55 protein-coding genes, 1 tRNA gene and 1 pseudogene (2 of these 57 cut by a window edge) are annotated in these 56394 nt (G+C 67.2%); 32 read left to right on the forward strand and 25 right to left on the reverse strand.

Going from position 1 to position 56394, the window contains the following annotated elements; translation table 11 throughout:
* The 12 genes from C5O79_RS09815 to upp form a co-directional block, all read right to left on the reverse strand.
* Positions 1-721 carry the 5' portion of an MFS transporter gene (locus C5O79_RS09815; protein WP_046544716.1) on the reverse strand. It extends 539 nt beyond the left edge of the window, so the window shows 721 of its 1260 coding nt (coding positions 1-721); the start codon lies at positions 719-721; its stop codon lies off the left edge, out of view.
* Positions 718-1683, reverse strand: coding sequence for a PRC-barrel domain-containing protein (locus C5O79_RS09820; RefSeq protein WP_046544717.1), 966 nt, complete (start codon positions 1681-1683; stop codon positions 718-720). Before C5O79_RS09820 ends, C5O79_RS09815 begins: the two co-directional genes overlap by 4 nt.
* A 270-nt stretch (positions 1684-1953) precedes the next feature.
* Positions 1954-2289 (reverse strand): 50S ribosome-binding protein YggL, encoded by a 336-nt coding sequence (locus C5O79_RS09825; protein ID WP_039370464.1) that lies wholly within the window; start codon positions 2287-2289, stop codon positions 1954-1956.
* A gap of 127 nt (positions 2290-2416) precedes the next feature.
* Positions 2417-3886 carry a ribonuclease G gene (rng, locus tag C5O79_RS09830; protein WP_011352748.1) on the reverse strand — a complete coding sequence of 490 codons (1470 nt, stop codon included), beginning with the start codon at positions 3884-3886 and terminating at the stop codon, positions 2417-2419.
* A 7-nt stretch (positions 3887-3893) separates the two neighbouring features.
* On the reverse strand, positions 3894-4526 hold the full coding sequence (locus C5O79_RS09835; protein WP_046544718.1) for a Maf family protein: 633 nt from the start codon (positions 4524-4526) through the stop codon (positions 3894-3896).
* Positions 4527-4577: 51 nt separating this feature from the next.
* A complete protein-coding gene (rlmH, locus tag C5O79_RS09840; RefSeq protein ID WP_011352746.1) occupies positions 4578-5048 on the reverse strand; it encodes a 23S rRNA (pseudouridine(1915)-N(3))-methyltransferase RlmH in 471 nt (156 codons plus the stop codon).
* A 25-nt stretch (positions 5049-5073) separates the two neighbouring features.
* A complete protein-coding gene (rsfS, locus tag C5O79_RS09845) occupies positions 5074-5523 on the reverse strand; it encodes a ribosome silencing factor (protein WP_047852415.1) in 450 nt (149 codons plus the stop codon).
* A 4-nt stretch (positions 5524-5527) separates the two neighbouring features.
* A complete protein-coding gene (locus C5O79_RS09850) occupies positions 5528-6253 on the reverse strand; it encodes a nicotinate-nucleotide adenylyltransferase (protein ID WP_226148236.1) in 726 nt (241 codons plus the stop codon).
* 3 nt (positions 6254-6256) lie between these two features.
* Entirely contained in the window at positions 6257-7180 is a 924-nt protein-coding gene (hemF, locus tag C5O79_RS09855; protein WP_047852414.1) for an oxygen-dependent coproporphyrinogen oxidase, read from the reverse strand.
* A 118-nt stretch (positions 7181-7298) separates the two neighbouring features.
* Positions 7299-8576, reverse strand: a complete 1278-nt coding sequence (purD, locus tag C5O79_RS09860; RefSeq protein WP_046544721.1) for a phosphoribosylamine--glycine ligase — start codon at positions 8574-8576, stop codon at positions 7299-7301.
* A 104-nt stretch (positions 8577-8680) separates the two neighbouring features.
* Positions 8681-9409 carry a YebC/PmpR family DNA-binding transcriptional regulator gene (locus tag C5O79_RS09865; RefSeq protein WP_011352741.1) on the reverse strand — a complete coding sequence of 243 codons (729 nt, stop codon included), beginning with the start codon at positions 9407-9409 and terminating at the stop codon, positions 8681-8683.
* Positions 9410-9626: 217 nt separating this feature from the next.
* On the reverse strand, positions 9627-10277 hold the full coding sequence (upp, locus tag C5O79_RS09870; RefSeq protein WP_043188934.1) for a uracil phosphoribosyltransferase: 651 nt from the start codon (positions 10275-10277) through the stop codon (positions 9627-9629).
* 229 nt (positions 10278-10506) lie between these two features.
* Between upp and C5O79_RS09875 the strand changes: the two genes are divergently transcribed.
* The 16 genes from C5O79_RS09875 to C5O79_RS09950 all read left to right on the forward strand — a co-directional run bounded on the left by C5O79_RS09875 (position 10507) and on the right by C5O79_RS09950 (position 27778).
* Complete coding sequence (locus C5O79_RS09875; protein ID WP_046544722.1) at positions 10507-11286, forward strand: SDR family oxidoreductase; 780 nt, start codon at positions 10507-10509, stop codon at positions 11284-11286.
* A 48-nt stretch (positions 11287-11334) separates the two neighbouring features.
* Entirely contained in the window at positions 11335-11727 is a 393-nt protein-coding gene (locus C5O79_RS09880; protein WP_011352738.1) for a methylglyoxal synthase, read from the forward strand.
* A 178-nt stretch (positions 11728-11905) separates the two neighbouring features.
* Entirely contained in the window at positions 11906-12880 is a 975-nt protein-coding gene (locus tag C5O79_RS09885) for a quinone oxidoreductase (protein ID WP_122474212.1), read from the forward strand.
* A 309-nt stretch (positions 12881-13189) separates the two neighbouring features.
* The gene (gene kdpF, locus C5O79_RS09890) at positions 13190-13282 is read left to right on the forward strand and encodes a K(+)-transporting ATPase subunit F (RefSeq protein ID WP_006752209.1); all 93 of its coding nucleotides are present in this window, start codon (positions 13190-13192) and stop codon (positions 13280-13282) included.
* Positions 13279-15084: a potassium-transporting ATPase subunit KdpA gene (gene kdpA / locus C5O79_RS09895; RefSeq protein WP_047852412.1), complete on the forward strand. Its 1806-nt coding sequence runs from the start codon at positions 13279-13281 to the stop codon at positions 15082-15084. The genes kdpF and kdpA overlap by 4 nt, the downstream gene beginning before the upstream one ends.
* 54 nt (positions 15085-15138) lie before the next feature.
* Positions 15139-17223: a potassium-transporting ATPase subunit KdpB gene (kdpB, locus tag C5O79_RS09900; protein ID WP_046544725.1), complete on the forward strand. Its 2085-nt coding sequence runs from the start codon at positions 15139-15141 to the stop codon at positions 17221-17223.
* A gap of 25 nt (positions 17224-17248) precedes the next feature.
* Positions 17249-17830, forward strand: a complete 582-nt coding sequence (kdpC, locus tag C5O79_RS09905; RefSeq protein WP_046544726.1) for a potassium-transporting ATPase subunit KdpC — start codon at positions 17249-17251, stop codon at positions 17828-17830.
* A 162-nt stretch (positions 17831-17992) separates the two neighbouring features.
* Complete coding sequence (locus tag C5O79_RS09910; RefSeq protein ID WP_047852409.1) at positions 17993-20836, forward strand: DUF4118 domain-containing protein; 2844 nt, start codon at positions 17993-17995, stop codon at positions 20834-20836.
* Positions 20829-21527 (forward strand): two-component system response regulator KdpE, encoded by a 699-nt coding sequence (kdpE, locus tag C5O79_RS09915; protein ID WP_039370506.1) that lies wholly within the window; start codon positions 20829-20831, stop codon positions 21525-21527. The genes C5O79_RS09910 and kdpE overlap by 8 nt, the downstream gene beginning before the upstream one ends.
* 157 nt (positions 21528-21684) lie before the next feature.
* Positions 21685-21969: a DUF333 domain-containing protein gene (locus tag C5O79_RS09920; RefSeq protein ID WP_047852408.1), complete on the forward strand. Its 285-nt coding sequence runs from the start codon at positions 21685-21687 to the stop codon at positions 21967-21969.
* A gap of 143 nt (positions 21970-22112) precedes the next feature.
* Positions 22113-22433, forward strand: coding sequence for a quaternary ammonium compound efflux SMR transporter SugE (gene sugE, locus C5O79_RS09925; protein WP_039370509.1), 321 nt, complete (start codon positions 22113-22115; stop codon positions 22431-22433).
* A gap of 211 nt (positions 22434-22644) precedes the next feature.
* Positions 22645-23262 (forward strand): DUF4126 domain-containing protein, encoded by a 618-nt coding sequence (locus C5O79_RS09930; protein ID WP_011352729.1) that lies wholly within the window; start codon positions 22645-22647, stop codon positions 23260-23262.
* Positions 23259-25874, forward strand: coding sequence for an FtsX-like permease family protein (locus C5O79_RS09935; protein ID WP_046544729.1), 2616 nt, complete (start codon positions 23259-23261; stop codon positions 25872-25874). Before C5O79_RS09930 ends, C5O79_RS09935 begins: the two co-directional genes overlap by 4 nt.
* 43 nt (positions 25875-25917) lie before the next feature.
* Complete coding sequence (locus tag C5O79_RS09940) at positions 25918-26328, forward strand: group II truncated hemoglobin (protein WP_046544730.1); 411 nt, start codon at positions 25918-25920, stop codon at positions 26326-26328.
* 104 nt (positions 26329-26432) lie between these two features.
* Positions 26433-27164, forward strand: coding sequence for an alanyl-tRNA editing protein (locus C5O79_RS09945; protein ID WP_122474211.1), 732 nt, complete (start codon positions 26433-26435; stop codon positions 27162-27164).
* A complete protein-coding gene (locus tag C5O79_RS09950; protein ID WP_046544732.1) occupies positions 27161-27778 on the forward strand; it encodes a DUF924 family protein in 618 nt (205 codons plus the stop codon). Before C5O79_RS09945 ends, C5O79_RS09950 begins: the two co-directional genes overlap by 4 nt.
* 185 nt (positions 27779-27963) lie before the next feature.
* Here C5O79_RS09950 and C5O79_RS09955 read toward each other — a convergent pair whose 3' ends face one another.
* The 11 genes from C5O79_RS09955 to C5O79_RS10005 all read right to left on the reverse strand — a co-directional run bounded on the left by C5O79_RS09955 (position 27964) and on the right by C5O79_RS10005 (position 37462).
* Positions 27964-29856, reverse strand: a complete 1893-nt coding sequence (locus tag C5O79_RS09955; RefSeq protein ID WP_122474210.1) for a glycosyl transferase — start codon at positions 29854-29856, stop codon at positions 27964-27966.
* Positions 29857-30085: 229 nt separating this feature from the next.
* Positions 30086-30847: an SDR family oxidoreductase gene (locus C5O79_RS09960; protein WP_046544734.1), complete on the reverse strand. Its 762-nt coding sequence runs from the start codon at positions 30845-30847 to the stop codon at positions 30086-30088.
* A 22-nt stretch (positions 30848-30869) separates the two neighbouring features.
* Positions 30870-31451 carry a TIGR00730 family Rossman fold protein gene (locus tag C5O79_RS09965; protein WP_046544735.1) on the reverse strand — a complete coding sequence of 194 codons (582 nt, stop codon included), beginning with the start codon at positions 31449-31451 and terminating at the stop codon, positions 30870-30872.
* On the reverse strand, positions 31448-32206 hold the full coding sequence (locus C5O79_RS09970; RefSeq protein WP_039370533.1) for a TetR/AcrR family transcriptional regulator: 759 nt from the start codon (positions 32204-32206) through the stop codon (positions 31448-31450). The genes C5O79_RS09965 and C5O79_RS09970 overlap by 4 nt, the downstream gene beginning before the upstream one ends.
* Before the next feature lie 205 nt (positions 32207-32411).
* Positions 32412-32948 carry a diacylglycerol kinase gene (locus tag C5O79_RS09975; RefSeq protein WP_039370536.1) on the reverse strand — a complete coding sequence of 179 codons (537 nt, stop codon included), beginning with the start codon at positions 32946-32948 and terminating at the stop codon, positions 32412-32414.
* Positions 32945-33979 (reverse strand): glycosyltransferase family 1 protein, encoded by a 1035-nt coding sequence (locus C5O79_RS09980; protein WP_046544736.1) that lies wholly within the window; start codon positions 33977-33979, stop codon positions 32945-32947. Before C5O79_RS09980 ends, C5O79_RS09975 begins: the two co-directional genes overlap by 4 nt.
* 29 nt (positions 33980-34008) lie before the next feature.
* Complete coding sequence (locus C5O79_RS09985) at positions 34009-34947, reverse strand: UDP-2,3-diacylglucosamine diphosphatase (RefSeq protein WP_046544737.1); 939 nt, start codon at positions 34945-34947, stop codon at positions 34009-34011.
* Between the two features lie 225 nt (positions 34948-35172).
* The gene (locus C5O79_RS09990) at positions 35173-35679 is read right to left on the reverse strand and encodes an RDD family protein (RefSeq protein ID WP_089473297.1); all 507 of its coding nucleotides are present in this window, start codon (positions 35677-35679) and stop codon (positions 35173-35175) included.
* A 6-nt stretch (positions 35680-35685) separates the two neighbouring features.
* Positions 35686-36450: a DUF3106 domain-containing protein gene (locus C5O79_RS09995; RefSeq protein ID WP_039370548.1), complete on the reverse strand. Its 765-nt coding sequence runs from the start codon at positions 36448-36450 to the stop codon at positions 35686-35688.
* Between the two features lie 26 nt (positions 36451-36476).
* Positions 36477-36902 carry a DUF3619 family protein gene (locus C5O79_RS10000; RefSeq protein ID WP_046544740.1) on the reverse strand — a complete coding sequence of 142 codons (426 nt, stop codon included), beginning with the start codon at positions 36900-36902 and terminating at the stop codon, positions 36477-36479.
* Positions 36899-37462, reverse strand: coding sequence for an RNA polymerase sigma factor (locus C5O79_RS10005; protein ID WP_039370555.1), 564 nt, complete (start codon positions 37460-37462; stop codon positions 36899-36901). Before C5O79_RS10005 ends, C5O79_RS10000 begins: the two co-directional genes overlap by 4 nt.
* A 355-nt stretch (positions 37463-37817) precedes the next feature.
* Between C5O79_RS10005 and C5O79_RS10010 the strand changes: the two genes are divergently transcribed.
* The 6 genes from C5O79_RS10010 (at position 37818) to C5O79_RS10040 (ending at position 44821) form a co-directional block, all read left to right on the forward strand.
* A complete protein-coding gene (locus tag C5O79_RS10010) occupies positions 37818-39581 on the forward strand; it encodes an acetolactate synthase 3 catalytic subunit (protein WP_046544741.1) in 1764 nt (587 codons plus the stop codon).
* Between the two features lie 112 nt (positions 39582-39693).
* Complete coding sequence (gene ilvN / locus C5O79_RS10015) at positions 39694-40185, forward strand: acetolactate synthase small subunit (RefSeq protein ID WP_011352712.1); 492 nt, start codon at positions 39694-39696, stop codon at positions 40183-40185.
* Positions 40186-40280: 95 nt separating this feature from the next.
* Positions 40281-41297: a ketol-acid reductoisomerase gene (gene ilvC, locus C5O79_RS10020; RefSeq protein ID WP_039370562.1), complete on the forward strand. Its 1017-nt coding sequence runs from the start codon at positions 40281-40283 to the stop codon at positions 41295-41297.
* A gap of 127 nt (positions 41298-41424) precedes the next feature.
* Positions 41425-42069 carry a phosphatidylserine decarboxylase gene (locus C5O79_RS10025; RefSeq protein WP_011352710.1) on the forward strand — a complete coding sequence of 215 codons (645 nt, stop codon included), beginning with the start codon at positions 41425-41427 and terminating at the stop codon, positions 42067-42069.
* A 15-nt stretch (positions 42070-42084) separates the two neighbouring features.
* Positions 42085-42957: a CDP-diacylglycerol--serine O-phosphatidyltransferase gene (gene pssA / locus C5O79_RS10030; RefSeq protein ID WP_046544742.1), complete on the forward strand. Its 873-nt coding sequence runs from the start codon at positions 42085-42087 to the stop codon at positions 42955-42957.
* A 319-nt stretch (positions 42958-43276) separates the two neighbouring features.
* Entirely contained in the window at positions 43277-44821 is a 1545-nt protein-coding gene (locus tag C5O79_RS10040) for a 2-isopropylmalate synthase (protein WP_039370571.1), read from the forward strand.
* 71 nt (positions 44822-44892) lie between these two features.
* Here C5O79_RS10040 and C5O79_RS10045 read toward each other — a convergent pair.
* Both C5O79_RS10045 and C5O79_RS10055 read right to left on the reverse strand, forming a co-directional pair.
* A pseudogene (locus C5O79_RS10045) lies at positions 44893-47010 on the reverse strand (SulP family inorganic anion transporter); the annotation flags it as partial.
* Positions 47011-47505: 495 nt separating this feature from the next.
* Positions 47506-48018 carry a hypothetical protein gene (locus tag C5O79_RS10055; RefSeq protein WP_047852400.1) on the reverse strand — a complete coding sequence of 171 codons (513 nt, stop codon included), beginning with the start codon at positions 48016-48018 and terminating at the stop codon, positions 47506-47508.
* 169 nt (positions 48019-48187) lie between these two features.
* On the opposite strand from C5O79_RS10055, the gene C5O79_RS10060 reads away from it, so the two are divergent.
* The 10 genes from C5O79_RS10060 to C5O79_RS10110 all read left to right on the forward strand — a co-directional run.
* On the forward strand, positions 48188-49447 hold the full coding sequence (locus tag C5O79_RS10060; RefSeq protein WP_122474207.1) for a branched-chain amino acid ABC transporter substrate-binding protein: 1260 nt from the start codon (positions 48188-48190) through the stop codon (positions 49445-49447).
* A gap of 107 nt (positions 49448-49554) precedes the next feature.
* Positions 49555-49824, forward strand: a complete 270-nt coding sequence (gene rpsO / locus C5O79_RS10065; RefSeq protein WP_006398792.1) for a 30S ribosomal protein S15 — start codon at positions 49555-49557, stop codon at positions 49822-49824.
* A gap of 290 nt (positions 49825-50114) precedes the next feature.
* The gene (gene pnp / locus C5O79_RS10075) at positions 50115-52262 is read left to right on the forward strand and encodes a polyribonucleotide nucleotidyltransferase (protein ID WP_122474205.1); all 2148 of its coding nucleotides are present in this window, start codon (positions 50115-50117) and stop codon (positions 52260-52262) included.
* Positions 52263-52408: 146 nt separating this feature from the next.
* Positions 52409-53428 carry an NAD(P)H-quinone oxidoreductase gene (locus C5O79_RS10080; protein WP_039370590.1) on the forward strand — a complete coding sequence of 340 codons (1020 nt, stop codon included), beginning with the start codon at positions 52409-52411 and terminating at the stop codon, positions 53426-53428.
* Positions 53429-53569: 141 nt separating this feature from the next.
* A complete protein-coding gene (gene tpiA / locus C5O79_RS10085; protein ID WP_122474204.1) occupies positions 53570-54325 on the forward strand; it encodes a triose-phosphate isomerase in 756 nt (251 codons plus the stop codon).
* 72 nt (positions 54326-54397) lie between these two features.
* Positions 54398-54775, forward strand: coding sequence for a preprotein translocase subunit SecG (secG, locus tag C5O79_RS10090; protein WP_031401913.1), 378 nt, complete (start codon positions 54398-54400; stop codon positions 54773-54775).
* 112 nt (positions 54776-54887) lie between these two features.
* Positions 54888-54972, forward strand: a tRNA-Leu gene (locus C5O79_RS10095).
* A 153-nt stretch (positions 54973-55125) separates the two neighbouring features.
* On the forward strand, positions 55126-55485 hold the full coding sequence (locus C5O79_RS10100) for an NADH-quinone oxidoreductase subunit A (protein ID WP_122474203.1): 360 nt from the start codon (positions 55126-55128) through the stop codon (positions 55483-55485).
* A gap of 62 nt (positions 55486-55547) precedes the next feature.
* Positions 55548-56027, forward strand: a complete 480-nt coding sequence (locus C5O79_RS10105) for an NADH-quinone oxidoreductase subunit B (protein ID WP_006398799.1) — start codon at positions 55548-55550, stop codon at positions 56025-56027.
* Positions 56028-56048: 21 nt separating this feature from the next.
* Positions 56049-56394 carry the 5' portion of an NADH-quinone oxidoreductase subunit C gene (locus tag C5O79_RS10110; RefSeq protein ID WP_006478264.1) on the forward strand. The gene runs 257 nt beyond the window's last position, so only the first 346 of its 603 coding nucleotides appear in the window; it begins with the start codon at positions 56049-56051; its stop codon lies off the right edge, out of view.

The raw sequence follows: 56394 nt of genomic DNA on the forward strand, positions 1-56394 counted from the left end.
CCGCGAGGTTCAGCATCGCCGCGTTCGACAGATGGAACAGCACGACGCACGCCGCGAAGATCAGCATCCGGCGGTCGCGCAGCAGCTCGAGCAGCGTTTCGCGTTCGCCGGCTTCGTCGCGATCGTCGGGCTTCGACGACTGCGGGATCACCTCGTGTGTCGGCTGGATCATCGCGAGTGCGAACAGGGCGGGCAGCGCGAGCACGGCGGTCAGCCAGAACACCGCGCGCGCGGAGAAGTATTCGCCGGTGAGCCCCATCAGGCCCGCCGCGACCGCGCTGCCGATCGACGCCCAGCGCGCGTTGCGGCCGAGCCGGTCGCCGAGGTCGGCCCGACCGACGAGCGAGAACGAGATCGCGGCCATGGCCGGCACGAGCATGCAGCTCGCGAAGCCGTGGAACACCTCGGCGGCGATCACCGGCACGATCGTCGGGCTCGACGCGAGCAGCACCGCGGACAGGATGATGGCCGCGATCGCCCACGCGGCCGCGCCTTTCTTGTTCTTCAGCGCATCGACGGCCGCGCCGCCCGGCACCTGGCTGACCATCGCGCTGATCGTGCCGATCGACAGCACCATGCCGATCTCGCCCTGCGTCCACTTGTGCGACGCGAGGTAGGACGCGATGAACGGACCGAACCCTGTTTGAACGTTTGCAACGAAGAAGTTGAGCCAGTCGAGGGACCGGAGACTGCGTGCGCTGACGGAATGCTTGATCGTCATCGGGTCGCGCTCGCAGACGAAGCCGGTGCCGGGGCAACGGGCGGGAAAACCGCGATGATCGGCTTGTCGGCCGCGTAGGGCGGCGACGCCTTGATCTGTGCGTCGTTCAGGTCGAGCTGCGGATGCAGCGCCTTGTCGCGCGTGACGAAGCGCAGCGCGCCCCAGCTCGCGGCGATCGAACGGCGGTCGGTATTGACGAGGCCGCCGAGGTCGAGCACGACCGCCTGCGGCTGCGACGCGCGGTCGATCAGCACGTCGACGATCCGGCCGATCTTCGTGCCGTTCGGGCGCTCGACGTCGCTGTCGAGCATCGGCAGCCGCGTCCCGGGCGAGGCGGCCGCCGAGCCGGACAGCGGCACGGCCTTGGGCCGCGCGGCCGGCGGGAGGTCGCCCGACGGCACGTCGAGCACGATCGGCTCCTGTTTGCCGCCCGGCGTGAAGCGGAACACGTTCCACGGGAAGATGACCTTGCGGTCGCCCACGCCCATGAAGCCCTGCAGGTTGACGATCATCTCGCGCGGCTTGCCGCTCGCGTCGGTCACCATGTCGACCGCACGGCCGATCACCTTGCCGTTGCGGCGCGCGACCTCGCTGTCGAGCAGCGCATGGATCTGGGTGCGGTCGAGCGGGCGTGTCGCAACGATCGGCGGAGGTGGCGGCGGCGGCGGTGTCGGCGATTCGGGCCGTTGCACGGGCTTCGGCCGCGCGACTTCGCGGTGCGGCTTCTTCGGCGCTTCCGGTTCCTCCGGGTGCGTCGGTGCCGGCACGGGCGGCATCGTCAGCGGTTCGCCGGCGGTTTCCTCGACGGGCTCGACGAGCGCCTCGCTGATCGGCGCGGGCGGATTCTGCACCGGCAGCAGCCCGCAGCCGGACAGCAGCGCGGCGGCGGCGAGGATCAGGAAGACCGTCGAGGACGGCAACGACTTGCTGCGGGATGCGGGAAACGGGAGTCCGCCGCTCATTGACACTCACTCCATGGGTCGGGGGCGGCCCGAGGGCACGCGGCTGGCGATGGATGGCGGGTGCGGGCGGCGCACCACGCGAGGTGGGATTTTAACGTGTCTTGCTTTCAGGTCCGATTTCGACGGCTGGCTGGAGGCAGACTGTCGGGAAAAGGAAGGGATCGCGGGGTGGTGCGGACGGGTGACGGGCGGTGACATGCGCGGCGTGCCCGCGGCACGCCTCGCGTGCGTCCGGCGCCCGCGCCGGACGAAACAGGGGAAACCGGAAACTCAGGCTTCCGGGTACCACGCGTCGGTGAATTCGCTGACCTTGACGTCGGACAGTTCCGGCCGTGCGGCCAGCCAGCCGCGCACGAGCTCGCGGTCGGCGTCGGTCGTCGTGCCGCGCGGCGCGCCGGAAATCACGTAAGCGCCGATGCCTTCGTCCGCCGACGCAACGGTCAGCAGCCCGTTCGCTTCTACGAAGTCGATGAACGCATCGATCAGTTCGCCGCGCTCGAGGTCGGTCATTTCGTTGCGGTAATGCGCGGTGGCATTGAACGCGAGTTCCTGGAATTCGCCGATGTGGAGTTTCTTGCGCTGGCGGCGGTTGTGGCCTTGGCTCATGGTGTGTGGTGAATGCGAAAAGGGTAGGGTGAAAGGGCGGCGGCGGGTGCCGGCGCGACATGCGCGGGCGGCCCGGGCGCCGCATCGAAGCGCCGCGCGGCGATGCCGGCGGCGGATGGACGGAACGTTACATCAGCACGATATCGTACTGCTCCTGGCTCAGGTTCGATTCGACCTGCAGCGACACCGGCTTGCCGATGAAGTCGATCAGCATCGCGAGATGCTGCGACTCCTCGTCGAGGAACAGGTCGATCACCTGCTGCGCGGCGATCACGCGGAATTCGCGCGGGTTGAACTGCCGCGACTCGCGCAGGATCTCGCGCAGGATGTCGTAGCACACCGTGCGCGACGTCTTCACCTGGCCCTTGCCCTGGCAGGTCGGGCACGGCTCGCACAGCACGTGCGCGAGCGATTCGCGCGTGCGCTTGCGCGTCATCTCGACGAGCCCGAGCTGCGAGAAGCCGTTGACCGTCACGCGCGTGCGGTCGCGCGACAGCGCCTTCTTCAACTCGGACAGCACCGCGTCGCGATGCTCGGCGTTCTCCATGTCGATGAAGTCGATGATGATGATCCCGCCGAGGTTGCGCAGCCGCAGTTGCCGCGCGATCGTATGCGCGGCCTCGAGGTTGGTCTTGAAGATCGTGTCGTCGAAGTTGCGTGCGCCGACGTAGCCGCCCGTGTTCACGTCGATCGTCGTCATCGCCTCGGTCTGGTCGATCATCAGGTAACCGCCCGACTTCAGGTCGACGCGGCGCGACAGCGCGCGCTGGATCTCCGTCTCGATGTTGTACAGGTCGAACAGCGGACGCTCGCCCGTGTAGTGGTGCAGCTTCGGGCTCACGGCCGGCGTGAATTCGCCCGCGAATTCCGAGAGGCGCTGGTACGTCTCGCGCGAATCGACCTGGATGCGCGTCGTGTCGTCGTTCGCGAAATCGCGCAGCACGCGCTGTGCGAGGTCGAGATCCTGGTACAGCAGGCTCGTTGCCGGCAGCCGCTGTGCCTGGGCGACGATCGTCGCCCACGTCTTGCGCAGGTACGTGACGTCGCCGGCGAGCTCGTCGGAGGTGGCATCCTCGGCGATCGTGCGCACGATGTAGCCGCCTTTCTCGTCCGCCGGGATCACGGCCGTCAGGCGTGCGCGCACGGCCTCGCGTTCGGCCTCGCTCTCGATCTTCTGCGAGATGCCGATATGCGGCTCCTGCGGCAGGTAGACGAGCGTGCGGCCCGCGATGCTGACCTGCGTCGACAGCCGCGCGCCCTTCGTGCCGATCGGATCCTTGATCACCTGGACCATCAGCGTCTGGCCTTCGAACACGATCTTCTCGATCGGCTGGTGCGGCGTGCCGGACTGCGGCTCGCCCGCGAGGCGCGGATGCCAGATGTCGGCGACGTGCAGGAATGCCGCGCGTTCGAGGCCGATGTCGATGAACGCCGACTGCATGCCGGGCAGCACGCGCACGACCTTGCCGAGATAGATGTTGCCGACCCGCCCGCGCGACAGCGTGCGCTCGACGTGAAGCTCCTGCACCGCGCCTTGCTGGACGAGTGCGACCCGCGTTTCCTGCGGCGTGAGGTTGATCAGGATTTCTTCGTTCATGGTGGGTTCAGAAGGCGACGCGCGCGGTGCGTAGCAGCGCGGCAGTCTCAAAAAGGGGCAGACCCATGATACCTGAATGGGAACCGTCGATTCGCTCGATGAATTCGGCCGCGCGCCCCTGGATCGCGTACGCGCCGGCCTTGCCGAACGGCTCGCCGGATTCGACGTAGCGCGCGTATGCGTCGCGCGACGCGGCCGCGAAACGCACCGACGAGCGCGACAGCGCGGGCGGGAGCAATTCGCCGTCGGCATCGATCACGGCGACGGCGGTCAGCACCGCGTGTTCGCGGCCCGCGAGGCGCGTCAGCATCGCGAGTGCGTCATCGGCGTCAGCCGGCTTGCCGAGGATCGCGCCGTCGATCGTGACGGTCGTATCGGCGACCAGCACCGGCGAGGCCGGCTTGCCGCTTGCGACGAGGCGCGCACGCGCGGCCTCGGCCTTGGCGATGGTCACGCGCCGCACGTACGCATCGGCGGCTTCGCCGGGCAGCTCGGCCTCGAGCGCCTCGGCATCCTCGTCGGGGCGCGGCAGCAGCAGCTCGAAGCGTACGCCGATCTGCTGCAGCAGCTCCTGGCGGCGCGGGCTTTGCGAAGCGAGGTAGAGGATCGGGAAAAGCGCGGGGGACGTGCTGGACGGCATGGTGTCGTTATCTCGGTATGCGCGCGTGGCGCGCGTCTCGAGGACGACACGTCATGCGCGGTGGTAGGGGTGATTCTGCGTGATGCTCCACGCCCGGTAAAGCTGTTCGGCGAGCAGCACGCGCACCATCCCGTGCGGCAGCGTCATGCTCGAGATGCGCAGTAGTGTATCGGCACGCGCTTTCAGCTCCGGATCGAGCCCGTCGGCACCGCCGATCACGAACGCGACGTCGCGGCCGTCCTGCTGCCAGCCGGGCAGCGCTTGCGCGAGCTGCATCGTGGTCCAGTCGCGGCCGCGCTCGTCGAGCGCGACGAGACGCGCGCCCTTCGGCAACGCGGCCTCGATCTTCTGCCGTTCGGCCGCCATCACGCTTTCGGCGCTGCGGCCGCCCGAACGCAGTTCGGGCTTGATCTCGCGCAACTCGATGCGCAGCTCGGGCGGCATCCGCTTCGTGTATTCGTCGAAGCCGGATGCGATCCAGCCCGGCATCTTGTGGCCGACCGCAAGGATGAAAAGCTTCATCGGAAGACGCGTAACGACTCGGAGCTCAACGGCGGCGAGCGGCCGTCTTGCGCGCCGGGCGTGCGGGCGCGGCTTCCTCTTCTTCGTCGTCGTCGCCTTCGCTGGCCGTGGCGAAGCCGTTCCCCTTGCCGCCGCCGAGCTTCATCCGCACGGGCTTGTCGCCCCAGATTTCCTCGAGGTTGTAGTACTGGCGCAGGGCCGGTTGCAGGATGTGCACGACCGCGTCGCCGCAGTCGACGAGCACCCATTCGCCCGTATCTTCGCCTTCGGAGCTGACGATGTCGCCGCCGGCTTCCTTGACCTTGTCACGCACGCTCGACGCGAGCGCCTTGGTCTGGCGGTTGGAGGTGCCCGAAGCGACGACCACGCGGTCGAACAGTTCGGTCAGGTGGCTGGTGTTGAACACCTTGATGTCTTGCGCCTTGACGTCTTCGAGGGCGTCGACGATCACGCGCTGCAGTTTGCGAATATCCATGGATTCAGGAATGGTAGAGGCGATGTTGAAGAATATAGGCCCATACGGCGGCCGGCACATGCTCGGCCGATGCGTCGGGCATTTGCGCATGGCGCGCGATGCATTCGCGCAGGTGGGCGCGGATGTCGGTCGCGGCAATGTCGAACGAAAGGGTCGTATCGATCAGCAGGTGGCCTGCCGGCGTGGCCTTGAGCACGTCGGCGCCGGCCTGCCGCGCGGCGATTTCCTGCGCGACGTCCGGCGGCGCCGCGCCGAGGTCGAACCCCGGGCGCGTCGACACGCAGATGTGCGCGTAGTCGAACAGCGTGCGCCAGTCGCGCCACGTATCGAGGCGCACGAGCTGGTCGGCGCCGATCAGCAGCGACAGCGACGCGTCCGGGCCGATCCGCTCGCGCCAGCGCGCGAGCGTCTCGACCGTGTAGGTCGGGCCGGTGTGCTCGATCTCGTCGGTGGCGACGGTCACGGTCACGCCTGGCACGGACAGCGAGCCGGCGGCCGCGCGCGTCATCGCGAGCCGATGCTCGGCGGCCGACACGTCGCGCTTCTGGTACGGCTGGCCGGCGGGCAGCAGCACGAGTTCGGTCAGGCCGAGCAGCTCGGCGAACCGGCGCGCGAGCGCGAGATGGCCGTCGTGGATCGGGTCGAAAGTGCCGCCCAGCAAGCCGATACGGCGCGGCAGCGGGGCGGGGCTGGCGGTGGTGTCCAGAAACGCGTCCTTGTCTTGAAGCAGGGGTCAGACCCAGTCGCGTGGCACGATGAAGTCGCTGTACAGGCGCGCTTCCGGCGAACCCGGTTCGGGTTGCCAGTTGTAGCGCCAGTTCGCGACCGGCGGCATCGACATCAGGATCGACTCGGTCCGGCCGCCGCTTTGCAGGCCGAACAGCGTGCCGCGGTCGAATACGAGGTTGAATTCGACGTAGCGGCCGCGGCGATACGCCTGGAAGTCGCGCTCACGCTCGCCGTACGGCAGCTCGGCGCGCCGCTCGACGATCGGCAGGTAGGCCTGCAGGAACGCGTCGCCGACGCTTTGCATCATGTCAAACGATCGTTCGAAACCGGGCTCCGAGAAATCGTCGAAGAAGATCCCGCCGATGCCGCGCATCTCGTTGCGGTGCTTCAGGAAGAAATATTCGTCGCACCATTTCTTGAAGCGCGGGTAGAGCTCGACGCCGAACGGGTCGAGCGCATCCTTGCAGGTCTGGTGGAAATGGCGGGCGTCGTCCTCGAAACCGTAAACCGGTGTCAGATCCATGCCGCCGCCGAACCAGAACACGGGCTCCTCGCCCGGTTTCGTCGCGATCAGCATCCGCACGTTCATGTGTACGGTCGGGCAGTACGGATTGCGCGGATGCAGCACCAGCGACACGCCGAGCGCCTCGAAGCCGCGGCCCGCGAGTTGCGGGCGCGCCGCGCTCGCCGACGGCGGCAGAGCATCGCCCGCGACGTCGGAAAAGCCGATCCCCGCGCGTTCGAACACGCGGCCGCCTTCGAGAATCCGCGTGCAGCCGCCGCCGCGCAGGCGCTCGGCCGGACCGCGCTGCCATGCGTCGGTCGCGAGCGGCGTGCCGTCGAGCGCGCCGAGCGCGTCGGCGATGCGTGCCTGCAGGCCCTGGAGGTACGTGCGCACGCGCGCTACGTCGTAGGTCGAATCGGTCATGTCTGGACTGGGTGCCCCCGCCCGAAGCGGGGGGCGTAAAAAAGGCTTCTGCCGGGCATTCTAACGAACCCCGGCAGAGGGGCCGCCGCCGCGTGTGGGCGGGGCGGCAATTGCAACGTCACGCGCTCTTGCGGTTGAGCGCGCGGAAGCCGATGTCGCGGCGGTACTGCATGCCTTCGAAATTGATCTGGTTGATCGTCTCGTACGCATGCTGCTGCGCTTCGCGTACCGAATCGGCGAGGCCGACCACGCACAGCACGCGGCCGCCGGACGTCGTCAGCTTGTCGCCGTCGAGCGTCGTGCCCGCATGGAACGTGACGGCCTGTTCGGTCTCGGCCGGGATGCCGTTGATGCGGTCGCCCTTGCGCGGCGCGTCCGGATAACCGTGCGCGGCCAGCACGACGCCCAGCGCGGTGCGGCGGTCCCAGTCGAGCTCGACCGTGTCGAGCGTGCCCGCGATCGCCTGCTCGACGACCTTCGAGAAATCGCTCTTCAGGCGCGCCATGATCGGCTGCGTTTCCGGGTCGCCCATCCGGCAGTTGAACTCGAGCGTGCGCGGATTGCCTTCCTTGTCGATCATCAGGCCCGCATACAGGAAGCCCGTGAAGCGGATGCCGTCCTTCTCCATCCCGCGCACGGTCGGCATGATGATCTCGCGCATCACGCGTGCGTGCATCTGCGGCGTGACGATCGGCGCGGGCGAATACGCACCCATGCCGCCGGTGTTCGGGCCGCGATCATCGTCGAGCAGGCGCTTGTGGTCCTGACTGGACGCCAGCGCCAGCGCGTGCTTGCCGTCGACCATCACGATGAAGCTCGCTTCCTCGCCATCGAGGAATTCCTCGATCACGACGCGCGCGCCCGCGTCGCCGAGCTTGTTGCCCGACAGCATCATGTCGACCGCTTCGTGCGCTTCTTCGAGCGTCATCGCGACGACGACGCCCTTGCCGGCCGCGAGGCCGTCGGCCTTCACGACGATCGGCGCACCCTTCGCGTCGATGTACGCGTGCGCGGCGGCCACGTCGGAGAACGTTTCGTACTCGGCGGTCGGGATGCCGTGGCGCTTCATGAACGCCTTCGCGAAATCTTTCGAGCTCTCGAGCTGTGCGGCTTCGCGGGTCGGGCCGAAGACCTTCAGGCCGCGTGCGCGGAACAGGTTGACGATGCCGGCCGCGAGCGGTGCTTCCGGCCCGACGAGCGTGAACGCGACGCCTTCGCGTTCCGCGAAATCGGCGAGTTCGTCGAGCGCCGTGATGTCGACGTTCTTCAGACGCTCGTCCTGCGCCGTGCCGCCATTGCCGGGCGCGACGTAGACCATCTGGACGCGCGGCGACTGCGCGAGCTTCCACGCCAGCGCATGTTCGCGGCCGCCGGAACCGACGACGAGTAGTTTCATGGGATTCCCCGCAGACTAGAAAACAGGGCGGCCGGCACGCTCAGGCGCGCCGGCCGCGAAATCGGTCGGGCCGCCGCCGCGACAGGAACACGGCGGCCGGCACATCATTCCTCGACGATGACGGCGTTCGTATACACGTCCTGCACGTCGTCGAGGTTCTCGAGCGCGTCGAGGAGCTTCTGCATCTTCGCCGCGTCGTCGCCGGTGAATTCGACTTCGTTTTGCGGCTTCATCGTCACTTCGGCGAGCTCGGCCTTGAAGCCGCCGGCTTCGAGCGCGTCCTTCACCGCCGAGAATGCCTGCCAGTCGCACAGCACTTCGATCGAGCCGTCGTCGTTCGTGTTCACGTCGTTCGCGCCGGCTTCGAGCGCGGCTTCCATCAGCGCGTCTTCCGACGTGCCCGGTGCGAACAGGAACTGGCCGACGTGATCGAACATGAACGCGACCGAACCGTCGGTGCCCATGTTGCCGCCGAACTTCGAGAACGCATGGCGGACTTCCGCGACCGTGCGGGTGCGGTTGTCGGTCAGCGTGTCGACGATGATCGCCGCGCCGCTGATGCCGTAGCCTTCGTAACGGATTTCCTCGTAGTTCGCGCCATCCGCGCCGCCCACGCCGCGATCGATCGCGCGCTTGACGTTGTCCTTCGGCATGTTCGCGTCGGCCGCCTTGTCGACCGCCAGACGCAGGCGCGGGTTCGAGTTCACGTCACCGCCGCCGAGGCGCGCCGCGACCTGGATTTCCTTGATCAGGCGGGTCCAGATCTTGCCGCGCTTCGCGTCGGCCGCTGCCTTCTTATGCTTGATGTTGGCCCATTTCGAATGACCAGCCATACCTTTCTCCGTGCCCGGGCGCACAGCGCGGGCGATTGTTTCAATGTGTCGTTGAATCGGCGGCCGTTTCGGCGGGCATGAAGCCGCGGGGCCGCGCGTGTCGAGTGGATCGAGATTTTATCACGCGGCGACCGCCGGATCGGGGCCGCCGCGCATGGCCGGACGGCCAGGCGGGCCGTCGCGGGCCGGGCCGCGCGCCGCGCGGCCGTACAGATGCTCAGTTCTTGGTGCCGAACAGGCGGTCGCCCGCGTCGCCGAGGCCCGGCACGATGTACGCGTGCTCGTTCAGGTGCGAATCGAGCGACGCGACGAACAGCTTCACGTCCGGGTGCGCGTCCTGGAACACCTGCACGCCTTCGGGCGCGGCGACCAGCGCGACGAACATGATGTTCGCGGCCGGCACGTTGCGGCGCTTCAGCACGTCGACCGCGTGCACGGCCGAGTAGCCGGTCGCGACCATCGGGTCGCACAGGATGAAGATGCGGTCTTCGAGATCCGGCAGGCGCACCAGGTATTCGACCGGGCGGTGATCCTCGGCGCGGTACACGCCGATGTGGCCGACGCGGGCGGACGGAACCAGGTCGAGCAGCCCGTCCGACATCCCGATACCCGCGCGCAGCACCGGCACGATCGCCAGCTTCTTGCCCGCGATCACCGGCGCGTCGACCTCGACGAGCGGGGTTTCGACCCGCTTGGTCGTGATCGGCAGGTTGCGGGTGATCTCGTAGCCCATCAGCAGCGTGATTTCGCGCAGCAGCTCGCGGAACGTGCGCGTGGACGTGTCCTTGTCGCGCATGTGCGTGAGCTTGTGCTGGATCAGCGGATGATCGGTGATGAAGAGATTCGGGAAACGGCTGTCCTGTTTCATGACGGGGGCGCCTTGGCGGCAAAAGAGGATCGGGGGCGGGGGCGGGCGCAAGCCGGCCGCGCGCTTATGTCGGCAATTTTACCAAGGCGCGTCGCATGATCCGGATAATATCGACGTCTCACGACAATCCACGCGCCCGCGCCCGCCCGATTGCCCGCCTGGCCCACCCGGGGTCCGTGCGCCGGCCGACGGGGCCGAGCCGGCGCGTGTCGCCACCAGGGAATCGACGATGGATCTCGGCATCGAAGGAAAGACCGCGCTCGTGTGCGCGGCAAGCAAGGGGCTCGGTCGCGGCTGCGCGGAAGCGCTGGCCGCCGAGGGCGTGAACCTCGTGATCGTCGCGCGCACGCGCGACACGCTGGAGGAAACCGCGGAGGAGATCCGCGCCGGCGCGAACGTGTCGGTGACCGCGGTCGCCTGCGACATCACGACGCCGGACGGGCGTGCGGCCGCGCTCGCCGCGTGCCCGCAGCCGGACATTCTCGTGACGAATGCCGGCGGGCCGCCGCCCGGCGACTTCCGCGACTTCTCGCACGACGACTGGATCCGCGCGCTCGAATCGAACATGCTGACGCCGATCGAGCTGATCCGCGCGACCGTCGACGGGATGATCGCGCGCGGTTTCGGCCGGATCGTCAACATCACGAGCTCGGCCGTGAAGGCGCCGATCGACGTGCTTGCGCTGTCGAACGGCGCGCGCTCGGGGCTGACCGGCTTCGTCGCGGGGCTGTCGCGCAAGGTCGCGGGGCAGGGCGTGACGATCAACAACCTGCTGCCGGGCCTGTTCGACACCGACCGGATCGCGACCACGCTCGCCGCGTCGGCGAAGGCGCAGGGCGTGAGCGTCGACGAGATGCGCGCGCGGCGCACGAAGGACATCCCGGCCGGCCGACTCGGCACGCGCGCCGAATTCGGCGCGGCGTGCGCGTTCCTGTGCAGCGTGCACGCCGGCTACATCACCGGGCAGAACTGGCTGCTCGACGGCGGTTCGTATCCGGGCACGTTCTGACGCGCGCGCCGCCTTTCACGACAACCACCTGAGACAAAGGATCTGGAGATGAGCAAACCCCGCATCGCATTGATTGCGCACGACGCGAAGAAGGACGAGATCGTCGCGCTCGCGGGCGAATTCCGCGCGACGCTCGCGCAATGCCGGCTGGTGGCGACCGGCACGACCGGCGGCCGCATCGCGGACGCGCACGGGCTCGAGGTCGAGCGCAAGCTGTCGGGGCCGCTCGGCGGCGACCTGCAGATCGGTGCGGAACTGGCCGACGGCCGCATCGACATCGTCGTGTTCCTGCGCGACCCGATGACCGCGCAGCCGCACGACCCCGACATCACCGCGCTCGTGCGCGCATGCGACGTGCACGACGTGCCGGTCGCGACCAACGTCGCCACCGCGCGGATGCTGCTCGACGACCTGGCGCGCAACATGCAGGACGTCTGCTAAGGGTTGCCCGCGCCCGATTGCCCCTGCCGGCGGCAGGGCCATGCACGGATGGCCGCGGCGCGCGAGAATCGTGCGTCGCGACGCGCGCCTGGCGGCCGGTTCCCGCATGAACCGGCCGGCTCCGCGGATCGGCGACCCGGATTTTTCCCTGACAGAATCAGACACGAGGAGCGAAGCGATGCCGAAAGCAATCCGATACGACCAGCCTGGCGGCCCGGAAGTGATGAAGTGGGTCGATGTCGAGGTCGGCGAACCGAAGGCGGGCGAAGTCCGTATCCGTCAGCATGCGGTCGGCCTCAACTACATCGACGTCTATTTCCGCACCGGCCTTTACCCGCAAGCGCTGCCCGGCGGTCTCGGGATGGAGGCGGCAGGCGAGGTGACGGCCGTCGGCGAAGGCGTGACCACGTTCAAGGCGGGTGACCGCGTCGCGTACGTCGGGCAGCCGCCGGGCGCGTACGCGCAGGAACGCGTGATGCCGGCCGAGCGGCTCGTGAAGCTGCCGGACGGCATCAGCTACGACGACGCGGCGTCGGTGATGCTGCAGGGCCTGACCGCGCACTACCTGCTGCGCCGCACGTATCCGGTGAAGGCCGGTGACACGATCCTGATCCACGCGGCGGCCGGCGGCGTCGGCCTCCTGGTGTGCCAGTGGGCGAAGGCGCTCGGCGCGACCGTGATCGGGACGGTCGGCTCCGACGAGAAGGCCGCACTCGCGAAGGCGCACGGCTGCGATCATCCGATCGTGTACACGCGCGAGAACTTCACGCAGCGCGTGAAGGAGATCACGAACGGCGCGGGCGTGCCGGTCGTCTACGACTCGATCGGCAAGGACACCTACATCGGTTCGCTCGACTGCCTCGCGCCGCTCGGCTACTTCGTCAGCTTCGGCAACGCGTCGGGCCCGCTGCCGCCGATCGACTCGAAGGAATTCTCGTCGCGCGGTTCGCTGTTCTTTACACGGCCGACGCTGTTCTCGTACATCGCGAAGCGCGCCGATCTCGAAGCCGCGGCCGCCGAGCTGTTCGACGTGATCCTGTCGGGCAAGGTGAAGACGAGCATCAACCAGCGCTACCCGCTCGCGGAAGTCGGCCGCGCGCATGCCGACCTCGAGTCGCGCAAGACCACCGGCTCGACGATCCTCGTTCCCTGACCTGTATCTTCGTGCCGGCGCCATGCCGGCACGCGCTTTTCCGGGCGGCGCCACGGCGCCGTCCGTCCCGCCCCTCGGTTTCCGTCGTCCTCCCGATTTCCGCGTTTACGCGTTTTTTATACGCGCCCCGATACCTTTGACCCGTCCTTTACGTGCGTTCCCATAAGGTTCTAGTCGTCTGATTTCGACGATGGAGAACAGAAAAATGGATGGGGTATTTATCGGCGCACTGGTGCTCTTCACCGCGCTGATCCTCGGCTTGGTTGCCGGTTGCGACAAGCTCGTGCAATACGGTCGCGGGGGGCGGGCATGACCTGGATGCTTTGGCTGGCGGGCGCTTCGACGGCCCTGCTGTTCGCGTATCTCGTCTTTGCGCTGCTGCGCGCGGAGGACATCGAATGAACGCGAACAATCTCTTTCAGGTGCTGCTCTTCATCGTCGTACTGCTGGCGGCGGCCGTGCCGGTCGCGCGCTACCTGTCCGCGGTCATGGACGGCAGCTCGCGTGTCGTGCGCGTGTTCGGGCCGCTCGAACGCGCGCTGTACCGCATCGCCGGCGTCGACGCCGGCAGCGAGATGAACTGGAAGCAGTACGCCGTCGCGACGATCGCGTTCAACGCGCTCGGCGCGCTGTTCCTCTACGGCCTGCTGCGCCTGCAGGGCTACCTGCCCGGCAATCCGCAGCAGTTCGGCGCGATGACGGTCGACGGCGCGTTCAACACGGCCGTCAGCTTCGTCACCAACACGAACTGGCAGGACTACACGCCGGAGCAGACCGTCAGCTACCTGACGCAGATGCTCGGCCTGACCGTGCAGAACTTCCTGTCGGCAGCGACCGGCATCGTCGTCGTGATCGCGCTGATCCGCGGGTTCGCGCGCCACACCGCGCAGACGATCGGCAACTTCTGGGTCGACCTCACGCGCGTGACGATGTACGTGCTCGTGCCGATGTCGATGATCATCGCCGCGCTGCTGATGAGCCAGGGCGTGATCCAGAACATGAAGTCGTACCAGGACGTGCCGGTGCTGCAGGCGAGCACCTATGCCGCGCCGAAGCTCGACGCGCAGGGCAATCCAGTGAAGGACGACAAGGGCAACGCGGTGACGGTGCCGACGCCGCTCACGAAGCAGACGCTTGCGATGGGCCCGGTTGCGTCGCAGGAAGCGATCAAGATGCTCGGCACCAACGGTGGCGGCTTCTTCAACGCGAATTCCGCGCACCCGTATGAAAACCCGACGCCGTTCGCGAACTTCCTGCAGATCTTCTCGATCCTGATCATCCCGGCCGCGTTGTGTCTCGTGTTCGGCCGCATGATCGGCGACCGCCGGCAGGGCATCGCCGTGCTCGCGGCGATGACGGTCGCGTTCGTGATCGCGATCGGCGTCGAAGTGAGCGCCGAGCAGGGCGGCAACCCGACGCTCGCCGCGCTGCACGTCGACCAGACGACGAACGCGCTGCAGCCGGGCGGCAACATGGAAGGCAAGGAAACGCGTTTCGGCATCGCGCAGACCGGCATCTTCACGGTCGCGACGACGGCCGCGTCGTGCGGCGCCGTCGACACGATGCACGATTCGCTGACGCCGCTCGGCGGCCTCGTGCCGATGCTGCTGATGCAACTGGGCGAGGTGGTCTACGGCGGGGTCGGCTCGGGGCTCTACGGGATGCTCGTGTTCGCGCTGCTCGCGGTGTTCGTCGCCGGCCTGATGATCGGCCGCACGCCGGAATACGTCGGCAAGAAAATCGAGGCGTACGAGATGAAGATGGTGTCGATCGTCGTGCTGCTCACGCCGCTGCTGGTGCTGGTCGGCACGTCGATCGCCGTGCTCGCCGATGCGGGTAAGGCCGGCATCGCGAACCCGGGGCCGCACGGTTTCTCGGAAATCCTGTACGCGTTCAGCTCGGCCGCCAACAACAACGGCAGCGCGTTCGCGGGCCTGACGGTCGGCACGCCGTTCTACAACTGGATGACCGCGATCGCGATGTGGTTCGGCCGCTTCGGCACGATCGTGCCGGTGCTGGCGATCGCCGGCTCGCTCGCCGCGAAGAAGCGCATCGCGGTGACGAGCGGCACGCTGCCGACGCACGGTCCGCTGTTCGTCGTGCTGCTGCTCGGCACCGTGCTGCTGGTGGGCGCGCTGACCTACGTGCCGGCGCTTGCGCTCGGCCCGGGCGTCGAGCACCTGATGATGTGGCTGGGCGCGTGATGCGCGTCCGCATGGTGACACGTTGAAAAGACTGAAGAGATTGAAGAGATCGCAATGACTCAACATTCCGCAACACGGTCCATGTTCGATCCGGCGCTGCTGCGCCCGGCGATCGTGGACTCGTTCAAGAAACTCACGCCGCGCACGCAGTTCCGCAATCCGGTGATGTTCTGCGTGTACGTCGGCAGCATCCTCACCACGATCCTGTGGATCGCGGCGCTCGCCGGCCAGGCCGAGGCGCCCGCGGGCTTCATCCTCGCGATCGCGCTGTGGCTGTGGTTCACCGTGCTGTTCGCGAACTTCGCCGAAGCGCTCGCCGAAGGGCGCTCGAAGGCGCAGGCGGCGTCGCTGCGCAGCGCGAAGAAAGACGTGATGGCGAAGAAGCTCAACGAGCCGCATCCGAAGTCGCCGATCCGCATCACGACCGCGACCGAGCTGCGCCGCGGCGACGTCGTGCTCGTCGAAGCGGGCGACGTGATCCCGGCCGACGGCGAGGTGGTCGACGGCGTCGCATCGGTCGACGAATCGGCGATCACCGGTGAATCCGCGCCGGTGATCCGCGAATCGGGCGGCGACTTCTCGTCGGTCACGGGCGGCACGCGCGTGCTGTCGGACTGGATCGTCGTCAAGGTCACCGCGAACCCCGGCGAGGCATTCCTCGACCGGATGATCGCGATGGTCGAAGGCGCGAAGCGCAAGAAGACGCCGAACGAGATCGCGCTGACGATCCTGCTCGTCGCGCTGACGATCGTGATGCTGCTCGCGACCGCGACGCTGCTGCCGTTTTCGATGTTCTCGGTCGAAGCGATGAAGGCCGGCCACGTGGTGACGATCACCGTGCTCGTTGCGCTGCTCGTGTGCCTGATCCCGACGACGATCGGCGGCCTGCTGTCCGCAATCGGCGTGGCCGGGATGAGCCGGATGATGCAGGCGAACGTGATCGCGACGTCGGGCCGCGCGGTGGAAGCCGCCGGCGACGTCGACGTGCTGCTGCTCGACAAGACCGGCACGATCACGCTCGGCAACCGCCAGGCATCGACGTTCGTGCCGGCGCCGGGCGTGACCGAGGAAGCACTGGCCGATGCCGCGCAACTGTCGTCGCTCGCCGACGAAACGCCGGAAGGCCGCAGCATCGTCGTGCTTGCGAAGGAACGCTTCAACATTCGCCAGCGCGACATGGGGCAACTGCACGCGACGTTCATCGGCTTCTCCGCGCAGACGCGGATGAGCGGCGTCGACCTGCCGGGCCGTGAAATCCGCAAGGGCGCGGCCGATGCGATCCGCAACTACGTCGAGGCGCACGGCAGCCGCTTCCCCGAGGAGGTGCGCCGTGCGGTCGACGAAGTCGCGCGCCGCGGCAGCACGCCGCTCGTCGTGGCCGACCTGCATGAAGGGGCGGCGCGCGTGCTCGGCGTGATCGAGTTGAAGGACATCGTGAAGGGCGGCATCAAGGAGCGCTTCGCAGAGCTGCGCAAGATGGGCATCAAGACCGTGATGGTGACGGGCGACAACCGGCTGACGGCCGCGGCGATCGCAGCGGAGGCGGGTGTCGACGATTTCCTCGCGGAAGCGACGCCGGAAACCAAGCTTGCGACGATCCGCGAGCACCAGGCGGCGGGGCGTCTCGTCGCGATGACGGGAGACGGCACGAACGACGCACCGGCGCTCGCGCAGGCCGACGTGGCGGTCGCGATGAACACGGGCACGCAGGCGGCGAAGGAAGCCGGCAACATGGTCGACCTCGACTCGAACCCGACGAAGCTGATCGAGATCGTCGAGATCGGCAAGCAGATGCTGATGACGCGCGGGTCGCTGACGACGTTCTCGATCGCGAACGACATCGCGAAGTACTTCGCGATCATCCCGGCCGCGTTCGTGACGACGTACCCGCAACTGCGCGTACTCGACATCATGCACCTGACGTCGCCGGCGTCCGCGATCCTGTCGGCGGTGATCTTCAACGCGCTGATCATCGTCGCGCTGATTCCGCTGGCGCTGAAGGGCGTCACGTACCGGCCGCTCGGCGCGGCTTCGCTCCTGCGCCGCAACCTGCTGGTGTACGGCCTCGGCGGCGTGCTGCTGCCGTTCCCGTTCATCAAGCTGATCGACATGACGCTCGCCGCACTCGGCTGGGCCTGAGCCGGCCGTATTTGAAGGAAACATCATGAAAACGTTGATTCGTCCGCTCGTCGTGCTCTTTGTCGTTCTGATCGCCGTGACGGGGCTCGCATACCCGGCCGTGATGACCGTGTTCGGACAGGCCGTGTTCCCGTCGCAGGCGAACGGCAGCCTGATCGAGAAGGACGGCAAGGCGGTCGGCTCCGCGCTGATCGGCCAGCAGTTCGATGCGCCGAAGTACTTCTGGGGCCGGCTGTCGGCCACGACGCCGATGCCGTACAACGCGACCGGCTCCGGCGGCTCGAACCTGGGCCCGCTGAACCCGTCGCTTGCCGACCAGGTGAAGGGGCGCATCGCCGCGCTGCGCGACGCGGGCACCGACATGTCGAAGCCGGTGCCGGTCGACCTCGTGACGGCGTCGGCGAGCGGCCTCGATCCGGAAATCACGCCGGCCGCCGCCGCGTACCAGGTCGAGCGCGTCGCGAAGGCGCGCAACCTGGCGCCCGACGCGGTCGCGCAGCTCGTCGCCGCGAACACGAAGGGCCGCCAGTTCGGCGTGCTCGGCGAACCGCGCGTGAACGTGCTGCAGCTGAACCTCGCGCTCGACGCGGCGCAGGCCGCGCACTGACCGAGCTTCCGGGCATCCGGCAGCAACCGGCGTCCGGCGCGGCCCGATCCGCGCAGGACGCACCTTTTCCCGACGGCGCATGCGCCGTCTTTGCCTTTTGCGGCGATTTGGAACAACAATGCTCGTACTCGCGCGCATCCGGGCGCTCCGCCTTTCTGACGCATGAATCGTCCCGATCCAGACCAACTCCTCGACAAGCTGCAGCGTGACGAAGAAAAGCAGCGGCGCGGCCAGCTCAAGATTTTCTTCGGCGCGTCGGCCGGTGTCGGCAAGACCTACGCGATGCTGCAGGCCGCACGCCAGCGCCTGCAGGAAGGCGTCGACGTCGTCGTCGGCATCGTCGAGACCCACGGGCGCAGCGAAACCGCCGCGCTGCTCGACGGCCTCGACGTGCTGCCGCTCGCGCGCATCGACTATCGCGGCCGCACACTTGCCGAATTCGATCTCGACGGCGCGCTCGCGCGCCAGCCGCAACTGATCCTCGTCGACGAACTCGCGCATTCGAACGTGCAGGGCGCGCGGCACCTGAAGCGCTGGCAGGATGTGTACGAGCTGCTCGACGCGGGCATCGACGTCTACACGACCGTCAACGTCCAGCACCTCGAAAGCCTGAACGACGTGGTCGGCGCGATCACCGGCATCCGCGTGTGGGAGACCGTGCCCGATCGCGTATTCGACGCGGCCGACGAAGTCACGCTCGTCGACCTGCCGGCCGAGGAACTGCTCGAGCGGATGCGCGACGGCAAGGTCTATCTCGCGCAGCAGGCCGAGCGCGCGGTGCGCAACTTCTTCCGCAAGGGCAACCTGATCGCGCTGCGCGAACTGGCGCTGCGGCGCACGGCCGATCGCGTCGACGCGCAGATGCGCGAGTACCGCGCCGACCGTTCGATCCAGCGCATCTGGCAGGCGCGCGAGCGGCTGCTCGTGTGCGTCGGCCCGGGCCCTGAAGCGCCGACGCTCGTGCGGGCGGCCGCCCGGCTCGCCGCGAGCCTGAAGGCCGACTGGATCGCCGTCTATGTGGAGACGCCGCGCCTGCAGCGCCTGCCCGACGCACGGCGGCAGCGCACGCTCGACGCACTGAAGCTCGCGGCCGAGCTCGGCGCGGAGACGGCCACGCTCGCCGGCGCCGATGCGGTCGCCGCGCTGATCGGCTATGCGAAGGTGCGCAACGTGTCGAAGATCGTCGCGGGCGGCTCGCCGAAGGTCGGGCTCGTGCGCCGCTTCGTGCGGCCGTTCGGCGAGAACCTTGCCGAACGCGCGGGCGACGTCGACCTGATGCTGATCCGGGCGTCCGCGAGCGACGAGGCGCGTGCAGCACCCCTCGACGCGCGTGCACGCGACTGGCGCGATGCGTTCGCGCAGTTCGGCACGCATCGTTCGCCGCCGCGGCACTACGTGTATGCGGCCGCGATCTGCGCGGCGATCACGGTCGTCGCGAGCCTCGTGTCCGAGCGGCTCGACCTCACGAACCTCGTGATGCTGTACCTGCTCGGCGTCGTGTTCTCGGCCGTGCGGCTCGGGCGCGGCCCGGGCGTGCTGCAGTCGTTCCTGTCGGTGGCCGCGTTCGATTATTTCTTCGTGCCGCCGCGCATGTCGTTTTCGGTCAGCGACACGCAGTACCTGCTGACCTTCTTCGGGATGCTGCTGACGTCGCTCGTGATCAGCCACCTGACGTCGACGCTGACGCGCCAGGCGAGCGTCGCGCAGCGCCGCGAGCGCCGCACCGGCGCGATCTACGCGATGGCGCGCGAGCTGGGCGCGGCGCTGACGACCGAGCAGATCGTCGAGATCGGCAGCCGTCACGTGGGTGAGGTGTTCCGCGCGCGCGTCGCATTCCTGCTGCCCGACAGCGCGGACAAGGTGCGCCAGAAGATCGAGGAGCCCGATGCGGCCGTCACGCTGACGGGCGCCGATCTCGACAGCGACGTCGGCCAGTGGGTGTACGACCAGCAGAAGCCGGCCGGCCGCGGCACCGATACGTTGCCCGCGACGGCCGCGCTGTACCTGCCGCTGAAGGCGCCGATGCGTACGCGCGGCGTGCTCGCGGTCGCGTCGCGCGAGCCGCGCGAACTCGAGGTGCCGGAGCAGCAGCGGATGCTCGACGCGTTCGCCGCGCAGATCGCGCTCGCGCTCGAGCGTGTGCACTACGTGGAAATCGCGCGCGACGCGCTCGTCAACATGGAATCCGAGCGGCTGCGCAACTCGCTGCTGTCGGCGATCTCGCACGACCTGCGCACGCCGCTCACGACGATCGTCGGCTTCTCGTCGATGCTCGCGAACGGACGCGCGGCCGCGCAGGGCGGCGACACCGCGGCGGCCGAACGCTTCGCGCAGCGCGAGGGTGAACTCGTCGAAGCGATCCACGACGAGGCGCTGCGGATGACGGGTATCGTCACGAACCTGCTCGACATGGCGCGGCTGCAGGCCGGCAGCCTGCAGTTGAAGCGCCAGTGGTCGCTACTCGAGGAAACCGTCGGCGCCGCACTCGCCGCCTGCAAGCGCGTGCTTGCGCGCCATCCGGCGCGCGTCGTGCTGCCGGCCGACCTGCCGCTCCTGCAGATGGACGCGGTGCTGATGGAGCGCCTGTTCACCAACCTGTTCGAGAACGCGGCGAAGTACACGCCGGCCGATACGCCGCTCGACATCGGCGCGGAGCGCGTGATCGACGACGGGCTGCCGTTCGTGCGCGTGCTCGTCGACGACTACGGTCCGGGCCTGCCGGCCGGGATGGAAACGCGGATCTTCGACAAGTTCACGCGCGGCGAGAAGGAATCGGCGACGCCGGGCATCGGCCTCGGCCTCGCGATCTGCCGCGCGATCGTCGAAGCGCACGGCGGTAAAATCGGCGCGCTCAACCGTACGGCACCCGACGGCCACGTGACGGGCGCGCGTTTCTGGTTCACGTTGCCGGTCGAGACACCGCCGGCCGCGCCTGCCGTACCCGACGACGAACCCGAAGTGCCCGGTGCGTCGTCCCCATCCGAATCATTGCCAGACCATGAGTGAACCCAGCCTGACCGTCGTCCTGATCGAGGACGAAAAGCAGATCCGCCGTTTCGTGCGCGCCGCGCTCGAGGAGGAGGACATCGCGGTGTTCGAGGCCGAGACGGGCAAGCAGGGGCTGATCGACGCGGCGACGCGCAAGCCCGATCTCGTGATCGTCGACCTCGGCCTGCCCGATACCGACGGCCTCGACGTGATCCGCGAACTGCGCGGCTGGTCCGAGGTGCCGGTGATCGTGCTGTCCGCGCGCACGCAGGAAGAAGAGAAAGTCGCGGCGCTCGACGCGGGTGCCGACGATTACCTGACCAAGCCGTTCGGCGTGTCCGAACTGCGCGCGCGGATCCGCGCGCAACTGCGCCGGCGCAACCAGGGCGGCGCGAACGAGTCGCCGAAGGTGACCTTCGGCACCGTGACCGTCGATCTCGCGCTGCGCCAGGTGTGGCGCGACAACGAGATCGTGCACCTGACGCCGCTCGAATACCGGCTGCTCGCGACGCTCGTGCGGCACGCGGGGCGCGTGCTGACGCACCGCCAGTTGCTGCGCGACGTGTGGGGGCCGTCGCACGTCGAAAGCCACCACTATCTGCGCATCTACATGGCGCACCTGCGCCAGAAGCTCGAGCGCGACCCGGCGCAGCCCGAGTACATCGTGACGGAGACGGGCGTCGGCTACCGGCTGGTCGGCGCCGCATGACGGGCGTAGCCGGGGCGCAACGGCGCACGTGCACGTGATGTCGCGTGCCGGCAGGTTGCGCCGGCGCGACAGTCTCGCGGCCGGCGCACGCGTTGCACACCCGGCGCTCATTCCCCGTTATCCTGACCGTTCCGCGAACGAAAACGAGGAGCGTGCAATGTCCGTCCGTCTGGTCGTCATCTGTGCGCTGGCGCTTGCCGCGTCTGGCGCGTTCGCCCAACCGCTGCCGCCCGGGCAGCAACCGTCGTCGCAGCAGCAGGCGATGGCGAACCCCGCGTCGGTCAATTGCGCCAAGCTCGGCGGCCGCCACACGATCCGCAACCTGACGAGCGGGCAGGTCGGCATGTGCGTGTTCAAGGACGGTCGCGTGTGCGAGGAGTGGGCGCTGTACCGCGACGACCGCTGCGTCGGCGGCGCCACGCCGAAGCGCGTATCGAACTGACCGGCACGCCGGTCGTGCCCCCGATCGGCCGCCGGCCGCGCGCCGCGGCTGTAAGCATCTTGTTATACTCGGCGCCGCCCGGGGACGACCCCGGGTCATTCGTTTCAACGGGGACGGCCCCATCCGATACGGAGTACGTCGAGATGGCGTGGGTATTGTTGTTCATTGCCGGGTTGCTGGAAGTGGCCTGGGCGGCCGGCATGAAATCGTCGGACGGCTTCACGAAGCTCGGTCCGTCGGTGTTCACGATCGTAACGGCGCTGGCCAGCTTCGGGCTGCTCGCGGTCGCGATGCGCCAGTTGCCGCTCGGCACCGCGTACGCGGTGTGGACGGGCATCGGCGCAGTCGGTGCGTTTGTGTTCGGCATCGTGATGATGGGCGAGGCGCTGACCGTCGCGCGCGTCGCGAGCGCCGCGCTGATCGTCGCGGGGCTGATCGGCCTCAAGCTGTCGTCCGCTGCCTGACGAGGGCACCCGGGCGCGCGTGCACTCGGGTGCCGCACCGAGGAATTGCGCCGGCCGTCCGCCTAGCCTGTCTATAATGGAACGCATTCGGGCCTGAATACCGTCGTGCTTCTCGCGGCACGCGGTGCCGGTCGCCACGCGCCGCGCGGCCTGTCTGTCCAACCCGATCCGATCAATCGGCAAATCGCACGGAAAGTGCAAGGAGAGGGCCATGATCGAAGCCATTTCGCTCGGCGCGGGGCTCGCGTGGGCGAGCGGCCTGCGCCTGTACCTGACCGTGCTGATCGCCGGCGTGCTGGCGCGGTTCGGCTGGCTCCACCTGCCCGACACGCTGGCCGTCCTGATGTCGCCGTGGGTCATCGGCGCCGCGGCCGTGCTCACCGTCACCGAATTCCTTGCCGACAAGATCCCTGCGTTCGACTCGCTGTGGGATGCCGTGCACACCTTCATCCGCATTCCGGCCGGCGCGGTGCTCGCGGCCGGCGCGCTCGGCCACGCCGATCCTACCGTGCTCGCGGTCGCGGGGCTCGCGGGCGGCTCGCTCGCCGGCGCCGCACACGTGGCGAAGGCCGGCACGCGCGCGATGATCAACCTGTCGCCGGAACCGATTTCGAACTGGATCGCCTCGTCGACCGAGGACGGCCTCGTGGTCGGCGGGCTCGTGCTCGCGTTCTTCGTTCCGCTCGCGTTCCTCGTGCTGCTTGCCGCCTTCATCGCGGCGTCCGCGTGGGCGCTCCCGCGCCTGTGGCGCGGTGTCTCGGGCGGCTTTCGCGGCATGGCGAACCACATGGTGTCGCGGCTCAACTCGATCGGGGGGAAGCGCGATTGAAGGGGCGGCAACACGCGGCGCAGCCGCCGGCCGGGCAACCCGGCCATGAGGTGCACGCGCATGCCGGCCGCTTCGGCCTGCGCGACCTGATCCGCCAGGCCGCCCGCATGACCGCGCGCGACTGGCGCGCGGGCGAGCTGACGCTGCTCGTCCTTGCATTGGTGCTTGCGGTCGCGGCGCTGACGAGCGTCGGCTTCCTCGCCGACCGGCTGCGCCAGGGGCTCGAGCGGGACGCGCGCCAGATGCTCGGCGCCGATTTCGTCGTGCGGGCCGATCGCCCCGTCGATCCGTCGTTCGATCAGCAGGCCCGCGCGCTCGGCCTGCGTACCGCGACGACCGCCATTTTCCCGAGCATGATCGCGTCCGCCACGGGCGGGCAGGCGACCGGCGCGGCGCCCTCGCGCCTCGCGGCCGTGAAGGCCGTGTCGCCCGGCTATCCGTTGCGCGGCGCGGTCGATATCGTGCCGGCCGGCGCGGCCGCCACACAGAAGGCGGCCGCGATTCCCGCGCCCGGCACCGTATGGGCCGATCCGGCGCTGCTCGATGCGTTGCACCTGAAGGCGGGCGATACGGTGCGCGTCGGGCTGCGCACGTTCAAGGTCGCCGCGTCGATTTCCCGCGAACTCGATCGCGGGTTTTCCTTCGTCAATTTTTCGCCGCGGCTGATGATGCGCGCGGACGAACTGGCCGCGACGGGGCTCACGGGCTACGGCAGCCGTGTCACGTACCGGCTGCTGGTTGCCGGCGACCAGCAGGCTGTCACACGCTTCGAAGCGTATGCGCATGCACGTGTCGACGGCGGGAAATTGCGCGGCGTCGGTCTCGAGTCGTTGCAGGAAGGCCAGCCGCAGGTGCGGCAGACGCTGGATCGCGCGCGCCACTTCCTGACGCTCGTCGCGCTGCTCACCGCGCTGCTCGCGGCGGTCGCGATCGCGATGGCCGCGCAGCGCTACATGCGGCGCCATCTCGACGGCTGCGCGACGATGCGCTGCCTCGGCGTGAGCCGCCGCACGCTCGGTGCGCTGTTCGCACTCGAATTCGCCGGCATCGGCATCGTGTCCGGCGCCGCAGGCGCGGTGCTCGGCTACGGCGGCCACTGGGCGTTGCTGGCCGCGCTCGGCGGCCTGATCGACGTGGTGTTGCCGCCTCCCACGCTGTGGCCTGCCCTGATCGGCATGGGCGCCGCGCTCGTGCTGCTGCTCGGCTTCGCGCTGCCGCCGCTCGTGCCGCTCACGCGCGTGCCGCCGGTGCGCGTGCTGCGGCGTGAGTGGGGCGACGCGTCGCGCACCGCGTGGGCCGCGTATGCGGTCGGCGTCGTGCTGTTCGCGGGGCTGCTGATCGTGGCCGCCGGCAACCTGAAACTCGGCCTGATCGTCGCGGGCGGTTTCGCCGGCGCGCTGGTCGGTTTCGCGCTGTTCGCGCGGCTCGTGCTGTTCGCCGCCGCGCGCGCGGTGCGCAATGCGCGCGTGGCGGCGGGCGTCGGCTGGCGTTACGCGCTCGCGTCGTTGCACCGGCGCGGCACGGCCAGCGCGCTGCAGATCACCGCGCTCGCGCTCGGCTTGATGTGCCTGCTGCTGATCGCGATCACGCGCAACGACCTCGTCGCCGGGTGGCGGCAGTCGACGCCGCCCGATGCGCCGAATCAGTTCCTGATCGACATCCAGCCCGACCAGCGCGCCGACGTCGCGGCCTATCTGGCCGCGCACGGCGTGCGCGACGCGGTGCCCGAGCCGATGGTGCGCGGCCGCCTCGTCGCGATCAACGGCAAGCCGGTGAATCCGGACGCCTACCCGTCCGAGGAGGCGCGCCGGCTCGTCGACCGCGAGTTCAACCTGTCCTATACGACCCGGTTGCCGTCCGACAACCGGATCGTCGAAGGCGACTGGTTCGGCACCGCGGCGACGCCGCAGATCTCGATCGAGGCCGGCCTTGCGAAGACGCTGAACGTGAAGCCGGGTGACGTGCTGCGCTTCGACGTGACGGGGCTGACGGTCGATGCGCCGATCACGAGCGTGCGCAAGCTCGACTGGGGTTCGTTCCGCGTCAATTTCTTCGTGCTGATGCCGCCGCCGGTGCTGAAGGATTTCCCGGCCGTGTACCTGACGAGCTTCCATTTGCCGGCATCGAATGCCGCGCTGCTCGATCCGCTGATCGCGCGCTATCCGAACCTGACCGCCATCGACGTCGCGCCGATCCTCGCGCAGTTGCAGCGGATGATGCTGCAGGTGGTCGGCGCGGTGCAGTTCCTGTTCATGTTCACGCTCGCGGCCGGCGTGCTCGTGCTGTACACGGCGCTGGCCGGCACGCGCGACGAGCGGGTGCGCGAGGCGGCGCTGCTGCGCGCGCTCGGCGCGTCGCGCGCGCAGGTCAACGCGGTGCAGCGCGCGGAATTCGTCGTGGTCGGCGCGCTGGCCGGTGCGCTGGCCTCGGCGGGCGCGATCGCGGTCGGCTGGGTGCTGGCGTCGCGCGTGTTCGACTTCCAGCTCGCCGTCGATCCGTGGCTCGTGCCGGCCGGTATCGCGGCCGGCGTCGCGTGCGCCGGTGCGGCCGGCTGGCTGAGCCTGCATAATGTGCTGCGGCGCCCCGCGCTGCAGTCGCTGCGCGACGCATGAGCGTCGCCGGCGGCCCCGAAGATCCCGTTTTCCGACTATCCGTATGACCGATGTGAATGACGATGCGCCGTCGCAACCGACGGCGTTCGAGCTCGTGGGTGGTGAAGCCCGCGTGCGCGAAATGGTGGACCGCTTTTACGACCTGATGGATCTCGAGCCCGAGTTCGCGCAGATTCGCGCGCTGCACCCGGATTCGCTCGACGGTTCGCGCGACAAGTTTTTCTGGTTCCTGTGCGGGTGGCTCGGCGGCCCCGACCACTACATCAGCCGGTTCGGCCATCCGCGGCTGCGCGCGCGGCACCTGCCGTTCCCGATCGCGTCGGTCGAGCGCGACCAGTGGCTGCGCTGCATGGCGTGGGCGATGGACGACATCGGGCTGGCCGAGCCGTTGCGCGAGCGGCTCATGCATTCGTTCTACGACACGGCCGACTGGATGCGTAACCGGCCCGGTTGATCGACCGGTACGCCGCTGCCCGCGCGGGGGGCGATCTGCGTCTGGGCGCGCGCGCCGTGCGGCGCGACACTGGCCGCTTCCCCAATCGATACGAGGCTCGCCCGATGACGACTCAAGCGCTGTTTCGCGAAGACGCATACCTCACGCAATGCGACGCGGTCGTCCTGGCCGTCGGCGACGACGGCATCGGGCTCGACCGCACCGTGTTCTATCCGCTAGGCGGCGGCCAGGCCGGCGACACCGGCACGCTGACGCTGCCCGACGGCAGCACGATCGCGATTGCCGATACGCGCAAGGCCAAGTTCGACGGCGCGACACCCGACGACGCCGTGCACGTGCCCGTACCGGGGCAGGAGGCGAGCGTCGCGGCGCTCGAGCCCGGCATGCGCGTGGTCGCTCGGATCGACTGGCTGCGCCGCTATCGCCACATGCGGCTGCATACCGCGGCGCACCTGATGTGCGCGGTGCTGCCGTACGCGGTCGACGGTTGCAGCGTGACGGCCGACTACGTGCGGCTCGATTTCGCGACGTCCGACGCCATCGACCGCGACGACGTCGAGCGGCGCCTCGCCGGCCTGGTGGTCGGCGCGCACCCGGTCACGACCGAATGGATCACCGACGACGAGATGGCCGCACGGCCGGACCTCGTGCGCACGATGAGCGTGAAGCCGCCGATGGGCCTCGGCCGTGTGCGGCTGCTGCGCATCGAGCAGGTCGACCTGCAGCCGTGCGGCGGCACGCATGTGCGCAATACGTCCGAAATCGGCGAGCTGCGGGTCGCGAAACTGGAAAAGAAGAGCGCGCGCACCCGGCGCCTCGTACTGGAGTTTGCATGACCATTGACACCACCCACGCGGGCGCGGCGGCGCTCGATCCGCAAGCGCGCGAGATTCTGGATTTCTGGTTCGGCGAGCCGGGCTCAGCCGAATTCGGGCAGGACCGCAAGGTCTGGTTCAATGGCGGCGCGGCATTCGACGACGTGCTGCGCACGCGCTACGGCGCTTTGCTCGACGCCGCGTGCGACGGCGCTTGCGATCACTGGGCCGGCTCGCCGTCGGGGGCGCTGGCGTTGATCGTCGTGCTCGACCAGTTCTCGCGCAACATCCATCGCGGCACGCCGCGCGCGTTTGCCGCCGATCCGAAGGCACTCGCGCTCGCGCGCCGCGTCGTCGCGGCTGGGTGGGACGCGCAGTTGCCGAGCGGGCATCACCGCGCGTTCGCGTATCTGCCGTTCGAGCACGACGAGTCGATCGAGAGCCAGCGTGAGGCCGTTCGCCTGTGCGCGGGCATCCGGGACGAGGCAGGGTGCGAGAGCTATCACCGCTTCGCATTGCTGCATGCGGCCGTCGTCGAGCGCTTCGGCCGCTTTCCGCACCGGAACGCGATTCTTGGTCGGACATCGAGCGACGAGGAGACGGCGTTTCTTCGCGAGCCCGGTTCCTCGTTCTGACGATTCGGGCAGTTGCGTGACGCGGGAAGGGGGGGCGGCCCGCGGAGTCACGCGGGCAAGTGGCGGCGGGGAACGCCGGTCGGCGGCGCGCATTTCCCGATGGCTGTTCGCTGCTCGGGCGGTGGCGCTCACCGCTCCACGCCCGGCATGAGGGCAAGCACGGCGACGCGCCGTGCCTTCCCGCGTTACTCCGCGTGCTGTTCGGGCGTGCGCACGTATACGCGCAGCAGTTCTTCGTTGTCGCCCGGGCGGGCGCCCGTCCAGAACAGTTTCCATTCGTTGCCGGGCGCCGGATCGACGGCCCGCACGCCCTGGACGATCATCCAGGTGCAGCGCGTCGTCTTCGCGTCGGCGATCGGCGTGTGCTGGATGCCGGAGAAGTAGTACAGCATCGGCGCTTCCGATTCGCCGAGCCCGTGCAGGCTCGCCATGCAGTCGCCGTCGTTCCATTCGAGCGCGAGGTGCGCGTTCAGGTCGTCGAACACCGAGCGGTAGCTCTTCGCGACGTCGAGCCACGGCAGCAGCAGCGTGTAAATGAGCCCCCATGCGACGAGTGCGCCGGCACCCCACGACAGCGCGCCGCGCCACACGCCGGTCGCGCGCAGCTTTGGCAGCAGCGTCAGCCAGCCGACCGTCAGCGCGAGCGCACCGATCACGAGCGCGGGTTCGATCGGCATCGTCCAGTCGAGCGGCAGCCAGCGGCCGAGCAGCGCGAGATCCGCGCGCGACGCGGCCGGATCAGCCATCACCGCCCAGATCGCCCACGCGAGCGCGGCGGCCGTGCCGAACAGGGTGCGGCTCAGGTAATCCCACGCGAGATGCAGCCGGTGCGGCAGGCGGTCGATGGCTTGCGCGGCGACCAGCGCGAGCGGTGCGAAGAACGGCAGGATGTAGAGCTGGCGCGACGTCGCGGACACTTGCAGCACGGCGAGCCCGATCGCCACGAACATCACGGGCAGCGCGATGCGCGGCGTGCGCCAGTCGCGCCACGCACCGCGCGCGAGCGCGACGATCGCGAGCGGCGCGACCGGGAAGCCGACGAGCAGGAACGCACGCAGGATGAAGAACGGCTTGTCGTTTTCGGCGCCCAGTTCGGGGACGGAGAAACCGAAGAAGCGGCCGACGTTGTTATCCCAGAACCACGTCATGAACAGCGTCTCGGAGCGCAGGAACAGTGCAGTCGGCCAGATGAGCGCGAACGGCGCGAACACCAGTGCGGCGACGCCGAGCGAGCGCGCGAACGCGCGGGTGCGGCAGGCCGGGTAGAGCACCAGCGCGCCGACGAGCGTGGCTGCAAACACGAGCGGCACGAACAGCCCCTTCGTCATCAGCGCGATGCCGACGCCCGCGCCGAAGGTCGGTGCGGCCCAGCGACTCGACGGCCGGACCGGCAGCCCGTGCCGCATCTGCTGCGCGCGCGCGACGTGCTGCATCACGAGTTCGAGCAGTCCGCAGAACGCGATCGCCGTGCCTGCGAACAGCGCGACGTCGGTCATCATGTCGTGCACGTGCTTGATGACGACGAGCGTGCCGGCGCTCAGCACGACGGGACCGATCACGCGCAGGTCGAACCAGGAGTCTGAACGGCTGGCGACACGCGCCGCGCGCGCGATGAAGCCGAATGCTAGTGCGGCGAACAGAGCGCTCGCGAGCCGTGCGGCGTCGTGCAGCGGCATCACGCGCTGCAGCAGCCATGCAAGGCTGGTCGCGACCCACGCGTAAAGCGGAGGCTTTTCCATGAACGGCAGGCCGGCATTGGTCGGTACGACGAAGTCGCCGGTCTCGAGCATGTGCTGGATGATGCCGAACGTGTAGGTTTCGTCCTGCTTCCACGGATCGTGGCCGAGCACGCCCGGCAGCGTATACGCGCAGATCAGTGCGGCGACGAACAGCCACGTGCCCCAGCCGAGCAGGCGCGATCGTTCGCGCGTCGCGCTGGTGGCGGCGGTCGAGGCGACGACGGGCGTGCCGGCCGCGTCGAGCGTCGCAGTGAGGTCGGCGTCGGCGGTCGAGCGGGTGTGCTGGGCCGGAGCGGGCACAGACGTGCGTCGCCGGCTGGGCGCTGCGGTTCCGGGCATGGAAGGAGTCTCGGGTCGAGTCGAGCCGGTCCGGCGGCATGGGCAGGACCGATTGGGGCCACATCAAGGGCCAACGGGCAGGCGTTTACGACACCTGTCTGAATGCCGCTAGTAGACCACGGAATTGTTACGGTGGATTACCGTTCGTGTCAGGGAATTGTGGAGATTTGTGGTGTCGTGACGACGGATCGCTGCGGGCGGCGGTTTTTTGATGCGCCGCAGTGCGGAATTACCGGCCGCCGCCGACGTCGAGCAGGGCGCCGGTCGTGTAGGACGCCGCGTCGCCCAGCAGCCAGACGATCGCTTCGGCGATCTCCTGCGCTTCGCCCGCGCGGCCGAGCGGGGTCGTTGCGCCGAGGCGGGCCGCACGTCCCGGCTGGCCGCCGCTCGCGTGAATCTCGGTTTCGACCAGGCCGGGGCGTACTGCATTGACGCGCACGCCGTGCGGGCCGAGTTCCTTCGCGAGGCCGATCGTCAGCGAGTCGACCGCGCCTTTCGACCCCGCATAGTCGACGTATTCGTTCGGCGAGCCGAGCCGGGAGGCGATCGACGATACGTTGACGATCGCGCCGCCGCGGCCGCCGCGGTCTGTGGACAGCCGGCGCGCGGCTTCGCGCGCGCACAGGTAGGTGCCGAGCACGTTGGTGTCGAACATCCGCCGCAGCCGGTCGGCCGGCATGTCGGCGAGCGGCATCGACGGCGCGACGATGCCCGCGTTGTTGACGAGCGCGTCGACGCGGCCGAATGCGGCCGTGACGGAGTCGAACATCGCGACGACATCGGCTTCGTTCGCGACGTCGCCCGCGACGACGCACGCACGACCGCCCGCGTCGCGGACGGCCTGCGCGGTGAGTTCGGCTGCCGCTGCGTCGCGCGCGTAGTTGATGCCGACGTCCCAGCCGCGTTCGGCCGCAAGCACGGCGGTCGCGCGGCCGATGCCACGGCTCGCGCCGGTGATGAGGACGGCCTTTCGGTCGGACGGTGCGGTCATCGCGTGCGGGTTCCGGTGACGGTTACTTGGCCGCGTCGGGTGCCCACTTGTCGCGGGCGGGCGGCTGGTAGCGGCGCAGTCGCTCGATCAGTTCGACGGGTTCCGACTCGACGCACAGTGCGTCGAAATAGGCCGGACGCATGAAGCCCTCGTCGACCGTATGGCGCAGCAGCGCGATCAGCGGATCGTAGAACGAGTCGATGTTGTAGAGCGCGACAGGCTTGCGGTGATAGCCGAGCTGCGCCCACGTGTAGACCTCGAAGAGCTCCTCGAGCGTGCCGGCGCCGCCGGGCATCGCGACGAACGCGTCGGACAGGTCGGCCATCATTTTCTTGCGGTGGTGCATGTCGGGCACGACGTGCAGTTCCGACAGCCCCGTATGGCCGACTTCCTTGTCGACGAGCAGTTCGGGGATCACGCCGACCGCACGGCCGCCGACCGCCATCACTTCGTCGGCGATCACGCCCATCAGGCCGACCCGGCCGCCGCCGTAGACGAGCGTGAGGCCCGCATCGACGAGCGCGCGGCCGAATGCGCGTGCGGCATCGGCATAGACGGGCCGCACGCCGGACGACGAGCCGCAGTAAACACAAACAGCCTTCATTGCTTGGAATCCTTGGCGGGGGCTTGCCCGGTGGTGACCGGACTGCCGGCCGGGCGCGGCGAGCCGTCGCGCGGCGGCAGGTAGTCGGTGAACTGGCGCTTCGGCAGCTTGCCGGACACCAGATCGTCGAACAGCTGGCGCGAACGGCCGCGCAGGTACGGCGCCATTACGGAGATCACGTGCATGCTGACCTGATGCAGTTCCTCGCGGATCGCGTCCTGGTCGTTGTATTTGCGCGGATGCATCACGTACTGATACGACAGCCAGTACGTCGAAATGACGGCCATGTTGGTGGCGATGACCTCGATCTCGGCGGGCGTCGCGACCATCTCGGCGTCGGACACGAGCAGTTCGCACATGTCGCGCGCGAAGCGCACCTTGTGGCTGATGATCTGCTTGAAATGCGTCTCGAGCGTGCGGTTGCGGGCGAGCAGGTCGTTGAGGTCGCGATACAGGAACCGGTAGGTCCACATGAAATCGGCCATGTACTGCAGGTACGACCAGGTTTCGTCGATCGTCGGACGATGATCTTCGGGAAAGCGCAGCCGCCGTTCGATCTGCTGCTCGAACTGCGCGAAGATGCTGTTGATGATGTCGTCCTTGTTGCGGAAATGGTAGTACAGGTTGCCTGGACTGATTTCCATTTCCTCGGCGATCGTCGTGGTCGTGACGTTCGGCTCGCCGATCTCGTTGAAGAGTTTCAACGACAACTCGAGAATCCGTTCGCGGGTGCGGCGGGGAGGTTTCGCTTCCATGTCGTCCGGCCCTGTGTGTGCCGGACTGGCGGGCGCTGCAATCGATGCTGCGTGATTCGTCCGGCGCGGGTTGCTGTTCTATGTCTAGCGGACGATTATAAACCGGGGTTTCGCCACATCGGGGCATTTCCTGTTCGCCGCCCCGCGCGGCGCATGGTGCAGCGCCGCACGCGGGCGTTGCGCCGGATACCCGCGAGGCAGCCGTCTAGAAGCCGAGCCAGCGTGCGACTACCGGTCCGAGCACGAAGCCCCACGTCGTCACGCACGCGAACAGCGCGACCGTCACGGCTGCGCTGCCGAGGTCCTTCGCGCGCTTCGACAGTTCGTGACGCTCGAGCGAGATGCGGTCGATCGCCGCCTCGACGCTCGAGTTCAGCAGCTCGACGATCAGCACGAGCAGCACCGACGCGATCAGCAGCGCACGCGATGCCGCCGGCACCGGTGCGAACGCGCCGATCGGGAGCATCAGCGCAGCGAGCGTGAGCTCCTGGCGAAACGCGCTCTCCTCGCGGATCGCCACGCGAAAACCGTTCAGCGAATGCTTGAGCGCGTACCAGGCGCGCGTGATGCCGCGATGGCGCTTGTACGGGTTCGGCGGCAGCGGCGCGAGCCGGTCGTCGGGGCCGAGCGGCTCGTGCGCATGCACGTCCGCGTCGGCGTGCGGCTCTTCCTCGTCGAACGGGCGGTGCCGTTGCGGCGTTGCGTCGGGGGGCGGGATTTTGTCGTTCAGGTCTCGTTTCAAACGGCGGCACCTTCTGCTGGCGAGTACGCGGTCTTCGGCAGCGGCTTCAGATGCGACGCGAACTGCTCGGATGCCGCGCGCCACGAGAAGCGTTCGGCCCATGCGCGCGCAGTGGTGCGTTCGATCTTCAGCGCCTCGAGGCAGGCTTCCTGCAGGTCCTCGTGCATCGCGCCGGCGTCGCCTTCGCCGAGCACGTCGATCGGGCCCGTCACGGGATAGGCGGCCACCGGCGTGCCGCAGGCGAGTGCCTCGAGCAGCACGAGGCCGAACGTGTCGGTGCGACTCGGGAACACGAACACGTCGGCCGCAGCATACACCTTGGCGAGCTCGGCTTGTGACAGCACGCCGAGATAGTTTGCTTCCGGATAGCGCGACTTCAGCTCCGCGAGCGCGGGGCCTTCGCCCGCGACCCACTTCGAGCCGGGCAGGTCGAGGCGCAGGAATGCCTCGACGTTCTTCTCGATCGCGACGCGGCCCACGTACAGGAAGATCGGCCGTGCGGTATTGAGCACCTTCGATTCCATCGGCCGGAACACGTCGAGATCGACGCCGCGCGTCCACAGCACGACATTCGTGAAGCCGAATTTCTCGAGGTCCTGCTTGACGACCGGCGTCGGCGCCATCACCGCGAGCGACGGGCCGTGGAACCAGTGCAGGAAGCGATAGGTCGCGGCGAGCGGGATGCCGAAGCGCGCCTGCACGTATTCCGGAAAGCGTGTGTGGTACGCGGTCGTGTACGGCAGCTTGCGTGAACGCGCGTAGCGTCGCGCGGCGAGTCCGAGCGGGCCCTCGGTCGCGATGTGCAGCGCGTCGGGTGCGAACGCATCGATCCGCGCGCGCAGCTTGCGGTACGGCAGGATCGACAGGCGGATCTCCGGGTAGGTCGGGCAGGGCACCGTGCGGAATTCCAGCGGCGTCAGCAGTTCGACGCGGTGCCCGAGCGCGGTGAGTTCGCGCGCCGTGCTCTTCAGCGTGCGCACGACGCCGTTGACCTGCGGTTCCCACGCGTCGGTGACGATCATGATCTTCATCGCGGCTTTGTCCTGTAAGTAGGGGTATGTCAGGCAGTGGCCTTGGCCTTGCGCGACGTGGTTTCCGTCGGTGCGGTGCGCATCACCGTCCAGTAGACGATCTTCAGTTCGCCTTCCATCGTTTCGACGAGCGCGGACAGGCTTTCGACCCAGTCGCCGTCGTTGCAGTACAGCACGCCGTCGATGTCGCGGATCTCCGCCTTGTGGATGTGGCCGCACACGACGCCGTCGCAGCCGCGGCGGCGCGCCTCGTCGGTCATCACGGTCTCGAACTGGGAGATGAAGTTGACGGCGTTCTTGACCTGGTGCTTCAGGTACTGCGACAGCGACCAGTACTGGAAGCCGAGCCGGCTGCGGATCCGGTTGAACCAGCGGTTCAGCACGAGGATCAGCGTGTAGAGCGTGTCGCCGAGGTACGCGAGCCATTTCGCGTGCTGGATCACCCCGTCGAACAGGTCGCCGTGCACGATCCACAAACGTTTGCCCGCGAGCGTCGTGTGGAACGCCTCGCCGCGCACCTGGATGTCGCCGAACGCGAGATCGCAGAACTGCCGCGCGCCTTCGTCGTGGTTGCCGGGGATGTAGACGACCTGGGTCCCCTTGCGTGCCTTGCGCAGGATCTTCTGCACGACGTCGTTGTGCGCCTGCGGCCAGTACCAGCCCTTCTTCAGCTGCCAGCCGTCGATGATGTCGCCGACGAGGTACAGGTACTCCGAGTCGTTGTGGCGCAGGAAGTCGAGCAGGTACGGCGCCTGGCAACCGCTCGAGCCGAGATGGATGTCGGACAGCCAGATGGTGCGGTAGCGATGGACCGACGAGTCGGGGTCGTCATGCTGTGTGGCGTGCCCGGCAGGCGGATCTTGCGACACCAGACCGTCGGCCGTGGCGGAACCGGACAGGAAAGCTGTGGCGGCGCGGGCGCCGATGGGGTGACGGAACAGGGACGTGGCGGACGATTTCTGGCCCATGCATGACTCGCGCCGGTTGACATTACCGGCATTCCGCCATGCGGGCGTGACTGTGCCATGACAGTCACGAGACGTTCTTATTACGCCCGCCGCAGGGTGTTTAGCACTGAACGACGGGGCGTTGCGTAACCTGCCGTACGGAACCGCCGACCATTGTCCGGCAAGGCGGTCGGGCCGGGCGGGAGTCGCGGAGGCGAGGTGTTTTCGTCTGGTGAATGCGGCGCGTCAGCGCGGTATCGCGACGACGCGCGTGCGTGCGATCCGGTCGTGCGGGAACTGGCGGCCGGCGTGCAGTCGCGCGGCGCCGGCCCATACGGCGATCCATGCGGCGGTGAGCGCGAGCGTGACGGGTACCGACAGGCCAAGGAGCGGATGCAGCGCGAGCGGCGGCAGGAACCACAGCCAGCCGAGCGCATAGCGGACGAGCGCGTGGCCCGCGCTCAGCGGCCGGCCGCTCGACGATTCGAGCCGCAGCCGCCAGGTCTTCATCGGCAGCGTCTGGCCGCCGTGCGTCCAGAACCAGACGAAGTACGCGCCGACCACGAGCGCGATCCACGCGGCGAGCAGGTTGTGATGGACGAGGCCGTTGCGTTGCTGCGTCGCGAGGCTGAACGCGAGCCCGGCGAAGAACACCACGCCGAACAGCAGCACACCTTCGTAGAGCAGCGCGGCGAGACGCCGTCGCACGGACGGCGCGGCGGCCGGGGTTTCAGGTGCGTGGGCGTTCGCCACGGGCGTTCAGGAGCCCTTGAACAGCGAGGGCGCGTCGGCGGGCGACACCGGCGCCACGGCAGCCGGCGCGGATGCGGTGCCGGCCGTCGACGATGCGGGTACCGGCGGCGCGACGGCGGCCGAGACGGGCGCCGGTGCGGTGGCCGGGCCGCTTGCCGGGTGTTCGTGCGAATTGACGAGGCGGCGCACGTCCCGGTCGGCGACGGTCGGCGGCGCGCTGACGACGCTCGGCCGGCGGCGGCGCTCGGCGGCAGCGAGACGTTCCTTCTGCTCTTCCGGGAGTTGCTGGTATGCCTTCCACGCACGCTCGCGCGCCTGCGCGGAAAGCTCCTTCGCACTCTGGTAGTTCTCGCGCGCGACGCGGCGCTGCTCGGGCGTCATCTTCGCCCATTCGGTCATCCGGTCCTGCAGGCGTTTTTGGTCATCGGGCGTCAACTTCGCGAAACGCGATGCGATCTTCAGCCATTTTCGCTTGCGCGCGTCGCTGAAGCCGTCCCACTGGTCGGCAAACGGCGCCAGTGCCGCGTGCTGTGCCGGCGTGAGGCGTGCCCACGACAGCGGGCCGGTAGCGGCCGGCAGCGGCAGGGGAAGGGGCAGCGGGGGCAGCTCGGTGGTCAGCCCGGTCGCGGCCGATGCGGGCGCGGCAGGGCTGGTGGCCGCGGCGGTGGTCGTCGCGGGGGCCGGGTGGAATCGTGGGTACGTGGCGACGTAGGAAACGGCGATCGCGATTACGCATCCGAAAAATACGGCCAGGCCGCGCTTCTGACTCACCCGTGCGATCCCCTCGTTATTGTCTGTTAGTGAGCGCGCGACAGATACGCGTTGAACCCGTGATCGAGATACGCGTTGAGCGGCAGGTCGTCGCTGAGCATCGCCGCGTCGATGTCGGCGAGTTCGGCGGTGCGCTGCATGTCTTCCCAGTAGGCGATGCCGACGAGCCCCGCGAGCAGCAGCGCCAGCGGCCACGCGCGCAGCAGGCGGCGCGCGAACGACGCCTGCGGGCGGCTCGCGGGTGCCGTGCCGTACGCACCGGCCGCGCCGGCGAAGGCCGGCACGAACACCGGCACGGTCGCGGCTTCGGGCTTCTTGCGCGCGAGCGCAGCCCGGCGGGCGATGGCCAGGCGGTCGGTGGTCGCGGCAGGCAGGTCGGCCGCGCGCTCGTCCAGCGCGCGGCGAACCTTCAACGCGAATTCGTGTTCTCGATTTGCGGGAGCGGAGCTCATAGCGTGATTCCTTTGGCCTTGAGCGCGTGCGCCAGCGTGTGGGTGGCCCGTGAGCAGTGCGTCTTCACGCTGCCCTCGGAGCACCCCATTGCGGCGGCAGTCTCGGCGACATCCATATCTTCCCAATAACGCATCAGGAACGCTTCCCGTTGACGTGCCGGGAGTTTCTGGATTTCTTCGTCGATCAGGGCCAGAACCTGCTCACGTTCGAGGCGGTGCTCGCTGCTTTCGACGCCCGCGTTGTCGTCCGCGGATTCGAGTGTTTCGAGCGGGTCGAAGTCTTCGTCGTCGCTGTTGTTCAGCGACGAGAAGAGCGTGACCCACGTGTTGCGGACTTTCTGCCGGCGGAACCAGTCGTGGATCGCGTTCTGCAGGATCCGCTGAAAAAGCAGCGGCAGCTCGGCCGCCGGCCGGTCGCCGTACTTCTCCGCAAGCTTGATCATCGCGTCCTGCACGATGTCGAGCGACGCATCGTCGTCACGCACGGCGTACGCAGCCTGCTTGAACGCGCGCCTTTCGACGCCCGCCAGAAAGTCGGCGAGTTCCTTGTCTGATGCCATTCCGTGAAGGTATGCGCTGCGGGCCGCTGCGTGGTGTAAAAGGTCGAAAAATTTCGTAAAACCCGCGGATGCTATCAAATTTTCGCGCCGCTTGGCACCGGGTTGGGCGCCGCGCGTTGCGCGCGAGCCGCGGCGGCGGGGTGCCGGGCGGCGCCCATGATGCGGTGCGGGATATTTTGCTTGACGACCCAATCGCGACCCGCTATCGTCAACGATTCGCAACATGAAGTGATGGTCTCATTTGAGGCTGGCCCAAGAAGCCTGCCCTTCAAACTGGACGCGCCGCTTGAACCCGAGCCACAAGCCCGGCAGAGAGCACCCGATCAATTTTTTGCCGAAAATTCGAAAGGTCAAAATGAACATGCCCAGCGCGGAATTCTCCACGTCGGAACCCCTTTCCCCTCCCGATAGCGACTCCATCGGCGGTACCGTGCTCATGAAGGCACTGGCCGATGAAAACGTCGAATTCATCTGGGGCTACCCCGGCGGCTCGGTACTCTACATCTACGACGAGCTTTACAAGCAGGACAAGATTCAGCACGTGCTGGTGCGCCATGAACAGGCGGCCGTGCACGCAGCCGATGCGTATGCGCGTTCCACCGGCAATGTCGGCGTCTGTCTCGTGACGTCGGGCCCCGGTGTCACCAACGCGGTGACCGGCATCGCCACGGCGTACATGGATTCGATCCCGATGGTCGTGATCAGCGGCCAGGTGCCCACGGCCGCGATCGGCCAGGATGCCTTCCAGGAGTGCGACACCGTCGGCATCACCCGTCCGTGCGTGAAGCACAACTTCCTCGTGAAGGACGTGCGCGACCTCGCGGAAACCGTCAAGAAGGCGTTTTATATCGCCCGCACCGGCCGTCCGGGCCCGGTGCTGATCGACATCCCGAAGGACATCTCGAAGACGCCGTGCGAATACGAGCCCGTCAAGAGCGTGTCGCTGCGTTCGTACAACCCGGTCACGAAGGGCCATTCGGGCCAGATCCGCAAGGCCGTGTCGCTGCTGCTGACGGCGAAGCGTCCGTACATCTACACGGGTGGCGGCATCATCCTCGCCGACGCGTCGCGCGAACTGAACCAGTTCGCGGACCTGCTCGGCTACCCGGTCACGAACACGCTGATGGGCCTCGGCGGCTATCGCGCGTCGGACAAGAAATTCCTCGGCATGCTCGGCATGCACGGCACCTACGAAGCGAACATGGCGATGCAGCACTGCGACGTGCTGATCGCGATTGGTGCCCGCTTCGATGATCGCGTGATCGGCGACCCGGCGCACTTCGCGTCGCGTCCGCGCAAGATCATCCACATCGACATCGACCCGTCGTCGATCTCGAAGCGTGTGAAGGTCGACATCCCGATCGTCGGCGACGTGAAGGAAGTGCTGAAGGAGCTGATCGAGCAACTGCAGACGGCCGAGCATGGCCCCGACACCGAGGCGCTCGCGCAATGGTGGAAGGACATCGAGGGCTGGCGCTCGAAGGACTGCCTGAAGTACGACCGCGAAAGCGAGATCATCAAGCCGCAGTACGTGGTCGAGAAGGCGTGGGAGCTGACGGACGGCAATGCGTTCGTGTGCTCGGACGTCGGCCAGCACCAGATGTGGGCGGCGCAGTTCTACCGTTTCAACAAGCCGCGTCGCTGGATCAACTCGGGCGGCCTCGGCACGATGGGCTTCGGCCTGCCGGCAGCGATGGGCGTCAAGATGGCGCACCCGGACGACGACGTGCTGTGCATCACGGGCGAAGGCTCGATCCAGATGTGCATCCAGGAACTGTCGACCTGCCTGCAGTACGACACGCCCGTGAAGATCATTTCGCTGAACAACCGCTATCTCGGCATGGTTCGCCAGTGGCAGCAGATCGAATACAGCAAGCGCTATTCGCATTCGTACATGGATGCGCTGCCTGATTTCGTGAAGCTCGCCGAAGCGTACGGCCATGTCGGCATGCGGATCGAAAAGACCTCGGATGTGGAGCCGGCGCTGAAGGAAGCGCTGCGCCTGAAGGACCGCACCGTGTTTCTCGACTTCCAGACCGATCCGACCGAAAACGTCTGGCCGATGGTACAGGCCGGCAAGGGCATCACCGAGATGCTGCTCGGATCGGAAGATCTGTAACGGCGCGACGCGCGCCCGAGCCCGATGCGGCCGCCTTCACGAAGGGCGGTGCGGCACGCGGCAGCGCGCGGCGCGAGTGAATCGACACGGACACATTCTGGAAGAAGCGAACATGAGACACATCATTTCCGTCCTGCTGGAGAACGAACCGGGCGCGCTGTCGCGCGTGGTCGGTCTGTTTTCCGCACGCGGCTACAACATCGAAACCTTGACGGTGGCGCCGACCGAAGACCAATCGCTGTCGCGGCTCACCATCGTTTCCATTGGCTCCGACGACGTGATCGAACAGATCACGAAGCATCTGAACCGCCTGATCGAGGTGGTGAAAGTGGTGGACCTGACCGACGGTGCACACATCGAACGCGAGCTGATGCTGATCAAGGTACGTGCAGTGGGCAAGGAGCGCGAAGAAATGAAGCGGATGGCGGACATTTTCCGCGGCCGCATCATCGACGTGACCGAAAAGACCTACACGATCGAATTGACGGGCGCGAGCGACAAGCTCGACGCATTCATCCAGGGGCTGGACGCGGGCGCGATCCTAGAGACCGTGCGCACCGGCAGCTCCGGCATCGGACGCGGCGAGCGCATCCTGAAGGTGTGATGCCAGACAGGCACGCCGGGTGCGCCGTCATGTCCCGGCCCGCAGTACTCCATCCGAACGAATTGTTGAATTTTTGAATTAGCGAAGGAACCATCATGAACGTTTTCTACGACAAAGACGCTGACCTCTCCCTCATCAAGGGCAAGCAAGTCACGATCATCGGCTACGGCTCGCAAGGCCATGCACACGCGCTGAACCTGAAGGACAGCGGCGTGAACGTGACGGTCGGCCTGCGCAAGGGCGGCGCGTCGTGGAGCAAGGCCGAAAACGCCGGCCTGTCGGTCAAGGAAGTCGCGGAAGCGGTGAAGAGCGCCGACGTCGTGATGATGCTGCTGCCGGACGAGCAGATCGCCGACGTGTACGCGAAGGAAGTCCACGCGAACATCAAGCAGGGCGCGGCGCTGGCATTCGCGCACGGCTTCAACGTCCACTACGGTGCGGTGATCCCGCGCGCCGATCTCGACGTGATCATGATCGCGCCGAAGGCACCGGGCCACACGGTTCGCGGCACGTACTCGCAAGGTGGCGGCGTGCCGCACCTGATCGCGGTTGCGCAGAACAAGTCGGGCGCGGCACGCGACATCGCGCTGTCGTACGCGGCAGCGAACGGCGGCGGCCGTGCAGGCATCATCGAAACCAACTTCCGTGAAGAAACCGAAACCGACCTGTTCGGCGAGCAGGCCGTGCTGTGCGGCGGTACCGTCGAGCTGATCAAGGCGGGTTTCGAGACGCTGGTCGAAGCAGGCTACGCGCCGGAAATGGCGTACTTCGAGTGCCTGCATGAACTGAAGCTGATCGTCGACCTGATCTACGAAGGCGGCATCGCGAACATGAACTACTCGATCTCGAACAACGCCGAGTACGGCGAGTACGTGACGGGCCCGCGCATCGTCACGGAAGAGACGAAGAAGGCGATGAAGCAGTGCCTGACCGACATCCAGACGGGCGAGTACGCAAAGAGCTTCATTCTCGAGAACAAGGCAGGCGCGCCGACGCTGCAGTCGCGCCGCCGCCTGACGGCCGAGCACCAGATCGAGCAGGTCGGCTCGAAGCTGCGCGCGATGATGCCGTGGATCGCGAAGAACAAGCTCGTCGACCAGTCGAAGAACTAAGCACCGCGTGCTGTTCCGGCCCCTCGAATAGAGGGCCGGTACCAAAAAGCCGCCCGAAGGCAGCAGTGCCCCGGGCGGCTTTTGCTATCCTACGGGCTTTGCAATTCACCGAACACAGAACGAATCCATGAACTATCCTCATCCGATCATCGCGCGCGAAGGCTGGCCGTTCATCGCGATTGCAGCCGTCATCGCGCTGTTGATCCATGCTGTCGGGGGCTTCGGCTTCGCGTGGCCGTTCTGGCTGCTGCTCGTCTTCGTCGTCCAGTTCTTCCGCGACCCGCAGCGCCCGATCCCGGCGCAGCCGAACGCGGTGCTGTGCCCGGCGGACGGCCGCATCGTCGCGGTCGAGACCGCGCAAGACCCGTACGCGAACCGCGAAGCGCTGAAGATCAGCGTGTTCATGAATGTCTTCAACGTCCATTCGCAGCGTTCGCCGGTCGATGGCGCGATTTCCAAGGTCGAGTACTTCCCGGGCGCGTTCCTGAACGCGGCGATCGACAAGGCGTCGACCGAGAACGAGCGCAATGCGGTCGTGATCCAGACGGCGAGCGGCAAGACCGTGACCGCCGTGCAGATCGCCGGCCTCGTCGCACGCCGGATCCTCTGCTACGTGCGCGCGGGCGAACCGCTGTCGCGCGGCCAGCGCTACGGTTTCATCCGCTTCGGTTCGCGCGTCGACGTGTACCTGCCGCTCGGCAGCCGCGCGAAGGTGTCGATCGGCGAGAAGGTCTACGCGTCGTCGACGATCCTCGCCGAGCTCGAACAGTAAGCGGCGGGGCGCACGATGGCCGCATTCAAACCGCGTCGGCCGCGCAACGGCGCCGGCCAGACGCCACGACCGTTCCGGCGCAACAAGGTGATGGCACAGGATCCGGTGCCCATCGAGAGCCGCCGCGCCGCGCGCCAGCGGTTCCTGAAGACGCGCGGCATCTACCTGCTGCCGAACGCGTTCACGACCGCCGCGCTGTTTTGCGGCTTCTTCGCGGTCGTGCAGGCGATGAACGTGCGCTTCGAGATTGCCGCGATCGCGATTTTCGTCGCGATGGTGCTCGACGGCATGGACGGGCGCGTGGCACGCATGACGCATACGCAGAGCGCGTTCGGCGAGCAGTTCGACAGCCTGTCGGACATGGTGTCGTTCGGCGTCGCGCCGGCGCTCGTGATGTACGAGTGGGTGCTGAAGGATCTCGGCCGCTGGGGCTGGCTCGCCGCGTTCGTGTATTGCTCGGGCGCTGCGCTGCGCCTCGCGCGCTTCAATACGAACATCGGCAGCGTCGACAAGCGATTCTTCCAGGGGCTGCCGAGCCCGGCCGCCGCCGCGCTGATCGCGGGCTTCGTGTGGCTCGCCACCGACAACCGCGTGCCGATGAAGCTCGGTTGGCTGCCGTGGGTCGCGTTCGCGCTGACGATCTACGCGGGCGTGACGATGGTGTCGAACGCGCCGTTCTACAGCGGCAAGGCGCTCGACGTACGGCACCGCGTGCCGTTCGCGGCGATCCTGCTGGTCGTCGTCGCGTTCGTGCTCGTGTCGTCCGATCCGCCGCTGATGCTGTTCTGCCTGTTCGTGCTGTACGGGTTGTCCGGCTACGTGTTCTGGGCCTACATGGCGATCCGCGGGCGCGCGAATCCGGCGCGCTCGTCGCAGCGCGATCACTGACGCACGCGCATTCTTTGCCCGGAAACGGCGGCCTCGGGGCCGCCGTTTTCATTTGTCCCTTGTTCGACCCGTGCCGCCGGAAACCCCGGGCGCCGTCCGATTGCGCGCCCAACGGAATGTCGCTATAGTCTTTGGCATGACTGCATTTTCCCGCCTCTCCCTCCTTCTAGCCGGTGCGCCGCTACGCGCGCTAGCTTTGGCGCGCCTGCCGCGCTGACCGTTCTCGCCCCCCGTCAAGCTTCGTCTGTTGTCGAGCGTCGCCAGCGGTGGCGCGATCTCGTTACGTTTGACTTCCGTATAAAGAGCCCTGGAGCCCCCCATGACAGACAAGCTGATCATTTTCGATACGACGTTGCGTGACGGCGAACAATCGCCCGGTGCGTCGATGACGAAGGAAGAGAAAATCCGCATCGCGAAGCACCTCGAGCGGATGAAGGTGGACGTGATCGAAGCGGGCTTCGCCGCCAGCTCGAACGGCGATTTCGACGCGATCCACACGATCGCCGGCCTCGTGAAGGACAGCACGATCTGCTCGCTGGCGCGCGCCAACGACAAGGACATCCAGCGTGCCGCTGACGCGCTGAAGCCGGCCAACAGCGCGCGGATCCACACGTTCATCGCGACGTCGCCGCTGCACATGGAGAAGAAGCTGCGGATGACGCCGGACCAGGTGTTCGAGCAGGCGCGTCTCGCGGTGCGTTTCGCGCGCAAGTTCACCGACAACGTCGAATTCTCGCCGGAAGACGGCAGCCGCTCGGATCTCGACTTCCTGTGCCGTGTGCTGGAAGCCGTGATCGCGGAAGGTGCGACGACGATCAACATTGCCGACACGGTCGGCTACGGCGTGCCGGAGCTGTACGGCAACCTCGTGAAGACGCTGCGGGAGCGCATTCCGAACTCGGACAAGGCGATCTTCTCGGTGCATTGCCACAACGACCTCGGGATGGCGGTGGCGAACTCGCTCGCCGGCGTGAAGATCGGCGGTGCGCGCCAGATCGAGTGCACGATCAACGGCCTCGGCGAGCGCGCGGGCAACACGTCGCTCGAAGAAATCGTGATGGCCGTGAAGACCCGCAAGGACTACTTCGGCCTCGACGTCGGCATCGACACGACGCAGATCGTGCCGACGTCGAAGCTCGTGTCGCAGATCACCGGCTTCGTCGTGCAGCCGAACAAGGCGGTGGTCGGCGCGAACGCGTTCGCGCACGCATCGGGCATCCACCAGGACGGCGTGCTGAAGGCGCGCGACACCTACGAGATCATGCGCGCGGAAGACGTGGGCTGGACCGCGAACAAGATCGTGCTCGGCAAGCTGTCGGGCCGCAACGCGTTCAAGCAGCGCCTGCAGGAGCTCGGCGTGGCGCTCGACAGCGAGAGCGAACTCAATGCTGCGTTCATGCGCTTCAAGGATCTGGCCGACCGCAAGGCCGAGATCTTCGACGAAGACATCATCGCGATCGTGTCCGAGGAATCGGCGCTCGCGCACGAGCAGGAGCACTTCAAGTTCGTGTCGCTGTCGCAGCGTTCGGAGACGGGCGAGCAACCGCAGGCGAAAATCGTGTTCGCGGTCGAAGGCAAGGAAGTGACCGGTGAAGCGCGCGGCAACGGCCCGGTCGACGCGACGTTCAATGCGATCGAGGGCGAAGTCGGCAGCGGGTCCGAGCTGCTGCTGTACTCGGTGAACGCGATCACGACCGGCACGCAGGCGCAGGGCGAAGTGACCGTCCGGCTGTCGAAGAGCGGGCGGATCGTCAACGGCGTCGGCACCGATCCGGACATCGTCGCCGCATCCGCGAAGGCGTACATCTCCGCACTGAACAAGCTGCATTCGAAGGACGACAAGGTCAATCCGCAGCGCGCATAAGCGCAGCGCGCTGCGCATCACCGAAACGCCCCGTGCGGCCTTGCGTCGCCGGGGCGTTTTTCATGCGTTGCTCATTCGGCGGCCGGCGCACGGAACAGCCAGCGGCGCGTGGCCGTGCGCGGCGCCGGGCTGCGCCGTCGGAACTCGACCGCGATGCCGCGTCGCGGCGCATCGGCGACGAACGCGTCGAGCAGTTCGAGCACGTCGTGATCGATATAGTCGGCGCGCGACGCGTCGATGATCACCGCGGCCCGGTCGGGAATGTGTCGCAGGTGATGCTTGACCTGAACCTTGCCGAGAAACGACACGTCCTTGCGGAACGACAGCAGGAAGTGGTCGTCGTGCTGCGCGAGCGTGACGGGGCTCTTCAGATTCGCGACGGCGACCGCCAGCACGCTGCAGGCAAGGCCGAGCGCGATGCCGAACAGCAGGTCGACCGCGAGCACGCCGGCAATCGTCGCGGCGAACGGCACGAACGCGGCCGGCCCCTGTTTCATCACCGAGCGGAACAGCGCCGGTTTCGCGAGCTTGAAGCCGGTGTGGATCAGGATCGCGGCCAGGCTCGCGAGCGGGATCAGATTGATCAGGCCGGTGAGCGCGAACACGCTCGCGAGCAGCAGCATCCCGTGCACGATCGCCGACATCCGGCTTTGCGCGCCTGCATTGACGTTCACCGAGCTGCGCACGATCACCGACGTAATCGGCAGTCCGCCGACCGCGCCGGCGACGAGATTGCCGACGCCCTGGGCCTTGAGCTCGCGGTCAGGCTGGGTCGGCCGGCGCTTCGGGTCGATCTGCTCGACCGCTTCGAGGCTCAGCAACGTCTCGAGGCTTGCGACGACCGCGAGCGTGATCGCGACGCGCCACACGTCCGGATTGACCAGCTGCGCGAAGTTCGGGCCGAGCTCCGCATGCTTGAGCGACGCCGCGAAGGCTGCGAACGATCCGAGTTCGGGCAGCGTCACGCGGTGGGCGGCGCCCGGTGCAACTGACGGCGCGACGACACCCAGCACGAGCGTGGCGCCGATGCCGAGCACGACCACGGCGAGCGGGGCCGGCACCGAACGCACGAACGCGAAGCGGCGCAGCGCGGGCGTGTCCCACGCAACCAGCAGCGCGAGCGAGGCGAGCGCGATGGCCGTCGCGGCCCACGCGACAGGCAGGCCCGGCCAATTCGCAAACGATTGCGCGGCCGACCCGCCGATACCGAAGGCGAACGGAATCTGCTTCACGATCAGCAGGAGGCCGATCGCCGCGAGCATGCCCTTGATGACGGGCGACGGCACATAGGCGGCGAAGCGGCCGGCGCGCAGCATGCCGAATCCGAACTGCAGTACGCCGGACAGCAGCACCGCGAGCAGGAACGCGGAGAAGCTGCCGAGTTGCGCGATCCCTTCGACGACGATCACGACGAGGCCGGCCGCCGGCCCGCTGACCGACAGCGACGAGCCGCTCAGTAGCGCGACGATGATGCCGCCGACGATGCCGGACACGAGTCCGGCGAACGGCTCGACGCCGGACGCATTGGCGATGCCGAGACAGAGCGGCAGCGCGACGAGGAAAACGACGATGCCGGCGACGATGTCGCGCGGCAGGGTGGACAGGCGCTCGTTCAGTTTCATGGTTGGGGCGATTTCATTGGCTTTGGGGGCGGGGTAGGTCAGCCGAGCGCATCGGCCGTCGCGGCCTGCACCGGCTCGACGTCGACAGGCGGAGTCGTATAGCCGGAATCGAGCTCCAGCAGGCGGCCGTCGGCGAGTGAAAAGATCCAGCCATGCACGAGCGGCGGACGTTCGCGGCCCTGCACGATCGGGGACGCACGCAGCAGCTGCACCTGTTCGAGCACGTTGAGTTCGGCGAGGCGGTCGGCGGCGGCCGTGTCGTCGAGCTGGTCGAGCGTGTCGCGATGGCGTCGCGCGAGCGCGCACAACGGTGCAATGCGGCGCGCGACGTGCGGCAGGTCGGACGGCGGAGGCAGCAGCGATGCGCGTACGCCGCCGCAACCGTAGTGCCCGCACACGATCACGTGGTCGACCTGCAGTACGCGTACCGCGTACTCGAGCACGCTGGCGGAATTGTCGTCGTCGGGATGGAACAGGTTCGCGATGTTGCGATGGACGAACAGCTCGCCGGGCGCGCTGTGCGTGATGGTCTCGGCTGGCACGCGGCTGTCGGCGCAGCCGATCCACAGCACGCGCGGGTTCTGGCCGCGCGCGAGCGCGTCGAAGAAGCCGGGCGTGTGTTCGCGCGTTTCGCGGGCCCAGGCGATGTTGGCAACCAGCATGCTCTTGGGGCGATTCATGAGGACTCCTTTGTGATAAAGGCAAGCGAATATCGGCAAAATTGCTGCAATAGCATTCTTTCTAAATTGAAAGGTTGAGTTTGGACTGATATTAGGGGTATGCCCTAGCACTTCGGGTGTACTGAAACAATTTGTTTCAAATTGATTTGGCGTAGTGCATTGCGTGCACCAATTCGCCGCATGACATGCACTGCGCGTGCCTGTTTTCGGGAAAAGGCCCGTATGACGGGGATGTCAGCGTGATGCCATTGGAATGTCATCGATCGGAAAAGATTTCTGTCACATTTTCCGAATTAATAGGGAGGCGGAAAAAAGGAAATGGCCATTCACGCAATGATTCATGAATGGCCATGGTGAAAATTGCGCTTGAATGCTTAATCGGTCAGAACAGGTTGCGGCGGTCGGGGTCGTGCAGCGGGTCGGGTGATTTCTGCGTCGTGCGCAGGATGCCCTGCGGATCGAAATAGAAGCTGTACATCATGTACCAGACGTTGTCCTCGAGATACCGGTAGGTCCACACCTCGCGCTTCATCAGCGGGAAGTAGGACGTCTCGACGGGGCGTCCGAAGTTGACGAGGACGTCGGTCTTCGTCCATTTGCCGATCTCTGCGCGATAGAACTCGTTCGGCTGCAGGACCTGGCGCACGTTGACGATCTTGTGGGCCGCGTCGACGTCGGCCGCGATGGTGATTTCGCCCATCGGCTGGGTCGGCCACATCAGGCGCTTGCCGCCGCCGGGCAGGTCGTAGATCTCGCGCGGCGGGCCCATGCGTGCGACGATCGCCGACTCGTCCTGGCCGGCCTGGTATTGCTGCCACGGTTGCGCGCAGCCGGCCAGCAGTGCGGCGGCGCTGGCGACCAGCACCGGCAGGCGCGCGGAAATGCGAATGCGCATGGGGATTCTCCTGAACACGGAAACAGGTGCCGTTTTATCACGGACGGCGCGCGACCGCGCATCGCGCGGAAAAAATCGGTGCGGATCGCCGGGCGCGCCGCGCTTGCGGGCGGCGGGGGCGCCGGCCTATGATCCGCGCTTCTCGGGCAGATTGAAGGGCAGGTGGCCGATGCAGGGATGGAAGCGGGGCGCGCTCGCGTTGAGTGCAGGATGGATGCTGGTGTCGTCGGCGTTTGCCGGCGGCGAGCCGGTGCGGATCGCGCTGATCGAAGGAATGTCGGGCCCGTTCGCGAATGCGGGCGCGGCGGTCGAGCGCAACTTGCGCTTCGGCGTCGAGCAGGTCAACGCGGCGGGCGGCGTGAAGCTGCGCGACGGCGCGCATCCGCTCGAACTCGTCGTGCTCGACAGCAAGGGCAGCCCCGAGGAGGCACTCGTGCAGTTGCGCGTGGCCGCGGACCGTCATATCGGATTCGTCACGCAGGGCAACAGTTCGGCCGTCGCGGCCGCGCTCGTCGCGGCGCTCGACAAGCTGAACGCGCGCGATCCGGACAACCGGATGCTGTTCCTCAACTATTCGGCCGACGATCCGGCGTTGACCGGCGCGCGCTGCAGTTTCTGGCATTTCCGCTTCGATGCGCACGCGGGCATGCGGATGGCCGCGCTCGCGGACGTGATGGCGCGCGACCGCGCGCTCCACAAGGTCTACCTGCTGAACCAGGACTACAGTTTCGGCCGCGACGTCAGCACGCTCGCCCGGCAGGCACTGGCTGCGCGGCGCCCGGACGTGGCGATCGCCGGTGACGAATTCCACCCGATCGGCCGGATCAAGGATTTCTCGCCGTACGTCGCGAAGATCCGTGCGAGCGGCGCCGACGCCGTCGTGACCGGCAACTGGGGCAATGACCTCACGCTGCTCGTGAAGGCGGCGCGCGAGCAGGGGCTGAATGCGAAGTTCTATACCTTCTACGGCAATAGCCTCGGTGCGCCGGCCGCGCTCGGCGACGCCGGTGTGGGGCGGGTCGTGGCCGTGGCGGACTGGCACCCGAACGCGGGCGGCGCGAAATCCGACGCGTTCTACCGCGCGTTCCGGAACCGTTTTCCGGCCGCCCAGGACGACTATCCGGTGCGACGAATGAGCCTGATGATCGAGATGCTGGCCGCCGCGATGAACCGCGCGGGCTCGGCCGACCCCGTGGCGGTCGCGCGTGCGCTCGAGGGCTTGTCGTTCGACGACGGCTTCCACGGGGCGCGAATGCGCGCGCAGGATCATCAGTTGATCCAGCCCCTTTACGTGATGGAGATGGACAAGGCCGGCACGCCGGGCGTGCGCTTCGACAACGAGGGCTCGGGCTACGGCTTCCGGACGGTACTCGCGGTGCCGGCGCAGCGCACGGAGATGGCGTCTACCTGCTCGATGACGCGCCCGTGACAGGAGGCGGTAAGAACGGCGCGGAGTTGTGCTACAATGCGCGCCGGTTGTAAATCACGGCACGGCCATTCTTCCGTGTCCGCCTGTTCAGTTAGAAAGGAAATCACATGTCTGTTGCAGATATCAAGAAGTCGGAAGTTGTTGCTCAGTTCGCCCGCGGTACCAACGACACGGGGTCGCCCGAAGTCCAGGTCGCACTGCTGACCGCACGTATCGTCGAACTGACGGGTCACTTCAAGACCCACGCGAAGGATCACCACAGCCGCCGCGGCCTGCTGCGCATGGTGAGCCGCCGCCGCAAGCTGCTCGACTACCTCAAGGGCAAGGATGCCGACCGTTACCGCGCACTGATCGAGAAGCTGGGTCTGCGTAAGTAATCGAGGCGATTGCCGCCAGCAAGATGCCTGTGTCAGTCCGCTGATACAGGCATTTTGTTTTTGCGCGGTGCGTAGCGTCACACGCACCGCAGGCTGTCCGGCACGGTTGTGCCGGGTTGCCGCAACGACTGATACCGGGGCAGGATTTGTGTCATTCCAGCGCGTCGCTGCATGAGTGCCGCGCTGGAATGGCATAAAAAACACACCTTGCTCCGGGTGATTCGGTCGGGACGCCGCCGCGCGGGATGGCCGGCGCGGCGAATGAAATGCATGAATTCAAAGGAGCAACCATGTCCATGTTCAACAAGGTCGTGAAGGAATTCCAGTGGGGCCAGCACAAAGTGCGCCTCGAAACCGGTGAAGTCGCTCGCCAGGCAAGCGGCGCCGTGATCGTCGACGTGGAAGACACCGTCGTGCTGGCAACCGTCGTCGGCGCGAAGTCGGCGAAGCCGGGTCAGGATTTCTTCCCGCTGACCGTCGACTACCTCGAGAAGACCTACTCCGCCGGCAAGATCCCGGGCGGCTTCTTCCGTCGCGAAGGCCGTCCGTCGGAGCACGAGACGCTGACGTCGCGCCTGATCGACCGTCCGCTGCGCCCGCTGTTCCCGGAAGGCTTCTACAACGAAGTCCAGGTCGTGATCCACGTGCTGTCCGTGAACCCGGAAATCCCGGCGGACATCCCCGCGCTGATCGGCGCATCGGCTGCGCTCGCCGTGTCGGGCCTGCCGTTCAACGGCCCGGTCGGTGCCGCACGTGTAGCCTACATCGACAATGCGTACGTGCTGAACCCGACGCGTGACCAGATCAAGGCATCGAGCCTCGACCTCGTCGTCGCAGGTACGGAACGTGCCGTGCTGATGGTCGAATCGGAAGCCGATCAGCTGTCGGAAGACGTGATGCTGGGCGCCGTGGTGTTCGGCCACGAGCAAATGCAGGTCGCGATCGACGCAATCCACGAACTGGTGCGCGAAGGCGGCAAGCCTGAGTGGGACTGGCAGCCGGCACCGAAGAACGAAGCGCTGATCGCACGCGTGACCGAGCTGGCACAGAACGACCTGCTCGCCGCTTACCAGCTCCGCGACAAGCAAGCGCGCTCGACGAAGCTGAAGGAAGTCTACGCAGCAACCTCGGCGACGCTCGAGGAAGATGCGCTGGCGGCCGGTACGGTCGCAGCCGACAAGGCAACGGTCGGCAACGTGCTGTTCGACATCGAAGCCAAGATCGTCCGTTCGCAGATCCTGAACGGCGAGCCGCGCATCGACGGCCGCGACACGCGCACCGTGCGCCCGATCGAAATCCGCACCGGCGTGCTGCCGCGTACCCACGGCTCGGCGCTGTTCACGCGCGGCGAGACGCAGGCGCTGGTCGTCGCGACGCTCGGCACGAAGGGTGACGAGCAGATCATCGACGCGCTCGAGGGCGAGTACCGCGAGCGCTTCATGCTCCACTACAACATGCCCCCGTTCGCGACCGGCGAAACGGGCCGCGTCGGCTCGCCGAAGCGCCGCGAAATCGGCCACGGCCGCCTCGCGAAGCGTGCACTGGTCAAGTGCCTGCCGAGCGCCGATGAATTCGGCTACTCGATCCGCGTCGTGTCGGAAATCACCGAATCGAACGGTTCGTCGTCGATGGCATCGGTATGCGGCGGCTGCCTCGCGCTGATGGACGCCGGCGTGCCGATGAAGGCGCACGTCGCGGGTATCGCGATGGGCCTGATCCTCGAAGGCAACAAGTTCGCGGTGCTGACCGACATCCTCGGCGACGAAGATCACCTCGGCGACATGGACTTCAAGGTGGCCGGCACGGAACAAGGCGTGACGGCACTGCAGATGGACATCAAGATCCAGGGCATCACGAAGGAAATCATGCAGGTCGCGCTCGCGCAGGCGAAGGAAGGCCGCATGCACATCCTCGGCAAGATGACGTCGGCGGTTTCGGGTGCGAACACGCAACTGTCGGAATTCGCGCCGCGCATGATCACGATCAAGATCAACCCGGAAAAGATCCGCGACGTGATCGGCAAGGGCGGTTCGGTGATCCGTGCGCTGACAGAAGAGACCGGCACGACGATCGACATCTCCGACGACGGCGTCGTGACGATCGCGAGCACGAACAGCGACGGCATGGCCGAAGCGAAGAAGCGTATCGAGCAGATCACGGCAGAGATCGAAGTGGGCCAGGTGTACGAAGGCACGGTTCTGAAGCTGCTCGATTTCGGCGCGATCGTGAACCTGCTGCCGGGCAAGGATGGCCTGCTGCACATCTCGGAAATCGTCAACGAGCGTGTGAAGGACATCAACGACTACCTGAAGGAAGGCCAGCAAGTGAAGGTCAAGGTCATCCAGACGGACGAAAAGGGTCGCGTGCGTCTGTCGGCGAAGGCGCTGCTGAACGAAGCAGCGGCGGCGTCGCAGTCGGACACGCCGCCGCAGCAGTAAGCGGATAGGCGGATCAACGGCCGGCAGTGCGAAAGCGTGCCGGCCGTTTTTTCTGTAGCATCGTTGTGCGGCGCAGCAGCGCCGGCAAGGCGTCCGTGCCGCGTGCGGGCGCGCCATCCGATTCCGATCCTGGAGCGACCATCACCATGAAAGCCATCGAAATCACCGAATTCGGTGCCCCCGACGTGCTGAAGCTTGCGGAGCGTCCGCGCCCCGAACCGAAGCGCGGCGAAGTGCTGATCAAGGTGGCGGCTTCCGGCGTGAACCGGCCCGACGTGTTCCAGCGCAAGGGTGCCTATGCGCCGCCGCCGGGTGCATCGGATCTGCCCGGCCTCGAGGTCGCGGGCGAGATCGTCGGCGGCGACCTGTCCGACGCCGCGCTGAACCCGTTCGGCCTGAAGCTGGGCGATCGCGTGTGCGCGCTGCTCGCGGGCGGCGGCTATGCGGAATATGCGGTTGCGCCGCTGCCGCAATGCCTGCCGGTGCCCGACGGGCTGACCGATATCGAGGCCGCATCGCTGCCCGAAACGTTTTTCACCGTGTGGAGCAACGTGTTCGACCGTGCGCAGCTCGGCGCGGGCGAGGGCGGTGAGCAGGAGACGCTGCTCGTGCAGGGCGGTTCGAGCGGCATCGGCGTGACGGCGATCCAGATCGCGCATGCGCTCGGCTTTCGCGTGTTCGCGACGGCCGGCACCGCCGATAAATGCCGCGCGTGCGAGGCGCTCGGCGCGGAACGTGCGATCAACTACAAGACGGAAGACTTCGTCGAGGTGGTGAAGTCGCTGACGCACGATCGCGGCGTCGATGTGATCCTCGACATGGTGGCGGGCTCGTACGTGCCGCGCGAACTGTCCGCGCTCGCGGATGGCGGCCGCCTCGTGCTGATCGCGCTGCTCGGCGGCGCGAAGGCCGACGTCAACCTGAGCGAGATCCTGCGTCGCCGGCTGACGATCACGGGTTCGACGCTGCGCCCGCGTCCGGTCGAGTTCAAGGCGCGGATCGCCGCGCAGCTGAAGTCGCGCGTGTGGCCGCTGCTTGCCGACGGCCGCATCAAGCCGGTGATCTATCGCGTATTGCCGGCCGCGGACGCCGCGCAGGCCCATGCGCTGATGGAAAGTAGCGAGCACACCGGCAAGATCGTGCTCGATTGGGGTACGAACGCCTGACGGCCCCTGTGGCCGGGCTTGACATGCGCGGTTTGACCGGTTCAAGCCGCGCGCAGTAAAATCGCCGGTTTGCTTCGCCAGATCAAGCCTGACGGCCGGTTTCCGGCGCGTTAATGACCAAGCGGTGACGAGACAGACACGATGTCGAAACAGAGAACTAAGCGTGTGATCGGCAACTGGAAGATGCATGGCCGGCTGGCCGGCAACCAGGCATTGCTGAACGAAGTGGTGCAGGGCGCGGGCGCGGTGGCGGCCGAAACGTCGGTCGGCGTGTGCGTGCCGTTCCCCTATCTCGCGCAGGTTCAGGCGCAACTCGACGGCGGCCGTGTCGCCTGGGGTGCGCAGGACGTGTCGGCGCACGAGCAGGGCGCGTTCACCGGTGAAGTCGCGGCTGCAATGGTCGCGGAGTTCGGCGCACGCTATGCGATCGTCGGTCACTCGGAGCGCCGCGCGTATCACGGCGAACGCAACGAGACGGTCGCGGCGAAGACGCAGCGCGCGCTCGTAGCGGGGCTCACGCCCGTCGTGTGCGTCGGCGAGACGCTCGACGAGCGCGAGTCGGGCGCGACCGAGCAGGTGGTCGGTGCGCAGCTCGACGCAGTGCTGGCCGTGCTGACGGCCGACGAGGCCGCGCGGATCGTCGTCGCGTACGAGCCGGTCTGGGCGATCGGCACGGGCAAGAGCGCGACGTCGGCGCAGGCACAGGACGTGCACGCGTTCCTGCGTGCGCGTCTCGCGGCAAAGGGCGCGGCGGACGTGTCCGTGCTGTACGGCGGCAGCGTGAAGCCGGACAACGCGGAAGAGCTGTTTGCGCAGCCGGACATCGACGGTGGCCTGATCGGCGGCGCGTCGCTGAAGGCGGAAGATTTCCTGGCGATCTGCCGGGCCGCGCGCTGAGCGGTCCGAGATCGAATTGAACCATGACGGCGGCCGGTCGGTCCGGTCGCCCGATCCATTCGGGTGGGTGTGATGCTGTTATTCAAGACGCTGATTATTGTGGTGCAGGTGCTGTCTGCACTTGGTGTGATTGGTCTCGTGCTGTTGCAGCACGGCAAGGGTGCCGACATGGGCGCCGCGTTCGGCAGCGGCGCGTCGGGCAGCCTGTTTGGCGCCACGGGTTCGGCGAACTTCCTGTCGCGTACGACGGGCATTCTCGCGACGATCTTCTTCGTCGCGACGCTCGCGCTGACGTACCTCGGTTCGTACAAGTCGACGCCGTCGGCGGGCGTGCTGGGTGCGGTGGCGACCGCGCCGGCATCGGCGCCTGCAGCATCGGCGCCGGCTGTCGCGGCATCTGCTGCCGCAGGTTCGGCTGCAAGCGCGCCGGGCCAGGACGTCCCGAAATAAAAAGTTAAATTTTTTGCGGTTGTGCGTTGAACAAATCTCGAAGTCGGGTTAGAATTTAATTCTTGAAGCGATTCGCGGGAAACAAGTAGTTACAACCCCGGTTGCATGCAGTGCCGACGTGGTGAAATTGGTAGACACGCTATCTTGAGGGGGTAGTGGCGAAAGCTGTGCGAGTTCGAGTCTCGCCGTCGGCACCAAAGTTACTCAATGCCAGCCGCTTCTAGTGGCTGGCATTTTTCATTTCTGGGGTGTGCTTGCGGTTGTCTTGCGATCGCATGCACTCCGAAATGATTCCTTCCGCCGGAAGTGGTATTCTCCGGACGCTCAGAACCAACCGATAGAGGATTGCCTTGAACCTCGCAGCCTATTACCCCGTCTTGTTGTTCCTCCTCGTGGGCACTGGTTTAGGTATAGCGCTGGTCAGCATCGGCAAGCTCCTTGGTCCCAACAAGCCGGACGTCGAGAAGAACGCACCGTACGAGTGCGGCTTCGAAGCCTTTGAAGACGCCCGGATGAAATTCGACGTCCGGTACTACCTCGTCGCCATCCTGTTCATCATCTTCGATCTCGAAACCGCATTCCTGTTTCCGTGGGGCGTCGCGCTCCGGGATATCGGCTGGCCGGGTTTCGTCGCAATGATGATTTTTCTGCTCGAATTCCTGCTGGGCTTTGCCTATATCTGGAAGAAAGGCGGCCTCGACTGGGAGTGATGGGTTAATCGCCGGTTTGCATGGGCGGCCACGCTCGGTCGCTCGTCTGGAGTGGAAAGCAAATGAGTATCGAAGGGGTCTTGAAGGAAGGGTTTGTCACCACGACGGCTGACAAGCTGATCAACTGGACGCGTACCGGCTCGCTGTGGCCGATGACGTTCGGGCTCGCGTGTTGCGCCGTCGAAATGATGCATGCGGGCGCGGCCCGTTACGACCTGGACCGGTTCGGCGTCGTGTTCCGCCCGAGCCCGCGCCAGTCGGACGTGATGATCGTCGCCGGCACGCTCTGCAACAAGATGGCGCCCGCGCTGCGTCGCGTGTACGACCAGATGGCCGAGCCGCGCTGGGTGATCTCGATGGGGTCGTGCGCGAACGGCGGTGGCTACTACCACTACTCGTACTCGGTGGTCCGCGGCTGCGACCGGATCGTGCCGGTCGACGTCTACGTGCCGGGCTGTCCGCCCACGGCCGAGGCGCTGGTCTACGGCGTGATCCAGCTTCAGGCGAAGATCCGCCGCACCAATACCATCGCCCGTCAATAAAGCCCCGAGCGTCCCCTCAATATGGCAAGCAAAATCGAGACCCTGAAGGCAAACCTCGAAGCCGCGCTCGGCGCGCGCGTGGTGAGCCTCACCGAAGCGATCGGTGAACTGACGCTCGTCGTGAAGGCGAGCGATTACCTCGAAGTCGCAAAGACGCTGCGCGACGATCCGAAGCTCCGTTTCGAGCAGCTGATCGACCTGTGCGGCGTCGACTACCAGACCTTCGGCGACGGCGCCTACGACGGCCCGCGCTTCGCGGCCGTGTCGCACCTGCTGTCGGTCACGAACAACTGGCGTCTGCGCCTGCGCGCATTCGCGCCTGACGACGACCTGCCGATCGTGGCATCGCTGGTCGACATCTGGACCT

Source organism: Burkholderia sp. SRS-25, assembly GCF_004343765.1.
Classification (GTDB): Bacteria; Pseudomonadota; Gammaproteobacteria; order Burkholderiales; family Burkholderiaceae; genus Burkholderia; species Burkholderia contaminans.

What these genes read in the sequence shown, in the direction of transcription:
- C5O79_RS10060 (WP_122474207.1), top strand. Translation starts at nt 48,188, where the DNA reads ATGCAGGGATGGAAGCGGGGCGCGCTCGCGTTGAGTGCAGGATGGATG.
- C5O79_RS09820 (WP_046544717.1), bottom strand. Translation starts at nt 1,683, where the DNA reads ATGAGCGGCGGACTCCCGTTTCCCGCATCCCGCAGCAAGTCGTTGCCG.
- C5O79_RS09835 (WP_046544718.1), bottom strand. Translation starts at nt 4,526, where the DNA reads ATGCCGTCCAGCACGTCCCCCGCGCTTTTCCCGATCCTCTACCTCGCT.
- ilvN (WP_011352712.1), top strand. Translation starts at nt 39,694, where the DNA reads ATGAGACACATCATTTCCGTCCTGCTGGAGAACGAACCGGGCGCGCTG.
- C5O79_RS10105 (WP_006398799.1), top strand. Translation starts at nt 55,548, where the DNA reads ATGAGTATCGAAGGGGTCTTGAAGGAAGGGTTTGTCACCACGACGGCT.
- rsfS (WP_047852415.1), bottom strand. Translation starts at nt 5,523, where the DNA reads ATGGATATTCGCAAACTGCAGCGCGTGATCGTCGACGCCCTCGAAGAC.
- rlmH (WP_011352746.1), bottom strand. Translation starts at nt 5,048, where the DNA reads ATGAAGCTTTTCATCCTTGCGGTCGGCCACAAGATGCCGGGCTGGATC.
- rpsO (WP_006398792.1), top strand. Translation starts at nt 49,555, where the DNA reads ATGTCTGTTGCAGATATCAAGAAGTCGGAAGTTGTTGCTCAGTTCGCC.
- C5O79_RS10080 (WP_039370590.1), top strand. Translation starts at nt 52,409, where the DNA reads ATGAAAGCCATCGAAATCACCGAATTCGGTGCCCCCGACGTGCTGAAG.
- C5O79_RS10025 (WP_011352710.1), top strand. Translation starts at nt 41,425, where the DNA reads ATGAACTATCCTCATCCGATCATCGCGCGCGAAGGCTGGCCGTTCATC.
- C5O79_RS09950 (WP_046544732.1), top strand. Translation starts at nt 27,161, where the DNA reads ATGACCATTGACACCACCCACGCGGGCGCGGCGGCGCTCGATCCGCAA.
- C5O79_RS09955 (WP_122474210.1), bottom strand. Translation starts at nt 29,856, where the DNA reads ATGCCCGGAACCGCAGCGCCCAGCCGGCGACGCACGTCTGTGCCCGCT.
- C5O79_RS09940 (WP_046544730.1), top strand. Translation starts at nt 25,918, where the DNA reads ATGACCGATGTGAATGACGATGCGCCGTCGCAACCGACGGCGTTCGAG.
- sugE (WP_039370509.1), top strand. Translation starts at nt 22,113, where the DNA reads ATGGCGTGGGTATTGTTGTTCATTGCCGGGTTGCTGGAAGTGGCCTGG.
- ilvC (WP_039370562.1), top strand. Translation starts at nt 40,281, where the DNA reads ATGAACGTTTTCTACGACAAAGACGCTGACCTCTCCCTCATCAAGGGC.
- C5O79_RS09875 (WP_046544722.1), top strand. Translation starts at nt 10,507, where the DNA reads ATGGATCTCGGCATCGAAGGAAAGACCGCGCTCGTGTGCGCGGCAAGC.
- hemF (WP_047852414.1), bottom strand. Translation starts at nt 7,180, where the DNA reads ATGACCGATTCGACCTACGACGTAGCGCGCGTGCGCACGTACCTCCAG.
- C5O79_RS09825 (WP_039370464.1), bottom strand. Translation starts at nt 2,289, where the DNA reads ATGAGCCAAGGCCACAACCGCCGCCAGCGCAAGAAACTCCACATCGGC.
- C5O79_RS10055 (WP_047852400.1), bottom strand. Translation starts at nt 48,018, where the DNA reads ATGCGCATTCGCATTTCCGCGCGCCTGCCGGTGCTGGTCGCCAGCGCC.
- C5O79_RS09970 (WP_039370533.1), bottom strand. Translation starts at nt 32,206, where the DNA reads ATGGAAGCGAAACCTCCCCGCCGCACCCGCGAACGGATTCTCGAGTTG.
- C5O79_RS09885 (WP_122474212.1), top strand. Translation starts at nt 11,906, where the DNA reads ATGCCGAAAGCAATCCGATACGACCAGCCTGGCGGCCCGGAAGTGATG.
- C5O79_RS09930 (WP_011352729.1), top strand. Translation starts at nt 22,645, where the DNA reads ATGATCGAAGCCATTTCGCTCGGCGCGGGGCTCGCGTGGGCGAGCGGC.
- C5O79_RS09920 (WP_047852408.1), top strand. Translation starts at nt 21,685, where the DNA reads ATGTCCGTCCGTCTGGTCGTCATCTGTGCGCTGGCGCTTGCCGCGTCT.
- C5O79_RS10040 (WP_039370571.1), top strand. Translation starts at nt 43,277, where the DNA reads ATGACAGACAAGCTGATCATTTTCGATACGACGTTGCGTGACGGCGAA.
- rng (WP_011352748.1), bottom strand. Translation starts at nt 3,886, where the DNA reads ATGAACGAAGAAATCCTGATCAACCTCACGCCGCAGGAAACGCGGGTC.
- C5O79_RS10005 (WP_039370555.1), bottom strand. Translation starts at nt 37,462, where the DNA reads ATGGCATCAGACAAGGAACTCGCCGACTTTCTGGCGGGCGTCGAAAGG.
- purD (WP_046544721.1), bottom strand. Translation starts at nt 8,576, where the DNA reads ATGAAACTACTCGTCGTCGGTTCCGGCGGCCGCGAACATGCGCTGGCG.
- C5O79_RS10010 (WP_046544741.1), top strand. Translation starts at nt 37,818, where the DNA reads ATGAACATGCCCAGCGCGGAATTCTCCACGTCGGAACCCCTTTCCCCT.
- pssA (WP_046544742.1), top strand. Translation starts at nt 42,085, where the DNA reads ATGGCCGCATTCAAACCGCGTCGGCCGCGCAACGGCGCCGGCCAGACG.
- kdpC (WP_046544726.1), top strand. Translation starts at nt 17,249, where the DNA reads ATGAAAACGTTGATTCGTCCGCTCGTCGTGCTCTTTGTCGTTCTGATC.
- C5O79_RS09910 (WP_047852409.1), top strand. Translation starts at nt 17,993, where the DNA reads ATGAATCGTCCCGATCCAGACCAACTCCTCGACAAGCTGCAGCGTGAC.
- C5O79_RS09980 (WP_046544736.1), bottom strand. Translation starts at nt 33,979, where the DNA reads ATGAAGATCATGATCGTCACCGACGCGTGGGAACCGCAGGTCAACGGC.
- pnp (WP_122474205.1), top strand. Translation starts at nt 50,115, where the DNA reads ATGTCCATGTTCAACAAGGTCGTGAAGGAATTCCAGTGGGGCCAGCAC.
- upp (WP_043188934.1), bottom strand. Translation starts at nt 10,277, where the DNA reads ATGAAACAGGACAGCCGTTTCCCGAATCTCTTCATCACCGATCATCCG.
- C5O79_RS09880 (WP_011352738.1), top strand. Translation starts at nt 11,335, where the DNA reads ATGAGCAAACCCCGCATCGCATTGATTGCGCACGACGCGAAGAAGGAC.
- C5O79_RS09985 (WP_046544737.1), bottom strand. Translation starts at nt 34,947, where the DNA reads ATGGGCCAGAAATCGTCCGCCACGTCCCTGTTCCGTCACCCCATCGGC.
- kdpA (WP_047852412.1), top strand. Translation starts at nt 13,279, where the DNA reads ATGAACGCGAACAATCTCTTTCAGGTGCTGCTCTTCATCGTCGTACTG.
- kdpB (WP_046544725.1), top strand. Translation starts at nt 15,139, where the DNA reads ATGACTCAACATTCCGCAACACGGTCCATGTTCGATCCGGCGCTGCTG.
- secG (WP_031401913.1), top strand. Translation starts at nt 54,398, where the DNA reads ATGCTGTTATTCAAGACGCTGATTATTGTGGTGCAGGTGCTGTCTGCA.
- kdpE (WP_039370506.1), top strand. Translation starts at nt 20,829, where the DNA reads ATGAGTGAACCCAGCCTGACCGTCGTCCTGATCGAGGACGAAAAGCAG.
- C5O79_RS09960 (WP_046544734.1), bottom strand. Translation starts at nt 30,847, where the DNA reads ATGACCGCACCGTCCGACCGAAAGGCCGTCCTCATCACCGGCGCGAGC.
- kdpF (WP_006752209.1), top strand. Translation starts at nt 13,190, where the DNA reads ATGACCTGGATGCTTTGGCTGGCGGGCGCTTCGACGGCCCTGCTGTTC.
- C5O79_RS09945 (WP_122474211.1), top strand. Translation starts at nt 26,433, where the DNA reads ATGACGACTCAAGCGCTGTTTCGCGAAGACGCATACCTCACGCAATGC.
- C5O79_RS10000 (WP_046544740.1), bottom strand. Translation starts at nt 36,902, where the DNA reads ATGAGCTCCGCTCCCGCAAATCGAGAACACGAATTCGCGTTGAAGGTT.
- C5O79_RS09865 (WP_011352741.1), bottom strand. Translation starts at nt 9,409, where the DNA reads ATGGCTGGTCATTCGAAATGGGCCAACATCAAGCATAAGAAGGCAGCG.
- C5O79_RS09965 (WP_046544735.1), bottom strand. Translation starts at nt 31,451, where the DNA reads ATGAAGGCTGTTTGTGTTTACTGCGGCTCGTCGTCCGGCGTGCGGCCC.
- tpiA (WP_122474204.1), top strand. Translation starts at nt 53,570, where the DNA reads ATGTCGAAACAGAGAACTAAGCGTGTGATCGGCAACTGGAAGATGCAT.